This window comes from Bacillus cereus group sp. BfR-BA-01316 (assembly GCF_022664195.1).
Lineage (GTDB): Bacteria > Bacillota > Bacilli > Bacillales > Bacillaceae_G > Bacillus_A.
The window spans coordinates 1-56,751 of sequence record NZ_JAKUGX010000031.1; the positions used below are offsets into that span (position 1 = coordinate 1).

Sequence of the window (56,751 nt, forward strand, 5' to 3'; positions counted from 1 at the left end):
TAGTTTGTCTAGCATCTAAAAATAAAAATTGACGTTCACGTTGTTTGTTTCGTTCAGTTTTCAAAGAACTACTTGGTCGCTCATTTGCGACTTCCTTATGTTAACATCTTCATTTTTCGATGTCAACTAAGTTTTTCAATTTCTTTTTTGCCGTTTTCTGCGTTTCTGCATCAGCGACGTTTATTAATTTATCATATACTTACTCTTAAAGTCAATACTTTTTAATAAAAAATTCTTTTTCTTACATAACGAATACATTCTTCCCTATTAGCAACTCTCCGAAATAAACAAAAAATGATTTTATACCTTTCTTCCATCGCCTTTTTTACAACGCTATGTATACGCTCATCTTCAAAATCAAATAAAAGTTCCTCTAACTCTCTCTTCAGTATGTATTCCATTTCTTTTCTCTCTTCCTTCGTCAACATAATCCCAAGCAAATTATCACCCCAATAACTCCTTACGTGTACCGATAAACGCCCTACTCATTTTCAATTATCAATAATGTATCATCAAAAAACAAAATTCTATCACTCATTATATCCACCACCTACGATATTAATCCCTTGTTCTCTTTTTTAAATTTAAAGCATATATGTAACTGAACAGGATTGGACAAAGGGGCGTAATATTATGTTTTTCTTTTTTATTACGAGTAAAAGAACATTTAAACACATTAGCTTAATAGTCGTACTTTCCTTATTTACAGCATGGCTACTCTTTTTAAAAACATATTCACATGAATCTGCTTTTAAAACTGCTACTGGCCCTAAAGTGATTTACAAAGGGGACACTGCAAAAAAACAAGTTGCATTCACGTTTGACATTAGTTGGGGAGACAAAAAAGCTATTCCAATCCTTAATACCCTCAAAGAAAGAGAAATTAAGAATGCAACCTTCTTTCTCTCTGCTGCATGGGCTGAAAGACACCCTGATATTGTCGAACGCATCATGAAAGATGGACATGAGATTGGTAGTATGGGCTATAATTACACATCCTACACTTCACTAGAAGCAAATGAAATACGAAGAGATCTTTTGCGGGCACAAGATGTTTTTACGAAACTTGGCGTAAAACAAGTCAAGCTATTACGTCCACCTAGTGGCGATTTTAACAAAACAACTCTTAAAATAGCGGAATCACTCGGATACACCATCGTTCATTGGAGCAACAATTCAAATGACTGGAAAAATCCCGGCGTAAATAAAATCATTTCCACAGTCTCTAGCAATTTAAAGGGGGGAGATATTGTCTTATTACATGCTTCTGATTCTGCCCTTCAAACAAATAAGGCTTTACCATTACTCTTACAAAAATTAAAGAGCGACGGATATGAACAAACATCTGTATCACAACTTATTTCCAACACAAGTACAAAAAGTGAAGATATTAAATAGTTCCTTTCTACACGGTTCTTCACACATAAAAAGCTCTGCTATCTTTCGTTAAGATAGCAGAGCTTTTTTTATCCTAGTATTTACAGACGATAAGAATCTGGATAATTAAAAATCCACTCTCCTCATTAAGCTGACTTACTCTTTTGTCCAATTAAACGATGCAATACAAGTAACTGATATGCATTACATAATAGAAGTGGTATCACCATTAAATATAACCAATCTGTATCATTAATCCGGAGCGCCGGTACCCATTCAAGAATTGTTACAACGACCATAAAGAACAGAGCGGGAACAAATGCTTTTTTATTCGTTTCTTTACTCTTTATATAAGCGACAATTGCCCCAAACACAGATAACATCCCAGCAACAAGTATGTTATTCCCTAATGAAACTTCCCCATTTGCAATAAGTACTGACCTTAAATAAACGAAATCAAACAATACAAACGCAATAAAGAAAAGTTGCACTGTATTCCATAAAGAAGATGACCGAAACATCCCTAATCCAAAACGATGGATCGTTAAATACGCAAAGAACCCCATTTGACTTATAACACTAAAAATAAATCCTACGCCCATCAACCAAAAAGAAATTGCTAAAATCTCTTTTCCGTCGAAATTTTGAAAAAATTTAGCGTACTTGTCCCACTCTAAAACAAAACCAATAAAGACTGTGCTAATCCCACCAAGAAACAACGTCGTAAAAAATAGTCGTACCCACTTGCGGCTATTCACAACACATCCCCCATTATTCTTATATTTCTAATTAAATTGTATCAATGACAATTTCAAAAAGCTAGCCATGTTAATGTATAAATTCTTTAAAGAGATTTATATTAAAAAAAGAGAACTTTGCTGAAAGGAGCTCCAACTTATGAAACGGATGCTGCTCGTTTTGATTTCTTCTTTTCTATTTATAGCACTAGTGGCATGTGCACAAGAAAAAGAAGCAAAATCCGAACTTGATTATGATCAAACAAAAAAAATGATTGTTGATATTTTAAAAACCGATCAAGGAAAAAAAGCGATTCAAGATGTATTAACTGATGAAAAAATGAAACAAGCACTCATACTAGATGAAACAGTAGTAAAGAAAACAATTGAAGATGCAATGGTATCTGAAAAAGGGCAACAATTCTGGGAAAAGCTCTTTAAAGACCCTGAATTCTCATCGAAATTTGCTAAAAGTATGGGAAAAGAACAAACAAACTTAATGAAAACTTTACTAAAAGATCCTGAATACCAATCAGGTGTTATAGAGATTATGAAAAATCCTGAAGTAGAGAAAATTATGTTACAAACAATGAAGAGTAAAGAATATCGTCAATATTTACAGCAAGTACTAACCGAAACTGCCGAAAGTCCACTCTTCCAAGCTAAGATGATTGACATCATTAGTAAAGGTGTACAAAAAGCCGAAAAAGGTGGGTCTGATAAGAAAGGCGCAGGTAGTGAAGGTGGTTCTCAAGATGGGAACAAAGAACAACAATAAAAATTATAGTAATGAGCGGACAATGTATATATTGTCCACTCATTACTACTTTATTTTTGTGTAACAGCTGTTTTATCAATAACTGTCTCAGCTATCGTACGATAAATAAGACCCGTTGTATGTGTATCTTCATATACCGACGGCGCAAAGTCCTCTTTATTCCAATCAGGTTGTTGAAGTGGAATTCGGCCAAGTATATCCGTTTGAAGTTCCGTAGCTAATTTATCTCCTCCACCTCTTCCAAACACATACTCTTTTTCACCAGTTGCTTTACTTTCAAAATACGCCATATTTTCAACAACGCCAAGAATACTATGCTCCGTACGTAAAGCCATGGCTCCAGCGCGCGCTGCTACAAATGCCGCTGTTGGATGCGGCGTTGTTACAATAATCTCTTTACAAGCCGGCAACATCGAATGTACATCTAGAGCAACATCACCCGTACCTGGTGGTAGATCCAATACTAAGTAATCTAAATCACCCCATTCTACTTCTGTGAAAAAGTGATTTAACATTTTCCCAAGCATCGGTCCTCTCCAAATAACAGGTGCGTTATCTTCTACAAAGAATCCCATTGAGATTACTTTCACGCCTAGACGCTCCACCGGTATTATCTTATCGCCTCTTACGATTGGACGTTTTTCTATACCCATCATATCCGGTACACTAAAACCGTAAATATCCGCATCAATGATACCAACCTTTTTTCCTAAACGAGCTAAAGCAATTGCAAGGTTAACAGAAACAGTCGATTTCCCTACTCCACCTTTTCCACTTGCCACTGCTAAAAATGTTGTATTTGAGTTCGGTGATAATAAGGATTCACTTTTCTCTTCCTCTTGCGGTGCTGCAAACTGAGCTAATTCCTCTTCTGTAAATTCTGCAAAACGAAGTCCAACTGTTGCTGCTCCAAGTTCTTTTACTAACTTTACAATTCCAGACTGCAACTGCATTTGTTCCGCTGTACCCGTCTTTACAATTGCAATTTTAACACTTACATGTTCCTTCTCAGGCTTGACTGTTACCTCTTTAATTGCATTTGTTTCTTTTAACGTTTTATGTATAAACGGATCTACAATCCCTTCCAATGCTTCCACTACCTGCTCTTTTGTTACCATAATTAGCCCAGCCCCCTGTATGAAAAATAACGTAATGTTAATTAAATTTTTCTCTCTTTATTTTTGAAATAAATGCGTTTACATTTCCAGTATAACATATTTTCGGAAAACTTCGTTAACGAGAGAAACTCGAAAAAATCCTCCTTATTCTGGAGGATTTCCTTTTTCCGTAAAATAACGTAATATACCACGATATATTGCAGCCGCTACTTTTTGTTGGTATTTCTCCGAATTTAACATATATCTTTCATTCACATTTGATAAAAAGCCTGCCTCAATTAAAGCACCTGGTGTTTTGGCATACTTCAATAAATACACGTGAGGAATTGTTTTAGCAGAACGATTCGTATTTTCTAAGCTTGTTCTCAATTCAGCTTGTATAAATTTCGCAGCCCGTTCATTTTCAATCGAAGAACGATAGTAGAACGTTTGTGCCCCCTTGGATCCGCTACTAGTTAGGGCATTTAAATGAATACTCGCAAAAAAGTCTACATCAGGCTTATTAATGATCTCAACACGCCTTTTTAAATCCTCTGCTTTACGTCTACTATATGACTTTGTATCTTTATTAGCTAAATCATAATCTCCTTCACGCGTTAAAATAACTAAAGCACCTTGTTCTTGTAAATAATCTTGTACCTTTTTTGTAATCTCAAGCGTAATATCTTTTTCTACAATATCCTTTCCACCAACAGCCCCTCCGTCTGGCCCACCATGCCCAGCATCTAGTACAATCACTTTCCCTGATAAGGGTAAATTCCAAGCTCGCCACGATTTTGTAATTTGAAATTCTTGTTTAACTAAAAAAAACAAAACAACCGCAGCGAGCGCAAAAGAGATAATTCGAATTCTCTTCATACCTTTCCTCCTCCAGCTAGTCCCTCTAATTACTTATATGGGACAAGAGGAAAGTTTATGCTTGTCTTAGTGTAGCTTTAATCGATATCTTCTTTCGCCTTTTTCATACCCTTCCTGCCACCACAAGCCGATAAACTGCTGGCAAGATTCAAAAAGCAATTCCTCGTCTTGCAACTTAATTTCACGTATAGTCATACTCGTTAAAAATTGAAATAACGTTTCAGTTAATTGTTGTTCTTCTTCTAAAGCCCTATATTTCACATCAAAGAATGATTCACCATGATAACCAAATTTACTGTATCTCGCTCCTAATAAATAAGATTCTATCCCTAATTCAATACAATAATCTTCATACTGACGATGAAGTTCTTGCATCTGAAAGGCATCACGAATATTTGAACGCAATGTTTTTAATGATAATTCTCGCAGCATCTTCCGCTCGTATTTTAACTGCTTTTCTTTTTGTTTTTCTTGTAAGCTGACAATGACATTCATAGTACTTATAAACCTCCCTAATACGTATTAGTCTAAACTTCTAAAGAAGAAGCATACGCAGGACCGTAGCACTAAAATATTCCAAGCTACAAAAATTACAAAAGAAGAATTAAACATAAAAAAACCCCAACCAAAATGGTTGGGGTTTGAAGTTCGCAAAAATTAACGTTTTGAGAACTGAGGTGCACGACGTGCGCCTTTAAGACCGTATTTTTTACGCTCTTTCATACGTGCGTCACGAGTTAATAGACCTGCACGTTTTAATGTTAGACGGTATTCTGGATCAGCTTTTAATAAAGCGCGAGAAATACCGTGACGAATAGCACCAGCTTGACCAGTGTATCCACCACCATTTACGTTTACAAGTACATTGTAGTTACCTAAAGTTTCTGTTGCAACTAGAGGTTGTTTCACTACTTCACGTAATGCAGCAAATGGGATATAGTTTTCAAAATCACGACCGTTAATGATAACGCGTCCTTCGCCTGGAACTAGGCGTACGCGCGCTACTGAACTCTTACGACGTCCAGTGCCATAGTATTGAACCTGTGCCAAAGTAAGCCCTCCTTTAATTAATTATCCGCGAAGTTCGTAAACTTCTGGTTTTTGTGCTTGGTGTGGATGCTCTGCTCCAGCATACACGTTTAATTTCTTAGACACTTGACGTCCTAAACGTCCTTTTGGAAGCATGCCTTTAATTGCAAGCTCTAACATTTGTACAGGGTAGTTTGTACGCATTTCTAGAGCTGTTCTTTGCTTAAGCCCACCTGGGTGGTTAGTGTGACGGTAGTAAATTTTATCGTTTAATTTATTACCTGTTAAATGAATTTTCTCAGCGTTAATAATAATTACATGATCACCCGTGTCAACGTGTGGTGTAAATGTAGGTTTGTTTTTACCACGTAAAATGGATGCTACTTCAGTAGACAGGCGACCTAAAGTTTGACCTTCAGCATCAACCACATACCATTTACGCTCAACTTCGTTAGCTTTTGCCATAAAAGTCGTACGCATGTGTTTCCCTCCTCGTTATCTTTTCCATAGAAAAAATCTATTGTTTATCTTAAACACGATTTCCTTCCGGGGCTAATCGTGGTTTTAGAAACAATACCATATGTTATGATATACTTTTGAGTTTCTAATGTCAAGCAAATGTTACACCAGGATTAGTTGTTATAGTTTACCTGCCATAAGTAAAGTCCATGACCTGGAGCCATCTTTCCAGCAAACTGGCGATTTTGTTTCGCTAAAATCTCTGGAATGCTATCAGGATCAAGCTTTCCTTGGCCTACGCTAAGTAACGTGCCAACAATAATTCTGACCATATTATATAAAAATCCATTACCTACAAAGCGAAAAATTAATTCATCGTCTTGCTCAATTAATTCGATTTCATAAATTGTTCGCACTTTGTCTTTTTTGTCAGTTTTTGCCGAACAAAAAGAAGTAAAGTCATGCGTTCCAATAAAATAAGGAATCGCTTTTCTTATAGAGTTTATTTCGAGCGGATATGGATATTGATATACGTAATTTCTACGGAATACATCCGCAGTCTTTGATAATAATACACGATAGCGATATTCTTTTTTCTCGACACCGTAACGTGCATGAAATTCTTCTGTTTTCTTCTCTACCTGCCTGATAACAATATCATCCGGCAACATTGTATTTAAAGCATTACTCCATTGCCACTCTTCAAGAGACAAAGGTGTATCAAAGTGTATCACTTGTCCTTTGGCGTGAACGGTAGAATCCGTTCTGCCTGATGCCTGCACACGAACAAGTTCTCCTTTATGCAACTTCTGCAATGCTTTCTCTATTTCTTGTTGAACAGTACGATGCTGTGGTTGAATTTGGTAACCACAAAAATGAATGCCATCATATGCAACTGTACATTTTATTCTTTCCATTTCTCTACTCTCCATTACGACCGCACCCATGCCAAAATACAAGCTAAACAAAGTAAGCTTACAATTGTTACTGTATCACTTATTTTCCAGCGTAGTTGCCTAAATTTAGTACGTCCTTCGCCACTTTTATATCCACGAGCTTCCATCGCAATCGCTAAGTCCTCTGCACGCTTAAAAGCACTGATAAATAGTGGAACGAGTAGTGAGATAATAGCTTTCATCCTATCTTTTATCGGTCCCCCAGCAAAATCAATACCACGTGACGCCTGCGCTTTCATGATTTTACTCGTTTCATCCATTAATGTGGGGATAAATCGAAGAGAAATTGACATCATTAATGCGATTTCATGAACAGGAACTTTCATACGCTTCAACGGCTTTAATAACGTCTCTAAACCATCTGTAATCTCAATTGGTGTCGTTGTTAACGTTAATAATGTCGTCATTAAAATAATAACGAAAAATCGTATAGAAATGTAGATTCCTTGCTCTAATCCTTTTTCATGTATCGAAAACCAACCAAGCTGGAATAGTACTTCCCCTTCTTTATTTGTAAAAATATGCAGGAAAAATGTAAAAAGAAAAATCCATAAAATTGGTTTTAAGCCCGAAAGTACATAACGAATCGGCACTTTTGCAAAAAATAAAGCAATGAGTGCATATAAAAATAAAAATCCATATGAAATCGCATTATTTGCTAAGAAAACAACAAATACATATAAAAAGACAATCAACAGCTTCGTACGAGGATCAAGTTGATGAATGAGTGACTGACCTGGAATATATCTCCCAATAATCAACTGCTGCATGATTCATGACCACCTTTTCGTAACACCTGTACAACTTCATGAGTAAGATCCTCTAAAGATAAGGTAGCCTTCGAAATTGAAATACCAAACTTCTCTTCAATTGCACGTTTATACTTTAAAGACATTGGAAGATCCACACCGATTTGTTCTAATTCATCAGCATGTGAAAATACTTCCTCTGCTCTTCCTTGCAAAAAGACCGTTCCTTTATGCATGACCACTATTTGATCTGCATACTTAGCGGCATCCTCCATATTATGGGTAACAAGAATGACTGTAAGCCCCTGTTCCTTATGCAAATTGTAAAACATCTCCATGAGCTCGTGCTGTCCTTTCGGATCAAGCCCTGCTGTAGGTTCATCTAATACAAGCACTTCGGGTTCCATCGCAAGTACGCCTGCTATTGCAACACGCCTCATTTGCCCACCGCTTAATTCAAACGGAGAACGTGCTAATAACTCTATGTCCAATCCAACAAGCTGGATTGCATCTTTCGCCTTTTGTTTTGCCTCTTCTTCAGATACACCAAAATTAGTAGGTCCAAAACAAATGTCCTTTTCAACTGTTTCTTCAAATAGTTGATGTTCTGGAAACTGAAAGACAACCCCTACTTTTTTTCGTAGCGGCTTAAGTTTCTTCTCTTTTTTCCCTGCTGAAATTAAATATTCACCAATTTGAACCGTACCATTTGTCGGCTGCAATAAACCATTTAAATGTTGAATCATCGTCGACTTACCTGAACCAGTATGACCGATAATGGCATAATAGCCCCCACTTGGAAACGACACGTCTACATCATAAAGTGCGCGTCTTTCAAATGGAGTTTTATATTGATAACGATGTTCTACTTTTTGGAATGTAATCTCCAAAGTTCGTTCACCAAGCTTTCCATTGTAAGATGCGTATTTTGCAAGTGAATTTCATTTCTTTTTAATAATTCTGCTATTTTCACCGAAAAAGGTACATCTAATCCAATCTCTTGGAGCATATGAGAGGATTTGAAAATTTGCTCTGGAGTACCTTCCTCTAATATTTCTCCCTTGTTCAAAATAATAATACGGTCTGACTGTGCCGCTTCTTCTAAATCGTGCGTAATCGATAACACCGTAATACCCTTTTGATTAACAAGTTGTCTGACCGTTTCTACTACTTCACGTCTCCCCTGAGGGTCTAACATTGAAGTTGCTTCATCTAGTATTAAAATAGATGGCTGAAGTGCTAAAACACCTGCTATTGCGACTCGCTGCTTTTGTCCACCAGATAACGAATGGGGTTCTTCATTTAAAAAATCTTCCATACGGACAAGTTGCAGAGCTTGTTCTAGTCTTTCTATCATCTGCTCCCTTGGCATTCCGATGTTCTCTAGGCCGAATACAACGTCATCTTGTACTGTCGTTCCAACAAATTGATTATCTGGATTTTGAAATACCATCCCAATTTGCTTTCGAACATCCCATACTGTTTCCTCTGATAAAATCATTGTATCATTTAAAGTAATTGTCCCTGATTCCGGTAAAAATAAGCCATTCAATAATTTTGCAAGTGTAGACTTCCCTGAACCATTTTGTCCAATAACAGATACCCATTCTCCTTCATATAAGGAAAACGAAACATCTTTTAATGCATAAGAGGCTGCCCCAGGATATTGAAATGATATATTTTCTGTCCGAAGTTTCTCTTTTTTCAATACAAGGCACCCTTTCTTTCGCCAAGTTAGCCTATTTTTTTATACTTAAAAAAAAAGGGCCATGACCAGTTACTTGAAAAGAACTGTCCTGCCCTTTTAATCATCATTATACTAACTCGATAATTACCATTGGTGCTGCGTCTCCGCGACGTGGACCAATTTTTGCAATACGAGTGTATCCGCCTTGGCGCTCAGCATAGCGTGGAGCTACATCAGCGAATAATTTTTGAAGTGCATCTTGACCAGTCTCAGCGTTAGCAACTTCATTACGGATGAAAGCTGCTGCTTGACGACGAGCATGAAGATCTCCGCGTTTACCTAAAGTGATCATTTTTTCCACTACAGAACGAAGTTCTTTTGCACGAGTTTCTGTCGTTTGGATGCGCTCGTTGATAATTAAATCAGTAGCTAAATCACGTAACATAGCTTTACGTTGCGCACTTGTACGGCCTAATTTTCTGTATGCCATTCGTAGTTCCCTCCTTTGTTGATGGGTTTAAATCCTCAGTCGTCTTTACGTAAACCTAAACCTAATTCCTCAAGTTTATGTTTAACTTCTTCTAAGGATTTACGTCCTAAGTTACGAACTTTCATCATATCTTCTTCTGTTTTGTTCGCAAGCTCTTGTACAGTATTAATTCCTGCACGTTTTAGGCAATTATAAGAACGAACAGAAAGATCCAGTTCTTCAATAGTCATCTCTAGAACTTTTTCTTTTTGATCTTCTTCCTTCTCGACCATAATCTCAGCATTTTGTGCTTCGTCAGTTAAACCAACAAAGATATTTAAATGCTCAGTTAAGATTTTGGCACCTAAAGAGATAGCTTCTTTTGGCCCGATGCTTCCATCCGTCCATACATCAAGCGTAAGCTTATCATAATTAGCCACTTGTCCGACACGTGTCTTTTCCACTTGGTAAGTCACACGTGATACTGGAGTATAAATAGAATCAATAGGAATTACTCCTATTGGTTGATCTTCGCTTTTATTTGCATCAGCTGGCGTATACCCACGGCCACGCTTTGCAGTTAAACGCATGCGGAAATGCGCATTTTTTGCTAACGTCGCAATGTGTAAATCTGGATTTAAGATTTCAACATCACTATCGTGAGTAATATCAGCAGCTGTGACAATACCTTCGCCCTGTACATCGATTTCCAACGTCTTCTCTTCTTCAGAGTAGATTTTAAGAGCTAACTTTTTCAAGTTTAAGATCATCGTCGTAACGTCTTCTACTACGCCCTCAACTGTTGAAAATTCGTGTAAAACGCCATCGATTTGGATAGCAGTTACAGCGGCACCAGGGAGTGAGGATAAAAGAATACGACGTAAGGAGTTACCCAAAGTAGTACCATATCCACGCTCAAGCGGTTCAATCACGAATTTGCCATACTTAGCATCTTCGTTAAGTTCAACCGTTTCGATTTTCGGTTTTTCGATTTCAATCATTAACTAAACCCTCCTTCAAAACGTCGAAACCCCGGTTAAACAAAGGAAGAACCTCTGTTTAACCGAAAGTCCCCCTTAGGCAGTTCCCGATTGTGCACAACAAGCGATGTTTCTGTACGAAATTTCTCGATAATGCATCATATCCATTATAGACAAAAGGGAAAATTCTATACAGAAAAATTACACACGACGACGTTTTGGTGGACGACATCCATTATGAGGAACTGGAGTAACATCTCTAATTGCTGTTACTTCTAGACCTGCCGCTTGAAGAGCACGAATTGCAGCTTCACGACCAGCACCAGGACCTTTAACAGTAACCTCTAAAGTTTTTAAACCATGCTCCATTGCAACTTTAGAAGCAGCTTCAGCAGCCATTTGCGCAGCGAATGGAGTAGATTTACGAGATCCACGGAAACCAAGTGCACCAGCACTAGACCAAGAAAGTGCGTTACCGTGAGTATCTGTAAGTGTTACGATTGTGTTGTTGAAAGTAGAACGAATATGAGCTATACCAGCTTCAATATTCTTTTTCACACGTTTTTTACGAGTGTTTGTTTTACGTGCCATTGTTAGTTCAACCTCCTTTACTTATTATTTCTTTTTATTTGCTACTGTACGACGTGGACCTTTACGTGTACGAGCATTGTTTTTAGAGTTTTGACCACGAACTGGTAAACCACGACGGTGACGAAGACCACGGTAAGAACCGATCTCCATTAGACGTTTAATGTTAAGAGATACTTCACGACGAAGATCTCCCTCAACTTTAATACGATCGATGATATCACGGATACGTCCTAATTCATCTTCCGATAAATCACGAACTCGTGTTTCCGAAGAAATACCAGCTTCTGTAAGAATTTTTTCAGCAGTTGTGCGACCAATGCCGAATACGTAAGTTAAAGAAATAACAACGCGCTTGTCACGAGGAATATCTACACCTGCGATACGTGCCATTCTGAATGCACCTCCTTCTGATTAACCTTGTTTTTGTTTATGTTTAGGGTTTTCACAAATAACCATTACTTTTCCACGTCTACGAATAACTTTACATTTTTCGCAGATTGGTTTAACTGACGGTCTTACTTTCATGTCTCGAACCTCCTTAAAGATTACGGAGTGCTATATTATTTAAAACGGTACGTAATACGACCACGATTTAAATCGTACGGAGATAATTCTACCGTAACTTTGTCTCCTGGTAAAATACGAATGAAGTTCATACGGATTTTACCAGAAACGTGAGCCAATACGACATGCCCATTCTCTAATTCTACTTTGAACATAGCATTTGGCAACGTTTCAAGAACGGTACCTTCGACTTCAATTACATCATCTTTAGCCATTCAATAGTTCTCCCTTCTTCAAATCAGTAACATTTTACACTGCTCTGAAATCCCGGAGAGCCAGCTACTTATAAAGTGGTAAGGATTTCGTATCCTGCTTCTGTAAGAGCAATCGTGTGCTCAAAATGGGCACACCATTTACCATCTACCGTTACCACTGTCCAGTCATCAGATAGTGTTTTTACATATCGTCTTCCTTGATTCACCATCGGCTCAACACAGATGACCATTCCCGGCTTTAATCTAGGGCCTCTATTTGGTGGACCATAGTGCGGAATTTGAGGGTCCTCATGTAAGTCTTGCCCGATTCCGTGACCAACATACTCCCTAACGATCGAGAACCCATTCTCTTCAGCATGTGTTTGAACCGCATGCGAGATATTTGATAATCTTTCGCCTGGTTTTACTTGTTCTAGACCAAGATACAACGATTTTTCTGTGACATCAAGTAGCTTTTGAACAGATTCAGAAATGTTTCCAACTGGATACGTCCATGCAGAATCTCCATGGTACCCATTGTATTTCGCACCAATATCGATACTGATGATATCGCCCTCTTCGAGCTTACGCTTCCCTGGAATCCCGTGTACAAGCTCTTCATTTACAGAAGCACATATGCTCCCCGGAAATCCGTTGTATCCTTTAAAAGATGGCGTAGCACCATATTTTCGAATCGTCTTTTCCGCTATTTGATCGAGCTCTTTCGTTGTAATTCCTGGAGTAATATGTTGTTTCAACTCTTGATGAGTTAAAGCAACGATCCTGCCAGCTTCTCGCATGATTTCTATCTCGCGAGGAGTTTTGCAGATGATCATTACGCTAAGCCTCCGATGAGAACATCGATATCAGCAAATACTTTATTGATATCTTGCTCACCATTAATGCTTTGTAAGTAACCTAGCTCCTCGTAGAAATCAAGCAAAGGTTTTGTTTGCTTAATATTTACATCTAAACGATTTGCTACAGTTTCTTCATTGTCATCAGAGCGTTGATATAATTCGCCACCACATTTATCGCACACATCAGCTTTTGCTGGCGGATTGAATTCTAAGTGGTAAGTCGCACCGCATTCTTTACAAATGCGACGGCCTGTAAGGCGTGTTAATAACAACCCTGAATCCACATTAATGTTTAAAACATAGTCGATTTTTTTGCCAAGATCTTTCATAATCTCTTCAAGAGCTGATGCTTGTGCAACAGTTCGCGGGAAACCATCTAATAAGAAGCCTTTAATACAGTCTTCTTGACTTAAACGTTCACGAACAATTCCAATTGTAACTTCATCTGGAACAAGCGCACCTTTATCAATAAAAGATTTTGCTTGTAAACCAAGTTCAGTTTCAGCCTTCATAGCTGCACGGAACATATCTCCTGTTGAGATGTGAGGGATGTTATACTTGGCAACAATCTGTTCGGCTTGTGTACCTTTACCAGCACCAGGAAGCCCCATTAAAATCAAGTTCATCCTTGTTCCCCCTCAGTACATGAGCATGTAGGGAAGACACTTCTTCCCACTTACTCACTGCTTGATAAACCCTTTGTAATGGCGTTTTACCAATTGGCTTTCTAGCTGCTTCATTGTTTCTAAAGCAACGCCGACAACGATTAACATACTCGTTCCACCAATCTGTGCAGATGGAGGAAGATTTCCCAATTTCGTAAAGATAACTGGTAAGATTGCAATCGCTGCTAGGAAAATTGATCCTACAAAGGTCAAACGATACAAGATTTTTGTTAGATATTGTTCTGTATTCTTACCCGGACGAATACCTGGAACATATCCACCTTGCTTGTTTAGATTCTCTGACATTTGCTCTGGATTAACCTGAACAAATGCATAGAAATATGTGAAGGCTACAATGAGCGCAACATATATGATCATTCCCACTGGGTGAGAATAGTTAAAGTTTGCAATAATCCACTGCGACACATCATGTTTCGGGAAGAACTGTGCAATAGTTGGAGGCGTAATTAAGAATGAAACAGCAAAAATGACTGGAATAACACCCGCACTATTTACCTTAAGTGGTAAATGAGTGTTTTGTGCTCCAGCATGATTCCCATTCCCTCCTGTTACACGCTTCGCGTATTGAATTGGGATCTTTCTAACAGCCTGTTGAATGAAAATAACACCAACAATAACTGCTAGCACAGCTAGTAAGATCAATGCAACTTTAACGATACTCATGAACAATTGATCTCCGATATTTTGAAACTGTTGTTGATACACTTGAGATATAACACTTGGGATCGCTGCGGCAATACCACCAAAGATAAGAATGGAAATACCATTGCCTACACCTTTAGCTGTAATCTGTTCACCTAACCACATTAAAAATGCAGTACCAGCAGTCAGTACCGTAGCAATGTATAAATAAGTGCTCCAACCTGGATTCAAAATTAATTGCCCACCTACCATACCGTTAAAACCGATTGACATACCAAACCCCTGAATAAACGCAAGAACAATTGTAAAGTAACGCGTGAATTGCGTTAGTTTACGACGGCCCATTTCGCCTTGCTTCGACCATTCCGAAAATTTAGGAACAACATCCATCTGCAATAATTGCACGATGATGGATGCTGTAATATACGGCATTATTCCCATCGCAAAGATGGAGAAGTTTTTCAAGGCGCCACCGCCAAATGTATTTAGGATACCTAAGGCATTTAATTGATCTTGTGCTTTCAGTACGTCTCCATTTGTAAATGGCACTGGGATAAAAGTGCCAATCCTGAATACGACTAACATCGCTAAAGTGAATAATATTTTACGTCTTATCTCAGCAACGCGCATAAAGTTGGAGATTGTACGAAACATTAGATCACCTCAACTGATCCGCCAGCTGCTTCAATTGCTTCTTTAGCACTTGAAGAGAACTTGTGCGCTTTAACAGTTAATTTTTTCTCTACTGCTCCGCTTGCAAGAATTTTAACACCGTCGTTTAATTTGCTGATAACGCCAGTTTCCAGCAATAATTCAGGTGTTACTTCTGTACCATCTTCAAAACGATTTAACGTTGATAAGTTTACAATAGTAAACTCTTTACGGTTAATGTTTGTGAAGCCGCGTTTTGGTAAACGACGGAATAGTGGAGTTTGACCACCTTCGAAGCCAAGACGAACACCGCCGCCAGAACGTGCGTTTTGTCCTTTATGACCTCTACCAGCAGTTTTACCGTTACCAGAACCGATACCACGACCGACACGGTTACGTACTTTACGAGAACCTTCTGCAGGTTTTAATTCATGAAGTTTCATTCCCAGGCACCTCCTTATATTAATGAGTTATCCTTAAGCTTCTTTTACAGTTATAAGGTGAGAAACTTTGTTGATCATACCAAGAATAGCAGGAGTTTCTTCCTTAACTACAGTTGAATTCAACTTTTTAAGACCTAAAGCTTCTACCGTCGCACGTTGATCTTGTGGACGACCAATTACACTACGAGTGAGGGTAATTTCTAACTTTTTCGCCATTTGTTTTCCCTCCTTAACCTAGTAGCTCTTCTACAGATTTACCGCGTAATTTTGCAACATCTTCAGCGCGCTTAAGTTCGCTTAATCCGTTCACAGTAGCGCGAATCATGTTGATTGGTGTGTTAGAACCAAGAGATTTTGAAAGAATATCTTGTACACCAGCTAATTCTAGTACCGCACGAACAGGTCCACCAGCAATAACACCAGTACCCTCAGCAGCAGGTTTTAAGAATACTTCACCAGCTCCAAAATGACCGTTGATTGTGTGTGGAATTGTTGTACCAACTAATGGTACTGCGATTAGGTTTTTCTTAGCGTCTTCGATAGCTTTACGAATTGCGTCTGGTACCTCTTGTGCTTTACCAGTACCGAATCCAACATGACCGTTTTTATCGCCAACTACAACTAGTGCAGCAAAGCGGAAACGACGACCACCCTTAACAACTTTCGCGACACGATTTATCGTAACTACACGTTCTTCAAGTTCTAATTTACTTGGGTCAATGCGTTGCATCAATTTTCCCTCCTTTGACCATTAAAATTGTAATCCAGCCTCACGAGCAGCTTCAGCTAGAGCTTTAACACGGCCATGGTATAAGTAACCACCGCGATCAAATACTACTTCTTTAACGCCTTTCTCTACAGCACGCTTAGCAACTGATTCTCCAACTTTCGTAGCAGCTTCAGTATTACTAGTACCGTTAAGAGCAAGGTCTTTATCAAGAGTAGATGCACTTACTAATGTTACACCATTTACATCATCAATAACTTGAGCGTAAATATGTTGGTTAGAACGGTACACGTTTAAACGTGGACGTTCTGCAGTACCAGTAAGTTTAGCACGTACACGTGCATGTCTTTTCTTACGAGTCGCATTTTTAGCAGCTTTAGTGATCATTCTTGTCACTCCTTTCTTTCACCTAACGGGTTTACTTAGCAGTTTTACCTTCTTTACGACGAACAACTTCGCCTTCGTAACGAATACCTTTACCTTTATATGGTTCAGGAGCACGTACAGCACGGATGTTAGCAGCAAATTCGCCAACACGTTGCTTGTCGATACCTTTAATTACGATTTTAGTTGGTACAGGTACTTCAACTTCAAGTCCTGCTTCTGGAGTCATTTCTACTGGATGAGAATAACCTACGCTTAAAACAAGTTTATCACCTTGTTTTTGAGCACGGTAACCAACACCGACTAATTCAAGTCCGCGTACGAAACCTGTAGTTACACCTTCAACCATGTTTCCGATTAAAGCACGAGTTGTACCGTGTAATGCACGGTGTTCCTTCTGTTCAGATGGACGCTCAACTGTTAGTGTATTTTCTTCAATTTTGATAGACATATCAGTTTTGAAAGTACGAGTTAATTCACCTTTAGGGCCTTTTACTGTTACAGTATTGTCTTCTGCAACTGTAATAGTAACACCTGCAGGGATTTCAAGAATCTTTTTACCAATACGAGACATGTGGTCACACCTCCGTTCGTTTTAAATATATATTACCAAACGTATGCTACTACTTCTCCACCAGTTTGTAATTGACGAGCGTCTTTGTCTGTCATTACTCCCTTAGATGTAGAAACAAGAGCGATACCTAATCCGTTAAGTACACGTGGTACTTCATCAGCTTTTGCGTAAACGCGTAAGCCAGGTTTACTGATACGTTTCAATCCAGTGATTACACGTTCATTGTTTGCACCATATTTCAGGAAAATACGAAGGATACCTTGTTTGTTATCCCCGATGTATTCTACATCACGAATGAAGCCTTCACGTTTTAAAAGTTCAGCGATCTCTTTTTTGATTTTAGAAGCAGGAACCTCTAATTTCTCATGACGTACCATGTTCGCATTACGGATGCGAGTAAGCATGTCTGCAATTGGATCTGTCATCACCATGTGTTTTACCTCCTTCCCATTTGTGGGTTTTACCAACTAGCTTTTTTAACACCAGGAATTTGACCTTTATATGCAAGTTCACGGAAACAAATACGGCAAAGCTTAAATTTGCGGTATACAGAATGCGGACGACCGCAGCGTTCGCAACGTGTATACTCTTGTACTTTAAACTTAGGAGTACGTTTTTGTTTCGCGATCATAGATTTTTTAGCCACGTTTTCGCCTCCTCTACTTAGCGTTGGCTTCCATTATTTTTGGAATGGCATACCGAATTGTGTTAAAAGTTCGCGAGCTTCTTCATCAGTTTTCGCTGTAGTAACGATTACGATGTCCATACCGCGGACTTTACTTACTTTATCATAATCAATCTCAGGGAAAATTAGTTGCTCTTTAACACCTAATGTGTAGTTTCCACGACCATCGAATGATTTCTTAGAAACACCACGGAAATCACGTACACGTGGTAAAGAAACTGATACTAATTTGTCGAAGAACTCATACATTTGTTGTCCGCGTAAAGTGACTTTCGCACCGATTGGCATACCTTCACGAAGACGGAAACCAGCGATTGATTTTTTAGCGCGAGTTACAACAGGTTTTTGACCTGCGATTTGCGTTAATTCTTCTACTGCATTGTCTAAAGCTTTTGAGTTAGATACCGCGTCACCAACACCAGTGTTGATTACGATCTTTTCGATTTTCGGTACTTCCATCACAGATTTATAGTTAAACTTGCTCATTAGAGCAGGAGTAATTTCCTTTTGGAACTTCTCTTTAAGGCGATTCAATGAAGTGACCTCCTTTCTTAAGAAAATTATTTATCTAATAATTCACCAGATTTTTTTGCAATACGCACTTTTTTACCATCTTCTACTTTGAAGCCTACGCGAGTAGGTTCGCCTGTTTTCGGATCTAATACCATAACATTAGAAACGTGAATAGGTGCTTCTTTCGTAATAATTCCACCTTGTGGATTTAATTGAGATGGCTTAGAGTGTTTTTTAACGATGTTAACACCCTCAACGATAACACGGTTTTGCTTTGGGAAAGCCACAAGGATAACACCTTGTTTTCCTTTGTCTTTACCAGTGATTACCTGAACTTTATCACCTTTTTTTACATGCATCTTAATTCTGCACCTCCTTAGCAAGGCAATACCTTAAATTATAGAACTTCTGGAGCTAAAGAAACGATCTTCATGAAGTTGCTATCACGTAATTCACGAGCTACTGGTCCGAAGATACGAGTACCACGTGGGCTCTTATCGTCTTTGATGATAACCGCTGCGTTTTCATCAAATTTAATGTAAGAACCGTCCGGACGACGAGCTCCGCTCTTCGTACGTACAACTACTGCCTTAACAACGTCACCTTTTTTAACAACGCCACCTGGTGTTGCTTGTTTTACCGTAGCAACGATAATATCACCAATATTAGCATATTTACGACCAGAGCCGCCTAATACTTTAATTGTTAAAAGTTCACGTGCACCAGAGTTGTCAGCAACTTTCAAACGAGATTCTTGTTGGATCATGTTATGAAACCTCCCTTCGGACTAAAAATTCCGATTCGTCTATTTAGATAACAACCGCTTCTTCAACGATTTCAACTAAACGGAAACGCTTAGTAGCAGAAAGCGGGCGAGTTTCCATGATTTTAACGATATCGCCAAGTTTTGCTTGGTTTTGCTCATCATGGGCTTTGTACTTTTTAGAATACTTAACACGTTTTCCGTACAAGGAATGAGTTTTGTAAGTTTCAACTAAAACTGTAATCGTTTTGTCCATTTTATCAGACACAACACGACCAGTATAAACTTTGCGTTGGTTACGTTCGCTCACTATGCAAACCTCCCCTCAATTTATCGATTAATTCCGATCTCTCTTTCACAAACTACAGTTTTCATACGAGCAATCGCTTTACGCACTTCACGGATGCGAGTTGGATTCTCTAATTGTCCTGTAGCAAGTTGGAAGCGAAGATTGAACAATTCTTCCTTTAAAGCTTTAACTTTTGTTTCGATTTCGGCAGTGGTTAATTCACGAATATCATTAGTTTTCATTAGATTCACCACCATTTTCTTCACGTTTTACGAATTTACATTTCACAGGTAACTTGTGAGCTGCAAGACGTAATGCTTCGCGTGCTACCTCTTCAGATACACCCGCAATTTCAAACATAATTTTCCCAGGTTTTACTACTGCTACCCAGCCTTCTGGTGCCCCTTTACCGGAACCCATACGTACTTCTAGAGGTTTTGCAGTGTAAGGTTTAGAAGGGAAAATTTTAATCCATACTTTACCGCCACGTTTCATGTAACGAGTCATTGCACGACGAGCAGCTTCGATTTGACGGTTTGTAATCCATGAAGCAGCTTGTGCTTGTAAACCGAATTCACCAAAAGCAATTTCAGTTCCACCTTTTGCACGACCACGCATTTTACCACGATGCTCTCTACGATATTTTACGCGTTTTGGCATTAACATATTATTTTCCTCCTTCCTCAGAAGCTTTCTTTTTTGTAGGAAGGACTTCTCCACGGTAGATCCATACTTTTACGCCTAATTTACCGTATGTTGTATCAGCTTCAACTGCTGCATAGTCAATATCAGCGCGAAGTGTATGAAGTGGAACAGTTCCTTCACTGTAAGATTCTGCACGAGCGATATCAGCTCCGCCAAGACGACCAGAAACCTGTGTTTTAATACCTTTTGCTCCTGCACGCATAGCACGTTGAATAACTTGCTTTTGTGCACGACGGAATGATACACGGTTTTCTAATTGACGAGCGATGTTTTCGCCTACTAATTTAGCGTTAAGATCAGCTCTCTTAACTTCTAAAATGTTGATGTGTACACGCTTGCCTGTTAATTGGTTAAGAGCTTTACGAAGTGCTTCAACTTCAGTACCACCTTTACCAATAACCATACCAGGTTTCGCAGTGTGAATTGTAACATTTACACGATTTGCTGCACGTTCGATTTCTACTTTAGCAACAGCAGAATCTTTTAAGCGTACAGTAATGTACTCACGGATTTTGATGTCTTCATGTAATAACGTAGCATAATCTTTCTCAGCGAACCAACGAGATTCCCAGTCGCGGATAATACCGACACGAAGACCAATTGGATTAACCTTCTGACCCATCGATTATCCCTCCTTCTTTTCTGATACCACAACTGTGATGTGGCTTGTGCGTTTGTTAATTTGGCTTGCACGACCCATTGCACGTGGACGGAAACGTTTCAACGTTGGACCTTCGTCAACGAAGACTTTTTCAACAACTAGGTTGTTAATATCCATCTCATAATTGTGCTCTGCATTTGCGATTGCAGATTTTAAAACTTTTTCTACAACTGGAGAAGCAGTTTTTGGTGTGTGGTTAAGGATAGCAATCGCTTCACCCACTTGCTTACCTCGGATTAAGTCTACTACTAAACGAACCTTACGAGGAGCAATACGAACTGTTCTCACTACTGCTTTAGCTTGCATTGAAGTGCCTCCTCTCATTATCTTCTAGTTTTCTTATCGTCAGCAAGGTGACCTTTATACGTACGAGTTGGTGCGAATTCACCTAACTTATGGCCAACCATATCCTCAGTGATGTACACAGGTACGTGTTTACGACCATCATATACAGCAATTGTATGTCCGATGAACTGAGGGAAGATAGTTGAACGGCGAGACCAAGTTTTAACAACTTGTTTTTGCTCAGATGCAACTAATTTTTCCATTTTGTTCATTAAGTGATCATCGACAAATGGTCCTTTTTTTAAGCTACGAGCCATTTTGGTGCCTCCCTTCGTGATTGGCGTACGGTTCTTGAAATGAACCGTACTACAATCCCATTATTTTTTACGACGACGAACGATAAATTTATCAGACGCTTTGTTTTTCTTACGAGTCTTGAATCCAAGAGTTGGTTTACCCCATGGAGACATTGGAGACTTACGTCCGATTGGAGAGCGTCCTTCACCACCACCGTGTGGGTGATCAACCGGGTTCATTACAGAACCACGAACTGTTGGGCGCTTACCTAACCAGCGAGAGCGACCTGCTTTACCGATTTTGATAAGTTCGTGTTGTTCGTTACCAACTTGACCGATTGAAGCGCGACAAGCAGATAATACAAGACGTACTTCACCAGAAGTTAAACGTACAAGTACGTATTTTCCTTCTTTACCAAGTACTTGAGCAGATGTACCAGCAGAACGAACTAATTGTCCTCCACGACCAGGCTTAAGCTCGATGTTATGAACAACAGTACCTACTGGAATGTTGATTAATGGTAATGCGTTACCGATTTTAATGTCAGCTTCAGGGCCAGACATAACTTCCATACCTACTTCTAAAGTTTTAGGAGCAAGAATGTAACGTTTTTCACCGTCAACGTAGTTAATTAATGCGATATTCGCAGAGCGGTTTGGATCATATTCGATCGTAGCAACGCGTCCTGGAATTCCATCTTTGTTACGCTTAAAGTCGATGATACGGTATTGACGCTTATGTCCGCCACCTTGATGACGTACAGTAATTTTACCTTGGTTATTACGACCAGCCTTTTTGCTTAAAGGAGCAAGTAAAGACTTTTCCGGTCTGTCAGTCGTGATTTCAGCGAAATCATTCGTAGTCATGTTACGACGACCGTTAGTAGTTGGATTATACTTTTTAATTCCCATCTCAATTTCCCTCCTTCTTTAGTAAGAATTAAACGCCTTGGAAGATTTCGATTTCTTTGCTGTCAGCAGTTAGCTTAACGATTGCTTTACGACGACGGCTAGTAAAACCAGCGTGACGACCAACGCGTTTTGCTTTCGGCTTGTAGTTCATGATATTTACTTTGTCTACATTAACACCAAAGATCGCTTCTATAGCGTCTTTAACCTCTGTTTTATTAGATTTAACGTCCACGTCGAACGTGTATTTTTTTTCAGCCATCATTTCCATAGAACGTTCAGTGATAACTGGGCGCTTAATGATATCACGAGGATCTCTCATTATGCAAGCACCTCCTCTACTTTTTCCACTGCCGCTTTTGTCATGATTAGCTTATCATGATGAAGCACATCTAGCACGTTTACGCCATCAGCAGTGATTACTGTTACTCCAGGGATATTGCGAGCAGATAACTCTACAGATTCGTTTGCATCAGCAGTTACGATAAGAGCTTTCTTCTCAACAGTTAATCCTTTAAGTACTGCTACCATGTCTTTTGTTTTTGGTGCATTTAACACTAGGTCCTCAAGAACTACAATGTTGTTCTCAACTACTTTAGTAGCTAATGCAGATTTGATTGCTAAACGACGAACTTTCTTAGGAAGTTTGTACGCATAGCTTCTTGGTGTAGGTCCGAATACCGTACCACCACCACGCCATTGAGGAGAGCGGATAGAACCTTGACGAGCACGTCCAGTTCCTTTTTGACGCCATGGTTTACGACCACCACCGCGAACTTCAGAGCGAGTTTTTACTTTGTGTGTACCTTGACGTAAAGATGCACGTTGCATCATTACAGCTTCGAAAAGTACAGCTTCATTTGGTTCGATACCGAAAATAGCTTCAGCTAATTCGATTTCACCAACCTGTGAACCAGTTTGGTTATATACAGTAACTTTTGGCATTGGAATTCCTCCTTCCTATTGTGAATTATTTGCTAACCTTCACAGCGCCTTGAACAACTACAAGAGATTTCTTAGCACCTGGAACGTTACCTTTTACTAGTAATAAGTTGCGCTCAGTGTCAACTTGAACGATTTCTAAGTTTTGGATAGTAACTTGGTCTCCACCCATACGTCCAGCAAGTTTTTTGCCTTTGAATACACGGTTCGGAGCAACTGGCCCCATTGAACCTGGACGACGGTGATAGCGAGAACCATGAGACATAGGTCCGCGAGATTGTCCGTGGCGTTTAATAACACCTTGGAAACCTTTACCTTTAGAAATTCCTGTTACGTCAACGATTTCACCTGCAGCGAAAACTTCAACTTTTACCTCTTGACCAACCTCTAATCCGTCCACGTCTGCATCGCGGATTTCGCGAATGAAGCGCTTAGGAGTTGTAGATGCTTTAGCAGTGTGGCCTTGTTCAGGTTTGTTAGTTAACTTTTCACGTTTATCTTCAAATCCTAACTGAATTGCGTTGTAGCCATCAGTTTCAGTTGTTTTCTTTTGAAGAACAACGTTTGGATTAGCAGCGATTACCGTTACTGGGATTAACTCACCATTCTCAGCAAATACTTGAGTCATACCGATCTTTCTTCCTAAGATTCCTTTGGTCATGAGTTACACCTCCTACATTTTTAAGTTATATAAATTATAGTTTGATTTCGATATCTACACCAGATGGTAAATCTAAACGCATTAATGAATCTACTGTTTGCGGAGTAGGACTCACGATGTCGATTAGACGTTTGTGCGTGCGCATTTCGAATTGTTCACGAGAATCTTTGTACTTATGAACAGCACGAAGAATTGTGTAAATAGTCTTCTCAGTTGGTAATGGGATTGGACCAGAAACTGTTGCCCCAGAACGCTTAGCTGTTTCTACAATTTTCTCAGCTGATTGATCAAGAATACGGTGATCATAAGCTTTTAAACGGATACGAATTTTTTCTTTTGCCATTATTTTCCCTCCTTCGTTCGCCTATTTCTAAAATAGACCTTCTCCATGGAAATTTCCCCACACCATGCCATGGCAAAGCGGCCGGGTGTGTCAGCAACCTTCCACTTCATCGCAGTCAAAGACCAACATTGTCTATTATACAATGTTATTCGTCTAGATGCAAGCATCTTTTTGTTTGCATCTGCTTTTCTCTACTTTTGCTATTATACATGGCACTTTAAAGAATATCAAGTTTTCATCTACTCTTATTTAACTTACAGTTTTTGGGTGTTATTTTCGTTTTATATACTATAGAAGAAACTCATTCAAAAATAGAAAATGCATCTCTTTCTTCTATATAAATAAGCAATAAAAAAACTCAAGGGAGAATCCCTTGAGTTTTTAATAATCTAATTAAAGACTACTCAGCAACGATTGTAGCAACTACACCGTAACCTACTGTACGTCCACCTTCACGAATAGAGAATTTAGTTCCCTCTTCGATAGCGATTGGAGCGATAAGTTCGATAGTCATTTCGATGTTGTCACCAGGCATTACCATTTCAGTACCTTCTGGTAATTGAATGATACCAGTTACGTCAGTTGTACGGAAGTAGAACTGAGGACGGTAGTTAGCGAAGAATGGAGTATGACGTCCACCTTCTTCTTTAGATAATACGAAAACTTCAGCTTTGAATTTAGCGTGTGCTTTTACAGAGCCAGTTTTAGCAAGAACTTGTCCACGTTGGATATCTTCACGAGCAACCCCACGAAGTAGAGCACCGATGTTGTCTCCAGCTTGTGCTTGGTCAAGAAGCTTACGGAACATTTCTACACCAGTTACAGTTGTCGTAGCATTCTCTTCAGCAAGACCGATGATTTCTACTACGTCACCAACTTTAACGATACCGCGCTCAACACGACCAGTTGCAACTGTACCACGACCTGTGATAGAGAATACATCCTCGATAGGCATTAAGAATGGTTTGTCAGTTTCACGTTCTGGAGTTGGGATGTAAGCATCAACTTCAGTCATTAATTCGATGATTTTTTCTTCCCACTCAGCTTCTCCTTGAAGAGCTTTAAGAGCAGAACCTTTAATTACAGGAATATCGTCGCCTGGGAATCCGTATTCAGATAATAGGTCACGAACTTCCATTTCTACTAATTCTAATAATTCTTCGTCATCTACCATGTCGCATTTGTTTAAGAATACAACGATGTAAGGAACACCTACTTGACGAGAAAGAAGGATGTGCTCACGTGTTTGAGGCATTGGACCATCAGCAGCAGATACTACTAAGATACCGCCGTCCATTTGAGCAGCACCAGTGATCATGTTTTTAACATAGTCAGCATGACCTGGGCAGTCAACGTGTGCATAGTGACGAGTTTCAGTTTCGTACTCAACGTGTGCAGTTGAGATTGTGATTCCGCGCTCTCTTTCTTCTGGAGCAGCGTCGATTTGATCGTATCCGCGTGCTTCAGCACCACCAGCTTTTGCAAGAACTGTAGTGATCGCAGCAGTTAATGTAGTTTTACCATGGTCAACGTGGCCGATTGTACCGATGTTAACATGGGGTTTAGAACGTTCGAATTTAGCTTTAGCCATTCTAAATTCCTCCTTAGTTTATATAGGTTATTTTATATTTAGACTAGAAAGTGAAACTTAAGTCTCACTTTCTAAGCTTACATAAGTAGTTATACTTGAACAATCGATAAAAATCAATTATTCACCTTTATTTTTTTTAATAATTTCTTCAGAAACAGACTTCGGTACTTCTTCATAATGATCAAATGTCATTGAGAATGTTCCGCGTCCTTGAGTGTTAGAACGTAATGCCGTTGCATAACCGAACATTTCAGAAAGTGGAACCATAGCGCGAACAACTTGTGCGTTACCGCGAGCTTCCATACCTTCTACACGTCCACGACGAGATGTTACGTCGCCCATAATGTCACCCATGTACTCTTCAGGAATTACAACTTCAACTTTCATCATTGGCTCAAGAATTACTGGGCTACATTTAGAAACCGCAGCTTTAAGCGCCATAGATGCAGCGATTTTGAACGCCATCTCAGATGAATCGACATCATGGTAAGAGCCGTCAACTAACGCAGCTTTGATGTCGACTAGTGGATAACCAGCTAGTACACCATTTTTAAGTGAGTCTTCAAGACCCGCTCCAACAGCTGGGATGTATTCACGTGGAACTACACCACCGACGATTTTGTTTTGGAATTCAAAACCTTTACCTTCTTCATTAGGTTCAAACTCAATCCAAACGTGACCGAATTGTCCACGACCACCAGATTGACGAGCGAACTTACCTTCAACTTTCGCAGCAGCGCGGAAAGTCTCACGGTATGCTACCTGAGGAGCACCAACGTTTGCTTCCACTTTGAATTCACGGCGCATACGGTCAACGATGATATCAAGGTGAAGTTCACCCATACCAGCGATGATTGTTTGGCCAGTTTCTTGGTCAGTGTGAGCACGGAATGTTGGATCTTCTTCAGAAAGCTTAGATAATGCTGTACCCATTTTATCTTGGTCAGCTTTAGATTTTGGTTCGATAGCTACAGAGATAACTGGCTCTGGGAATTCCATAGACTCAAGGATAACAAGACTCTTCTCGTCACAAAGGGTATCACCAGTAGTAGTATCTTTTAAACCTACAGCAGCAGCGATATCACCAGCGTAAACTGTTGAAATCTCTTCACGGCTGTTAGCGTGCATTTGTAGGATACGACCTACACGCTCACGCTTACCTTTAGTTGAGTTTTTCACGTATGATCCAGAGTTTAACACACCAGAATATACACGGAAGAACGTTAACTTACCAACATAAGGGTCAGTCATGATTTTGAATGCTAGAGCTGCGAATGGTTCTTCATCGCTAGACTTACGCTCAATAGCTTCATCTGTATCCGGAAGAGTACCTTTAATAGCAGGTACATCTAATGGAGATGGTAGGTAGTCAATAACTGCGTCTAACAGAATTTGAACACCTTTATTTTTGAATGCAGAACCACAGATTACTGGGAAGAATTCAACAGAAGTTGTAGCCTTACGGATACCAGCTTTAAGCTCTTCTACAGTGATTTCTTCACCTTCTAGGTACTTCATCATCATTTCTTCATCAAGCTCAGCTACCGCTTCAATAAGTTTTCCGCGGTATTCTTCAGCTAATTCTTTATGCTCTTCAGGAATTTCAACACGCTCGATGTCTGTTCCTAAATCGTTACTGTACATGTAAGCACACTCTTCAACAAGGTCAATGATACCATTGAACTCGTCTTCAGCACCGATTGGTAACTGAATTGGATGTGCGTTTGCTTGTAAACGATCGTGGATTGTCCCTACAGAGTATAAGAAATCTGCACCGATCTTATCCATTTTGTTAACGAATACGATACGAGGAACGCCATAAGTAGTAGCCTGACGCCAAACAGTTTCTGTTTGTGGTTCTACACCAGATTGTGCATCAAGTACTGCTACTGCGCCATCAAGTACGCGTAAAGAACGTTCTACTTCTACTGTGAAATCTACGTGTCCTGGAGTGTCAATGATGTTTACACGGTGACCCTTCCATTGTGCTGTAGTTGCAGCAGAAGTAATTGTGATACCACGTTCTTGCTCTTGCTCCATCCAGTCCATCTGAGATGCACCTTCATGAGTTTCACCGATTTTATGAATACGTCCTGTGTAATACAGAATACGCTCAGTTGCTGTTGTTTTACCAGCATCGATGTGAGCCATGATACCAATATTACGAGTGTTTTCTAAAGAGAACTCTCTTGTCATTTGGTGTCTTGCTCCTTCCATATATGGATTGGATTATTTTATTTTAAGTAGCAAAAAAGCCACTTTATATTGTTACATATGCCAGTGTCCAGTACCCTCATTATGTAAAACGAGCGCCCAACGAAAGGGAGAGGCATTCTCCCTCTCCACACTTCCATAAGCGACAAATAAAGCGGTTTATGCTTACATTTATTTTACGTTGAATCCTACCAACGGTAATGAGCAAATGCTTTGTTAGCTTCTGCCATTTTATGAGTGTCTTCACGTTTCTTAACAGATGCACCAGCGTTGTTAGCTGCATCTAAGATTTCGTAAGCTAGACGCTCTTCCATAGTTTTTTCACCACGAAGACGAGCATAGTTTACTAACCAGCGAAGACCTAAAGTTGTACGGCGTTCTGGACGAACCTCAACTGGAACTTGGTAGTTAGCACCACCAACACGACGAGCGCGTACTTCAAGAACAGGCATGATGTTCTTAAGAGCTTGCTCGAATACTTCCATTGGTTCTTTATCTGAACGTTCACGAACGATATCGAAAGCGTTATAAAGAATTGTTTGAGATTTACCTTTTTTACCGTCAACCATCATTTTGTTGATTAGGCGTGTTACAAGCTTAGAATTGTACATTGGATCTGGTAACACGTCACGTTTCGCAACAGGTCCTTTACGAGGCATATTGAGTTCCTCCTTTCATTATAAGTTTATTATTTTTTAGCAGGTTTTGGTCGCTTAGTACCATATTTAGAACGTCCTTGCATACGTTTGTCAACACCAGCTGTATCAAGCGCACCACGAACGATGTGGTAACGTACCCCTGGTAAATCCTTTACTCGACCACCGCGAATTAATACTACGCTATGCTCTTGTAGGTTATGACCGATACCTGGGATGTAAGCTGTAACTTCAATACCATTTGTTAAACGTACACGAGCGTATTTACGTAACGCTGAGTTAGGTTTCTTCGGAGTCATTGTACCAACACGAGTACATACACCACGTTTTTGAGGTGCAGAGATATCAGTTGATTTTTTCTTTAAAGAATTAAAACCTTTGTTTAACGCAGGTGATTTAGACTTCCATACTTTATCAGTACGACCATTTCTCACTAATTGGTTAATAGTAGGCATTTGATTATCCTCCCTTCGCATGTTTGTATGACCACATATCCAGGTGGTTCATTATTAGTTGAAAACAAAGTTTTTGCAAGGAAGAGCAAATGCTCTCTCCTCACAAAAACAGTTTTAACTTATTATTCCTATTGCTGAAGCTCCCACTTGAATCCCCGAAACTTTTCCAAGTTTACGAACTGATTCAACTTTGGTTATGGGTATGTTATGTTGCAAGGCAGTACGAATGATAACATGGGTTAACCGCACATCAGCATCTTCTGCAATAACAACTTCTTTAACTATACCATTTTTGATTGCTTCCAATGTTCGTTTATGACCAACGACTACATTTTCAGCATTTGACACTTTTTGATAAGACATATAAATATCCTCCAAAGCATCGTTAAGGAGCAACATTGATTATAGTAACATTTTGATTCATACAATGTCAACTAGGATTAGCTGTTTTTATACAAAATTTACGACGGAAAATTTTACTGTTCCACATAAACTTCATCGTTTTCTACATTCATGTTATCTTGTGTTGTTTTTACAAGATCCACTTTGCGATAACGATTCATACCTGTTCCAGCAGGAACAAGCTTACCGATAATAACATTTTCTTTCAATCCTAGAAGTTCATCGCGTTTACCCTTAATTGCTGCATCTGTTAGAACACGAGTTGTTTCTTGGAACGATGCTGCAGATAAGAACGAATCAGTTTCAAGTGAAGCTTTAGTAATACCAAGTAGAACCGGTCTAGCTGTTGCTGGTTGTTTACCTTTCAGTAACACCTTCGCGTTCGCATCAGTAAACTGATGGATATCTAGTAATGTTCCTGGTAATACATCTGTTTCACCCGCGTCACTTACACGAACTTTACGTAGCATTTGACGTACCATTACTTCTACGTGTTTGTCACCAATTTCTACCCCTTGCATACGGTATACTTTTTGAACTTCACGTAATAAGTATTCTTGAACGGCTGTAATGTCCGTTACTTTTAGTAATTCTTTCGGATCAATAGAACCTTCTGTTAACTCTTTACCGTGGCTAATTGGCTGTCCTAGAGTTACTTTCAGACGAGCACCGTAAGGAATAGCATACGTACGAGCTTCAACTTCACCCTGTACAACTACTTCTTGGCGATCTTTAACATCGTTGATCGCTGCGATAACACCGTCGATTTCACTGATAACTGCCTGACCTTTCGGATTACGAGCTTCGAAGATCTCTTGGATACGAGGTAAACCTTGTGTGATATCATCTCCGGCAACCCCGCCCGTATGGAACGTACGCATCGTTAACTGTGTACCTGGCTCACCGATAGATTGAGCTGCGATAATACCTACCGCCTCTCCTACTTCTACGTCTGTGCCAGTTGCTAAGTTACGACCGTAACACTTCTTACATACACCGTGGCGAGTATTACACGTAAACGCTGAACGAATGTTTACAGTTTCAACACCCGACTTTTCAACGATATGAGCAATATCTTCAGTAATTAATTGATTTTCAACAACTAATACTTCACCTGTTTCAGGATGTTTTACAGTTTTTCTTGCAAAACGTCCAACAAGACGATCATATAGTGACTCAATAACCTCATTACCCTCTTTAATCGCACCAATTAGTAAACCACGATCTGTTCCACAATCATCTTGACGAACAATTACATCTTGTGCAACGTCTACAAGACGACGTGTTAAGTAACCAGAATCGGCAGTTTTAAGTGCTGTATCGGCAAGACCTTTACGCGCACCATGCGTAGAGATGAAGTACTCAAGTACTGTTAAACCTTCACGGAAACTTGATTTGATCGGAAGCTCAATGATACGACCAGATGGATTGGCCATCAGACCACGCATACCAGCAAGCTGAGTAAAGTTCGATGCGTTACCACGGGCACCGGAATCACTCATCATGAAGATTGGGTTGCGTTTATTCAAGGATTTCATCAGTTTTCCTTGGATAACATCTTTTGCATTACTCCAAATAGAGATAACGCGATCGTAACGTTCTTCTTCCGTGATTAAACCACGACGGAATTGTTTAATTACATTATCTACTTTTGCTTGTGCTTCATGGAGAATTTCATCTTTTTCACCTAATACAAGAATGTCTGATACCCCAACTGTAATACCAGCTTTTGTAGAGTATTTAAATCCTAAGTTTTTCATACGGTCAAGCATGCGAGATGTTTCTGTAATTTGGAAACGTTTGAATACTTCCGCAATAATGTTACCAAGGATTTTCTTGCTAAATGGTGCCACTTCTTCGCGACTAGCAATAATTTCTTTAATGTTCGCACCTTTTTCAACGAAATATTCCGCTGGTGTTTCTTTTTCAAGGTTTGAGTTTGTTGGTTCATTAATATAAGGGAACGACTCTGGTAAGATTTCGTTAAATATTAATTTACCAACTGTTGTTAATAGAAGCTTACTCTTTTGCTCTTCAGTAAACGTTACATTATTTACCGAACTCGCTGCAACTGCAACACGCGTGTGCAGATGTACATATCCATTTTGGTATGCAAGTATTGCTTCGTTTGCATCTTTGAAGACCATACCTTCACCGATTGCACCCTCGCGCTCAAGTGTTAAGTAATAGTTACCTAATACCATATCCTGAGATGGAGTAACAACTGGTTTTCCGTCTTTTGGATTCAAGATGTTTTGTGCCGCCAACATAAGAATACGAGCTTCTGCTTGTGCTTCTGATGATAACGGAACGTGAACCGCCATTTGGTCACCGTCAAAGTCCGCGTTGTATGCTGTACATACAAGTGGGTGAAGACGGATTGCACGACCTTCTACTAATGTAGGTTCAAACGCCTGGATACCAAGACGGTGAAGTGTTGGTGCGCGGTTTAGAAGTACTGGATGCTCTTTGATCACAGATTCTAAAACGTCCCAAACTTCAGGGTGTACACGCTCGATTTTACGTTTAGCACTCTTAATGTTGTGTGCTAATCCTTTTCCAACTAACTCTTTCATAACGAAAGGTTTAAACAATTCAAGCGCCATTTCTTTCGGCAATCCACATTGATACATCTTTAAGTTCGGTCCTACAACGATTACAGAACGGCCAGAGTAGTCAACACGTTTACCTAATAAGTTTTGACGGAAACGTCCTTGTTTACCTTTAAGCATGTGAGATAGTGATTTTAATGGACGGTTACCTGGTCCAGTAACTGGACGGCCACGGCGACCATTATCGATTAATGCGTCTACAGCTTCTTGTAACATACGTTTTTCGTTTTGAACGATGATGCTTGGTGCACCTAAGTCCAATAGACGTTTTAAACGGTTGTTACGGTTAATTACACGACGATATAAGTCGTTTAAGTCAGAAGTAGCAAAACGTCCACCATCTAACTGTACCATCGGGCGTAGTTCTGGTGGGATAACTGGAAGAACTTCTAAGATCATCCAAGATGGGTGATTTCCAGAGTTACGGAATGCTTCTAATACTTCTAGACGTTTAATAGCACGAGTACGGCGTTGTCCTTGCGCTGTTTTTAATTCTTCTTTTAAGAAGTCTACTTCTTTATCTAAATCGATGTCTTGCAGTAGCTTTTTAATCGCTTCTGCACCCATAGCAGCTTGGAATGTGCTGCCATATCGATCACGATATGCACGGTATTCTTTTTCAGAAAGTAATTGCTTCTTATCAAGTGGTGTATCTCCACTTTCTGTTACAACATAAGAAGCGAAATAAATTACTTCTTCAAGCGCGCGAGGGGACATGTCTAAGACAAGTCCCATGCGGCTCGGGATACCTTTGAAATACCAAATATGAGATACAGGAGCAGCTAATTCGATATGACCCATACGTTCACGACGAACTTTTGCACGCGTTACTTCAACGCCACATCGATCACAAACTACACCTTTATAACGTACACGTTTATATTTTCCGCAATGACATTCCCAGTCCTTTTGTGGTCCGAAAATACGCTCACAGAACAAGCCATCTTTTTCAGGCTTTAACGTACGATAGTTAATTGTTTCTGGTTTCTTAACTTCACCGTATGACCAAGAACGAATCTTGTCAGGTGAAGCAAGTCCAATCTTCATATATTCAAAGTTATTTACATCTATCAAGGGGCCTACCTCCCTTTTAGTCTACAGGTTATCCCAATTATTCCTTAGTTGTCTCAACTTCAACATTCAATTTATCTGCTGATTGATGATCATCGTCATCTTCCGTATCACGCATTTCAATTTCTGTATCGTTGATAGACATCATTTTAACGTCCATACCTAAACTTTGCAGTTCTTTAATCAATACTTTGAATGATTCAGGAACGCCTGGTTCTGGAACATTTTCACCTTTAACAATTGCTTCATACGTCTTAACACGTCCAATAACATCATCAGACTTCACTGTTAAGATTTCTTGAAGAGTATAAGCAGCACCATAAGCTTCAAGTGCCCAAACCTCCATCTCACCGAAACGCTGTCCACCGAACTGAGCTTTACCTCCAAGAGGTTGCTGCGTTACAAGTGAGTATGGTCCAGTAGAACGAGCATGAAGTTTATCGTCAACCATGTGCGCAAGTTTGATCATATACATGACACCAACAGATACGCGGTTATCGAATGGCTCACCAGTACGTCCGTCATACAGGATTGTTTTCGCGTCATTTGCCATACCAGCTTCTTCAATCGTGCCCCAAACATCTTCCTCACGAGCACCATCGAATACTGGTGTTGCAATGTGAATACCAAGGTATCTTGCTGCCATACCAAGATGAAGCTCTAATACCTGACCGATATTCATACGAGATGGTACCCCTAATGGGTTTAACATGATATCGATTGGCGTACCATCTGGTAAGTAAGGCATATCTTCTTCTGGTAAAATACGAGAGATAACACCTTTGTTACCATGACGTCCGGCCATCTTGTCACCTTCAGAAATTTTACGTTTTTGAACGATATATGCACGTACAAGTTGATTCACGCCTGGTGGCAATTCATCGCCATCTTCACGGTTGAATACTTTTACGTCTAAGATAATACCGCCACCACCGTGTGGTACACGTAGTGATGTATCACGTACTTCACGTGCTTTCTCTCCAAAGATAGCGTGTAATAGACGTTCTTCAGCTGTTAATTCTGTTACACCTTTAGGTGTTACTTTACCAACAAGTAAATCTCCATCTTTTACTTCTGCACCAACGCGAATGATACCGCGCTCGTCAAGGTTGCGTAATGCATCTTCCCCAACGTTTGGAATGTCACGTGTAATTTCTTCTGGTCCAAGCTTCGTATCACGAGCTTCTGACTCATATTCTTCAATATGAATAGAAGTGTACACATCATCTTTTACAAGGCGCTCACTCATAATGATCGCATCCTCGTAGTTATAACCGTCCCAAGTCATGAAGCCAACAAGCACGTTACGTCCAAGTGCTAGTTCACCTAATTCCATAGAAGGACCATCCGCAAGGATTTCACCTTTTACAACTTCATTTCCAACACTTACGATTGGACGTTGGTTGTAGCAAGTTCCTTGGTTAGAACGAATGAATTTTTGCATTTTGTAGCGATCTAAGTCGCCTTTTACTGTTTGACCGTCAACTTCTACATAGCGACGTACCCAAACTTCACGTGCTTCTACGCGTTCAACAACACCAGGGTGTTTACAGATTACTGCAGCACCTGAGTCTTTTGCTGATACGTACTCCATACCTGTACCTACAATCGGTGATTCCGGATTCATTAACGGAACCGCCTGACGTTGCATGTTCGCTCCCATAAGTGCGCGGTTAGAGTCATCGTTTTCTAAGAACGGAATACAAGCTGTCGCTGCCGACACTACTTGTTTTGGAGATACATCCATGTAGTCGATGCGTTCTTTATTTGTGACAATGTTTTCACCACGGAAACGAGCTACGATATCTTCATCAAGGAATTCCCCTTCTTCAGATAATTTCATATTCGCTTGGGCTACAACATAGTTATCTTCTTCATCTGCTGTTAAATAATCAACATGCCCTGTTACAAGACCAGTTTCTGGGTCAACACGACGGTATGGCGTTTCAATGAAACCAAACTCATTTACTTTCGCAAACGAAGATAATGAGTTGATCAAACCGATGTTTGGTCCCTCTGGTGTTTCGATTGGACACATACGACCATAGTGAGAGTAGTGAACGTCACGTACTTCAAAGCCTGCGCGCTCACGCGTTAAACCACCGGGTCCTAATGCAGATAGTCTTCGTTTGTGAGTTAACTCTGCTAATGGGTTTGTTTGATCCATGAACTGAGATAACTGAGAACTTCCGAAGAACTCTTTAATAGATGCAATAACCGGGCGAATGTTAATTAACGCTTGTGGTGTAATTGCATTTGTATCTTGAATCGACATTCTCTCACGAACAACACGTTCCATACGAGAAAGACCGATACGAAATTGGTTTTGTAGTAACTCTCCTACAGAACGCAGACGACGATTTCCTAAGTGGTCAATATCATCTGTATCCCCTACTTTATATAGCAAGTTAAAGAAGTAGCTAATAGAAGCAAGAATATCACCTGGTGTGATGTGTTTTATATCACGAGTAATATTTGCATTCCCAATTACGTTTATAGATCGTTCGCCTTCTGATTCTGGAGCATAAATCTTAATAGATTGCAGCTCAACATCGCCTGCTACCACTCCACCCATTGGTTTCGCTGTTTTGAATCCAATGTTTTTCTCTAAGTAAGGTAGAATGCGATCCAGTGTACGACGATCTAAGACTGTTCCTTCTGCCGCTAAAATTTCACCAGTTTCTGGATCCACCAGTGTTTCAGCTAAACGTTGGTTAAACAATCTGTTTTTAATGTGTAGCTTTTTGTTGATCTTATAGCGACCTACATTTGCTAAATCGTAGCGCTTCGGATCAAAGAAACGAGACACAAGTAAGCTCTTTGCATTTTCTACTGTTGGTGGTTCACCAGGGCGTAGACGCTCATAAATTTCAAGCAATGCTTTCTCTGTGCTATCTGTGTTGTCTTTTTCTAACGTATTGCTTAAGTATTCGTTATCACCTAAAAGCTCGGTGATTTCTTGATCAGAGCCAAACCCTAATGCGCGTAACAAAACAGTTACAGGAAGTTTACGCGTACGGTCAATACGCACATATACAACATCCTTAGCATCTGTTTCATACTCTAACCAAGCTCCGCGGTTTGGAATTACAGTAGCAGTAAAACCACGTTTTCCGTTTTTATCCACTTTGCCACTATAGTATACGCTTGGAGAGCGAACTAACTGGGAAACGATAACACGTTCTGCACCGTTAATTACGAATGTTCCAGTCTCTGTCATGAGTGGGAAATCTCCCATGAACACATCTTGTTCTTTTACTTCACCAGTTTCCTTGTTGATTAGACGCACTTTTACACGAAGTGGTGCTGCATACGTCACATCACGCTCTTTGCATTCTTCTACAGAGTATTTAGGTTCACCTAAGCTGTAGTCGATAAATTCAAGCGATAGATTTCCCGTAAAGTCTTCGATCGGAGAAATGTCTTGGAACATTTCTCGCAAACCCTCATCAAGAAACCACTGATAAGAAGAGGTTTGAATTTCGATAAGATTTGGTAACTCTAATACTTCACTAATACGGGCATAACTTCTTCGTTGGCGGTGGCGTCCGTATTGAACTAGTTGACCTGTCAACTGCTTCACCCCTCAAATCATGAGTATTATAAACACACAAAAAAATTTGTGCAAAATCACAAATAAATACAACTACTGCTATTAGCGTAGTTTTTTCTCTTAAAGATAGATACGTTGAGTCTTTCTACCTGCTCAAAAAAGAAAAATGGCTTCTATAAGAAAACCATCATTCTGTTTCATAATCTGCTGATTTTACTATCTTTTCCAAGAGAAGCAAAAATATACATCTTTCTCAACGCAGAAAATCATATATTGGCATTGTATAATGTTAACATAGCCAAAAATAACCGTCAACGCTTTTTTGATTTTATGATATAATATCCTTTTTTCTTTTCTACAACTTCAACTCCAGAAAATACTTCTTCTAGTTTTTTCAGCGCAGATGGCGCACCTTGTTTCTTTTGAATAACAATCCACAGTTCTCCACCTGAAACTAAATACTCCATAGCCTTTTCTAAAATCTCATGCACGATATCTTTACCAGCACGAATTGGAGGATTAGATAGAATAGCAGCATACTTGCCATCTACATTTTCATAGACACTACTTTGCAAAATACGTATATTTTCAATTCTGTTATTAGCGGCATTTTCTTTTGCAAGTCCCAAGGCCCTTTCATTCACATCCACCATGTGAATTTCACGATCTTGAAACTCTTTCGCTAACGACAAACCGATTGGACCGTACCCACATCCTACGTCTAACACATTACCTTTAACATCTGGCATTTGAAACGCTTCAATTAAAAGACGAGAACCAAAGTCCACTTCGTTTTTCGAGAACACCCCATGGTCAGATAAAAAAGTAAATTGAGATTCACGAAGTGTAAATTCCCATCGTTTACGATCACTTTTACTAGAAGGGTCGTTAGAAAAATAATGGTCTGCCATATGGCCACCTCTTTTCTTTACAGTTAAAAAAAAAGCTCGCATGAGAGCGAGCTTTTTTTAAAGCACCAAAAGTTAATTACTTAACTTCTACAGCAGCGCCAACTTCTTCAAGTTTAGCTTTCATTTCTTCAGCTTCCTCTTTAGTAACGCCTTCTTTGATTGCTTTTGGAGTGTTGTCAACTAATTCTTTAGCTTCTTTTAAGCCAAGACCAGTGATTTCACGTACAGCTTTGATAACTTTGATTTTTTGAGCGCCAGCACTTGCAAGTACTACGTCAAATTCAGTTTGCTCAGCAGCAGCTTCACCAGCGCCACCAGCTACAGCTACAGGAGCAGCAGCAGTTACGCCGAATTCTTCCTCGATAGCTTTTACTAAGTCGTTAAGTTCTAATACAGTCATAGATTTAACTGCTTCAATGATTTGTTCTTTAGTCATTGTAAATATCCTCCCTTAAATAGGTTTGTATTGTTTTATAGATAACAAGTAATTATCTTTTAAAAAATTAAGCGCCTTGCTCTTCCTTTTGATCTGCAACTGCTTTAGTAGCAAGTGCAAGGTTACGGATTGGAGCTTGAAGAACGCTAAGAAGCATAGAAAGTAAGCCTTCACGTGATGGAAGAGTAGCGATAGCTTTAACCTCATCAAGTGTTACAAGTTTACCTTCGATTACGCCCGCTTTAATTTCTAAAGCTTCATGATTTTTAGCGAAGTCGTTTAATACTTTCGCAGGAGCAACTACATCCTCATTACTGAACGCGATTGCGTTTGGTCCTGTTAAGAATTCGTTTAACTCAGCCATTTCAGCAGATTCTGCAGCACGACGAGTTAAAGAGTTTTTGTAAACTTTGAACTCAACGCCAGCTTCACGTAAGTTTTTACGTAATTCTGTTGCTTCAGAAACTGTTAAACCACGGTAGTCAACAACGATTGTAGATTTACTCGCACGAAGTTTTTCAGCGATTTCAGTTACAACTTGTTGTTTAGTTTCGATTACTTTGCTCATGTTATTACACCTCCTGTAGATTATATAGAAGATGTACCGAAAGTGCACTAAAAACCTCCATGCCCAACTTGTAGACATGGAGGCATATAGTCACAGAAAAAAGATTCCGCTTCGTATATTAACACCTAGGTAGGGAATTAAGTCGAATCGACTCCTACTGTCTACGGTACACTATTTAAATTCACAACATAAATGATTATATTAAAACTTCTTTATGAAGTCAACTTCCAATTTTTACGCAAGTGTAGAAACGTCTACGCGTACGCCAGGTCCCATTGTAGAAGCAACAGTTGCGTTCTTCATGTAAGTACCTTTTGCAGCAGCTGGCTTAGCTTTTTGTAGCGTGTCAGCAATTGTCTTGAAGTTTTCTACTAATTTAGCATCTTCGAAAGATACTTTACCAATTGGAACGTGGATGTTACCAGCTTTATCAACGCGGTATTCAACTTTACCAGCTTTGATTTCGTTAACAGCTTTAGTTACATCGAAAGTAACTGTTCCAGTTTTAGGGTTTGGCATTAAACCTTTAGGTCCTAATACACGACCAAGTTTACCAACTTCACCCATCATGTCAGGAGTTGCTACTACTACATCGAAACCGAACCAACCTTGTTGGATTTTACCGATGTAATCAGCATCGCCTACGAAGTCAGCGCCAGCAGCTTCAGCTTCTTTTGCTTTTTCGCCTTTAGCGAATACTAATACACGTTGTACTTTACCAGTACCGTGCGGAAGAACAACTGCACCACGAATTTGTTGGTCAGCTTTCTTAGGGTCAACACCTAAACGGAATGCAGCTTCTACAGTTGCATCAAATTTAGCTGTGTTTGTTTTCTTTACTAATTCTACTGCTTCTGTTGCAGAGTAAGCAGATGCACGATCAACAAGCTTTGCAGCTTCTACGTACTTTTTACCTCTTTTAGCCATTTTTGTTTCCTCCTTGAATGTGGTTTTAGCGGAATAACCTCCCACGTTTACGCCTTCATTTCGGGAACCCCCGAGGATGTGCGCCCATCCATTTATTTAAAAACGATAATCATTTACGATAATAAAGGTTGCGAATTGGAATTCCAGACCCGCAACCTTTTTAAAAAAAACAAATCGAATTAGTCTTCGATAACGATGCCCATACTGCGCGCAGTACCTTCAACCATACGCATTGCAGCTTCTACACTAGCAGCGTTTAGGTCAGGCATTTTAGTTTCAGCGATTTCGCGTACTTTATCACGCTTAACAGTTGCCACTTTATTACGGTTTGGTTCACCAGAACCAGACTCAATACCAGCTACTTTCTTAAGAAGAACAGCAGCAGGAGGAGTTTTAGTAATGAAAGTGAATGAACGGTCCTCAAATACCGTAATTTCAACAGGGATGATAAGACCAGCTTGATCAGCTGTACGAGCGTTAAACTCTTTACAGAAGCCCATGATGTTAACACCTGCTTGTCCTAATGCTGGACCAACCGGCGGAGCTGGATTAGCTTTACCTGCAGGAATCTGAAGTTTTACCATTTTAATTACCTTTTTAGCCACGAGACACACCTCCTTAAGTCCGTGATGTGGTCAATTGGGCAGTGATTTGCCCTCCCACTTCATATTTTATCATAATGATAAAATCTTTTTCAAAAAACGTCTCCGTTACCGAAGACGTACTGACTTAAAAGATATTATCACTTTTTACAATTCATTTCAAGTTTCATTTTATAATTTTTCAATTTGATGGAAATCAAGTTCAACCGGAGTCTCGCGACCAAACATGTCTACAAGCACGCTAACTTTTTTCTTTTCCACATCAATTTCTTCAATCGCACCTGTATAATCCGCGAATGGCCCTTCATTTACACGCACTGTTTCATGAAGTTCAAATTCGAAATCAACCACTTCATTGTCCATTCCCATATGCTTCATGATGGTAACAACTTCCTCTTCTAATAGAGGCGATGGTTTAGATCCTGAACCAGAAGAACCGACAAAACCTGTTACACCTGGCGTATTACGAACAACATACCAAGAGTCGTCAGTCATGATTAGTTCTACTAATACGTAACCTGGGAACACTTTTCTTTTCGTTATTTTTTCTTTACCATTTTTCATTTCTACTTCTACTTCTTCCGGGACAACAACACGGAAAATTTTATCTTGCATACCCATTGATTCTACACGTTTCTCTAGGTTTGCCTTTACTTTATTTTCATATCCAGAATAAGTATGGACAACATACCAACTTTTTTCCATTCATTTAGGACGAGCGTCCTTCCCTCCCTGACGTACATTTTTTTGCGCAAATGAAAAAACCCGTTCACCGGGCTTTTACACAGTTCTTATAAATAACATTATATCATGGATAAGTGCTTCTTATTCAAGAATTAACCAAGAATTAACCGAATTAAAGAAGAAATGCCCATATCAACTACTGCGAAGAAAATCGCAAAGAACACAACTGTCGCGATAACAGTCGTTGTTGAGCGGAGTAATTCATCTTTTTTAGGCCAACTTACTTTTTTCATTTCGCGACCTACATCGCCGAAAAAGTTCGTTAAACGCATCTACGGGACCTCCAGTGTATTATTTATTTTGTTTCTTTGTGAACTGTATGCTTATTGCATGTTTTACAAAACTTCTTTATCTCAAGTCGCTCTACTGAGCTCGTATCTTTCATCGTAGAGTAGTTTCGATTTTTACACTCTTCACATGAGAGTACAACTTTTTTCCTCATTAGTTACACCAACCTTGTAACATTATGTCCCTAAAAATGTATCATACAACAAAAGATAATGTCAATGTCATGACTTTCACTCTCTTCGCAAAAAGAAAACAGGTGAATTATTTTACACCTGCGGCACTTGCTATGAATTTAAAGTTGTACTCTCTCTCATCTCCATATATCTTTCTAATTTCCTTTTCACACGCTGCAATGCGTTATCAATGGATTTCACATGCCTGTTTAACTGTTCTGAAATTTCTTGATAGGAACGACCATCTAAGTATAAAGAGAGTACTTTTCTTTCTAAATCGCTTAATAATTCAGATATTTTTGATTCTATGTCTGTATATTCTTCCTTACTTATAATCATCTCTTCTGGATCAGTTACTTTCGCTTCCGAAATAACATCTAATAGTGTTCGATCAGATTCCTCATCGTAAATTGGCTTGTCTAAAGACACATACGAATTTAACGGAATATGCTTTTGCCTTGTTGCTGTTTTAATAGCGGTAATAATTTGTCGAGTGATACACAGCTCAGCAAATGCTTTGAACGAAGACAGCTTGTCCCCTTTATAATCACGAATGGCTTTAAACAATCCAATCATACCTTCTTGAACAATATCTTCTCGATCGGCACCCACTAAGAAATAAGATCTTGATTTCGCGCGAACAAAGTTCTTATATTTGTGAATTAAATATTCTAGAGCGTCAGTATTACCTTTTCGAACTAACTCAACGATTGCCTCATCCTCTAAATCACGAAATGTAACGTCGCCTATACTTACGAAGCCTGCTTCCACCTTGATCCCTCCGACCGCTATATATTTAGCAATATTATACAGTAAAAAGATAAAGAGCGTCAATGCTTCAACGCTCTCCTCTCCTTAATTTTTCTAATTTTTCTGTAATATCTTCGCTAAATATCTTTCGCATGGCGGGTTGCTTTTCTTTCGTATCTTTTGTACACCTTCTTACTTGTTGTTCCATCGCTTGCACTTCTAACTCTAATTCACGTGCAGATTTTCGAAGTGCACCTTGCGCAAATATAATCCATTGCTCCGTATAATCCGAAGTTGCAACGTATATTTGTGTATTTATATTTCTAAGCTCAATCGCAAGTTGTTCTATCTTTTCATCTGCAGTTTGATTCTTTCTCGTGAATATTACTTCCACCCGCGATTGTTTCATCTTTTTTTCAATACCATAGACTGTATAGGCATCAAAGACAATCATTACCTTTGTGCCTGTATAGCCTTGATAATCCGCCATCTTATCAATAAGCGCGTCTCTTGATGATTGTAAATCTACATCCCGCAGTTTCTTCAAGTCTCCCCAAGCTCCGATAATGTTGTAACCGTCAACGATTAAAATATCGTCCATTTTTTATTTACCAATTTCGTGACGTTTACGATATACCTCATACATTAACAAACTTGCGGCTACTGAAGCATTTAAGGATGTAACTTTACCGACCATCGGTAAAGTAATTAGGAAATCACACTTTTCACCAATAATACGACTCATACCTTTTCCTTCACTACCAATTACTAGACCGATTGGCATATTACCATCTAAATTACGGTAATCTGTTTTCCCTTTGGCATCTGTACCAGCAATCCAAAGTCCACGTTCTTTTAATTCATCAATTGTACGCGATAAATTTGTTACACGTGCAACAGGAATATATTCAATTGCCCCAGTCGACGCTTTCGCAACTGACGCTGTAAGTCCCACCGCTCTTCTTTTTGGAATAATAACCCCATGAGCCCCTGTTGCATCCGCAGTACGCATAATAGAACCTAAGTTATGCGGGTCTTCAATTTCATCTAAAATTAAGAAGAACGGATCTTCATTACGTTTTTCTGCTAATTTAAACAAATCCTCTAACTCAGCATATTGATATGCAGCTACTTGAGCAATTACACCTTGATGATTTCCCTCAACCAATTGATCTAATTTCTTCTTTGGTGCGTGTTGCAAAATAACCTTATTCTCTTTTGCTAATGCTAGTACAATCTGCACTTGTCCTTTGGCAGCACCTTCCGCTACCAAAATTTTATTAATATCTCGCCCCGCTCTTAAAGCTTCAATTACAGGGTTACGTCCGATAATATATTCACTACTCATGATGATGTGCTCCCTTCCTTTTCTTCCAAAACGTCAATCGCCTTATATACAATCTCGTCCAATCTTTCACGATTATTCAACAAGTGATGATAACCGATTAGCGCTTCAAAGGCTGTACTGTGTCGATATGTTTGTACATCTGTATTTTTCGGAACAGTACCCGAATTCGCATTACGCCCTCTTCTTAATACCGCCTCTTCCTCTTCTGTCAAAAATGCCGTCTCTAATAAATGATAAACAACTTTCGCCTGTGCTTTTGCCGAAACAAAGCTCGTCCCTAAGCGATGTAATTGATTAGGGCGAACTTTCCCTTTTTGAAGGAGGTGATAGCGGATATATTGTTCATATACCGCATCACCCATATACGCTAACGCTAAGCTGTTCAATTGCTTTGCATCAATCATTCTTATCCTCTTTTCCATCTTGTACCTTGAGCGGTATCTTCTAAAATAATATTACGTCCTTTTAAATCATCGCGAATTTGATCAGATAATGCGAAGTCACGATTTTGACGAGCTTCAATACGCTTTTGGATTAGTACTTCAATTTCTTCATCAAGCAACTCTTCTTGTGCTAATTCTAATCCTAAAATACTAAATAATGTTTCAAGTTGTTTTACATACGCTTCAATTACAACTTTAGAAGTATGTTCTTCTAACAAATATTGATTTGCGTGATTTGCTACGTTATATAATTCAGTAATCGCATTGGCCGTATTGAAATCATCATCCATCGCTTCTTCGAATGCAACCTGGAACTTTTCCATTTCAGCTAACCATTTTTCATTATGGTCCGTTAAATCCGTACTACTTTCCATACGATGCTTTAAGTTACCGTAAGCTGTTTTAATTCTTTCTAGTCCATTATTAGTACTTTGCAATAAATCTTCGCTAAAGTTAATTGGGTGACGGTAATGTACCGATAGCATAAAGAACCTGATTAACTGTGGATCATATTGTTTAATGATATCATGAACTAAAATGAAGTTTCCAAGCGACTTAGACATCTTCTCGTTATTAATATTAATATATCCATTATGCATCCAATAACGTGCAAATGTTTTTCCTGTCAACGCCTCAGACTGCGCAATTTCATTTTCATGATGAGGAAATGCTAAATCTTGACCACCAGCATGAATATCAATTGTATCCCCTAAATATTTACGCGCCATTGCTGAGCATTCAATATGCCACCCTGGGCGTCCTTTCCCCCAAGGGCTTTCCCAGAAGATTTCCCCTTCTTTCGCAGCTTTCCATAAAGCAAAGTCAAGAGGGTCTTGTTTCTTTTCTCCTACTTCAATACGTGCACCGTGACGTAATTCTGCAATCGGTTGATGTGATAATTTACCGTAACCTTCGAATTCTTTCGTTTTAAAGTACACATCACCTTCTGATTCATATGCATACCCTTTATTCACAAGTTCTTGAATAAATTCAATAATGATATCCATATTTTCCGTTACACGTGGATGAACCGTTGCATGTTTGCAACCTAGTGCCGTTACATCTTCAAAGTAAGCTTCAACAAAACGATCTGCAATTATTGGTACATCTTCACCTAATTCGTTTGCCGCCTTAATTAATTTATCATCCACGTCAGTAAAGTTAGATACATACTGCACATCGTATCCTTTATATTCTAAGTAACGGCGTACTGTATCAAATACCATAGGTGGTCTTGCATTCCCAATGTGAATGTAGTTATACACTGTAGGTCCGCACACATACATCTTTACCTTATTTTCTTCTAATGGCATAAACTCTTCTTTTTGACGCGTTAACGTATTATAAATGTGAATAGTCATTTTTATCTTTCCTTTCTACCTTTACTTCGAGTTGCTTTCTCAATTTATCAAGTTCTGCTTCCATAACCTTTAATTTATCAAAAATCGGATCCGGAAGATCAGAATGATTTAATTCTTGACCAATCTTTACTCCATTTTGAATAACGACTCGGCCAGGTATACCTACAACTGTAGAATGCGCAGGAACTTCCTTTAACACGACAGATCCTGCTCCAATTTTAGAATTCTCTCCAATAGTAATAGAACCTAGTACTTTAGCACCTGTTGCAATTAATACATTATCCTGAATTGTAGGGTGCCTCTTTCCTTTTTCTTTACCTGTACCACCTAATGTGACACCTTGATAAATTGTTACGTTTTCGCCAATTTCACACGTTTCTCCAATTACAACCCCCATTCCATGATCAATGAAAAAACGACGACCAATAGTTGCTCCTGGATGAATCTCAATGCCAGTAAAAAAACGACTCACTTGTGAAACAAAGCGTGCAAGAAAGAAAAAATTCCTTTTATAAAAAGCATGTGCAATTCGATGGGCCCAAACTGCATGTAATCCAGAGTAAGTTAAAATGACTTCGAAATAACTTCGTGCCGCTGGATCCTGTTCAAAAACGACTTCAATATCTTCCCGAAGCCTCTTAAACATCGATATTCCCTCCCTTTATGGGCTGCCTTTTTCGAGTGAACTAACCCCCACTTCCCCCTAAATCTTTATACAAGGGGATAAAACTTATACTCACACCCATTTACATGGTATAAAAAAAAGACGTCTCTGTCATATAGACAGAGACGCCTTTTAAGCGCGGTTCCACTCTGTTTAGGCTAAAGAAGCCTCAAACTCATCCATGATAACGGTTTACACCGCTTCTGTTTACTTTGCGCCCTAAGACGTTCCGCGAAATACTTCGCTGTTCAACAGAAGACTCGAAGGGGCATTTCAAAAATCCGCTTATAAACCACTTCCAGCCTAAGGGTGGTTCTCTCTGTAAAAAGCCTGATTTTCTACTTCTCCTTCTCGTCGCTTTTCCTTATTAGATTTTAGGTATACTTATTATATTGCTAAACCTAGAAAATGTTAACCAATTACTTTTTGAATACGATTTAAAACTTTTTCTTTTCCAAGAAGAGCAATAGCGTTAGGAAGCTCTGGACCATGTGTTTGTCCAGTAGTAGCAACACGGATTGGCATAAATAGGTTTTTACCTTTATGTCCTGTTTCCTTTTGAACTGCTTTAATAGCCGCCTTAACTGCCGCTGGCTCCATTACTTCTAAAGCTTCTAATTGATCGGCAAATGTACGAAGTACTTCAGGTACTTGTTCACCTTTCAATACTTCTTGTCCCTCTTCTTCATGATCAACATGATCTTTAAAGAACATTTCAGAAAGCTCTACAATTTCAGCCCCAAAGCTCATTTGGTCATGATATAAAGCAATTACATCACGAACCCACGCTTGTTCTTGTTCGCTTAAGTTTTCACCTACGCGACCCGCTTTCACTAAATGCGGTAAGCTTAGTTCAACAACCGTATCTAAATCTTGTTTTTTCATATATTGGTTGTTCATCCATTTTAGTTTTTGAGAATCAAATAATGCAGGTGATTTTGATAAACGAGCTGCATCAAACATTTTGATAAACTCATCTTGAGAGAAGATTTCTTCTTCACCTACTGGTGACCAACCTAGTAATGCAATAAAGTTAAAGATTGCTTCTGGAAGATATCCAAGCTCTTTATATTGCTCAATAAATTGAATAATAGATTCGTCACGCTTACTTAGCTTTTTACGGCTTTCGTTTACAATTAAAGTCATATGACCGAATTGCGGGATATCCCAACCGAAAGCTTCATAAATCATCATTTGTTTTGGCGTGTTTGAAATATGATCATCACCACGAAGCACGTGTGTAATCTCCATCAAGTGATCATCTATCGCTACCGCAAAGTTATAAGTTGGAATTCCGTCTTTTTTCACGATAACGAAATCACCAAAATCATTTGAATGGAATGCAACTTCATCTTTTACGATATCTTTAAACGTGTAGTCGCTATCAGCCGGCACGCGGAAGCGAATACTTGGAATACGGCCTTCAGCCTCAAATCCTTTAATTTGCTCCTCAGTTAAATCACGGTGGTTTCCTGCATAACGCGGTGTTTCACCACGAGCGATTTGACCTTCACGCTCTGCCTCTAGCTCTTCTTCTGTCATATAACATTTGTAAGCTAAATCACGCTCTAATAAATCTTCATATAATTTTTTATAAATATCTAAACGCTCTGTTTGACGATATGGTCCAAATTCACCACCAACATCAACACCTTCATCCCAGTCCATACCGAGCCATTTCAAGTATTTTAATTGGCTTTCTTCTCCACCAGCAACATTACGTTTCACATCAGTATCTTCAATACGAATAATAAACTTACCATCTTGATGACGAGCAAATAAATAATTAAATAATGCCGTACGCGCATTTCCGATATGTAAGTGTCCTGTTGGACTTGGCGCATAGCGCACTCTCACTTGCTTTTCCATAATTGGTACACCTTCCAATCTTAATGTCAACACATCCTACAATTGTACACCAAAAAAACGTGATTATCCATCTTACGAATTAAAAACCACTATTTTTTCTGTAATAAAACAACCGCTTGAGAAGCGATCCCTTCTTCTCTACCTGTAAATCCTAATTTTTCTGTTGTTGTTGCCTTTACATTAATATTATCAATAGACGTTTCTAATAGTTCACTAATGCGTTTACGCATGCTTTCAATATGCGGTGCCATTTTTGGCTTTTGGGCAATAATTGTACAATCTAGGTTCCCTAGCTCATAACCTTGTTTACGCACAAATTCCCAAACCTTTTGTAACAATACAGCTGAATCTGCATCTTTAAAGGCAGGATCTGTATCAGGAAAATGTTTTCCAATATCTCCTGCTGCAATTGCTCCTAGACATGCGTCAGCAATCGTATGTAACAATACATCTGCATCCGAGTGACCGATTAATCCTTTTTCATGAGGAATTGTAATTCCGCCGATAATTAACGGTCTACCTTCCGCAAATTCATGTACATCAAAACCTTGTCCAATTCGAAACATTCTTTACATCCTCCTCAATCTAAACTACTTTATGAATTCTATATTATATTGCTATCTCTATAAAGAAAAGCTCGGCAACTGCCGAGCTTTTCTTTACTATAATACCATCACTTCTATTTCTTCTGAACATGAAGAAAACTTTCAGCAATTAGTAAATCCTCTGGAGTCGTCACTTTAATATTATAGTAACTCCCCTCTACTACGCCTACTTGCTTCCCTACACGTTCTACGAGACTTGCATCATCTGTGCCAAGAAAACAACTTTGCTTTGCACTTCTATGAGCTTCTAATAAAAGAGGAACAGAAAATCCTTGCGGTGTTTGAACCGCTTTAAGCTGAGAACGTTCTACCGTTTCAACAACAACACCCTGTTCTACTTTCTTAATGGTATCCTTCACTGGCACCGCACAAATGGAAGCACCATATTTCTCTGCTACAGTTAATACATCTTGCATCATCTTATTCGTTACGAACGGGCGCGCACCATCGTGTACGAGAACATACTCCACTCCGCTCACATACTGAAGCGCATTATACACACTATCTTGTCTTTCAGCCCCGCCTTGAATAAATTGCACCTGCTTTTCAACCGGGTACTTCTGCATTAACTCCTCAAAATAAGGGCGTTCCTCTTCGTTAATTGCCATGATAATACGTTTACATGCTTTATCTTTTTCAAAAGCACGTAATGTATGCACAATGATAGGTACTCCATTTATAAGTAAGAACAACTTGTTTTTGCCAGCACCCATCCGTTTCCCTTGACCCGCTGCCGGAATAATTAACGTATACATATTAATAATCCTCTACTTATAATGCTTTTTCTAATAATTTACGTTTTGCGAAAATCATACGACCAGCCGATGTTTGCAACACACTTGTAACTAGTACATTAAGTTGCGAACCGACATATTCTCTACCGTCTTCTACTACAATCATCGTGCCATCATCTAAATATGCCACACCCTGATTTTGTTCTTTACCATCTTTCACAACATAAACACTTAATTCTTCGCCAGGGAGTACGACTGGTTTAATTGCATTTGCTAAATCGTTAATGTTTAATACTGTTACTCCTTGTAATTCAGAAACTTTGTTTAAGTTGAAATCATTTGTTACAACAGTTCCACCAGTGTTTTTCGCTAACTTTACAAGCTTGCTATCCACCTCTTGGATATCCTCGAAATCGCCTTCATAAATTTCTACCGGAATTGGCATCTCTTTTTGAATACGATTTAAAATGTCTAATCCTCTGCGACCACGATTACGCTTTAAAGCATCAGAAGAATCGGCAATATGCTGAAGCTCTTCTAATACGAATTGTGGAATCACAATTGTTCCTTCTAAAAACTTCGTTTGGCAAATATCCGCAATACGTCCATCAATAATTACACTTGTATCAAGAATTTTCCAATGAGTTGTAGATTTTTCTACCTCTTCGTTCTCGCTATTGTTTTTCTTCTTACCTCCGCGCTGGGGTAATGTAAATAATCCTAGCAATTCATTTCTCTTTTTAAATCCTACTTGGAATCCTAAATAACCAAGTAAAAGAGTAAAGAACACTTGTAATACTGTACTAATGACTGGAATCGTGAATTCACGAATTGGTATCAAAATTAAATATGCAACAATAAGACCAGAGATCAACCCTAATGTACCAAATAAAACATCCGCTACCGGTGCCTTTACAAGGGCTTCTTCGATATGTTTAATAAGTTGAACAATATAATCCACAAGCCAAAATGTTGTTAAAAATAAAATAATTGCACCAATAATTGCACGAACGTACGATCCCTCAAGCAAAGGAACAGCACCAACGTCCAATACATTAATAACTTTTGGGATTAGAAAAATCCCTAACGCTCCCCCGATCACTAAAAAGAAGAGCTGTACGATTCTTTTTAACATCCAACCACCTCCTACTCATTATTAACCATTGTTTTGCTAATCAAAACGCCGAATGCAAAAGCGGACGTGTTTTTTTGTAAATAGTTTTATTTACCAATATACCATATCATATAACAAAAATGTTCTAGTGTCGTTATATTATGGAATCAATGTAATATTCTTAATTGTGTCTACTCATATAGAGATGCTCTTGAATTCTTTTTAGGCCCTCTCGTATTTTCTTCGCCCTAACTTCCCCAATTCCTTCCACATCATCCAATTCATTAATAGTTGCACGACAAACACCTTGTAGTGTTTTAAATCGATTAATTAAATTTTCAATGATAAGTGGTGGAACACGAGAAATTTTGCTTGCGATTCGGTATCCCCTCGGTGTCACGCTTTCTTCTAAGCTCGTTTGCCCTGGATAGCCAAGCAATTTAACTAAATCGCTATCCTCTAAAAGCTGTGTATTTGCAAGATCTTGTAACTTTTTCAAAATTTGATGGTGATCCTGCGTTTTTTCTTGATAATAATCCTTAATTAATAACGCTGCCTCTGCTTCTAAGTCGGCTAGTAATTCTGTAAGTTGTAAACGAATTAACCTCCCTTCCGTTCCTAACTCATGAATGTAGCTCAATATTTCATTTTTAATACGCAGTACCATTTCAACACTATGTAAAACGTGAACTACCTCGGACATTGTAACGACCTCTTCAAATTCTAGAATGCCCAAATTCGTAATCCCATCATTCCATACAGCTTTATATTTTTCTAACGTTTGAATGGCTTGGTTTGCCTTTGTTAAAATTACACCTATATCTTTTAGTGTATAACGTAAGTTCCCTTGATATAGTGTGATTACGTTACGTCTTTGTGAAATAGCCACAACAAGGCTAGCCGTCTGCTTTGCTACACGCTCTGCCGTTCGGTGACGCATACCTGTTTCAATAGAATCAATGGATGGATCTGGAACTAATTGTGCATTTGCAATTAAAATTTTGCTCCCAGTTTCATTTAAAATAAGTGCCCCATCCATTTTTGCTAATTCATATAAACTAGCCGGTGAGAATGCACAATTAATGTGAAATCCTCCATCAACAATACTTTTAATCTGCTCATTATACCCAAGAACAATTAGCCCTCCAGTTTGCGCACGAAGTACGTTATCTATCCCTTCGCGTAGTGGTGTTCCTGGGGCAACGAGCTGTAGAATGTTAATCATACTTTTGACACGTTGCTTGTTTTCCTCCATAGCCTAGCCTCCTAATGTCAAACGAAGCGCTTCTCCTAAATTAGAAACACCTACCACCTCAATCCCATCTGGAATTGTCCATCCCCCCAAATTTTTTCTAGGAATAATAGCACGTTGAAATCCTAATTTCGCTGCTTCTTGTACACGTTGTTCAATTCTTGATACTCTTCTTATTTCTCCAGTTAGGCCTACTTCTCCTATTACCGCATCGGTTGGTGCAGTAGCTTTATCTCTGAAACTTGAAGCAATACTTAAGGCGACAGCTAAATCGATTGCTGGCTCATCTAATTTCAAGCCACCCGCAACTTTTAAATATGCGTCTTGATTTTGCAACAATAAACCTGTTCTTTTTTCTAGCACTGCCATAATAAGTGAAACGCGGTTATGATCAATTCCCGTCGCCATTCTTCGAGGATTTCCAAAACTAGTAGGGGAGATTAATGCTTGTATTTCTACTAAAACCGGTCTTGTTCCTTCCATTGAAGCAACCACTGTGGATCCTGCAACTCCAACTGGACGTTCCTCAAGGAAAATTTCAGAAGGATTTAGTACTTCTGCAAGACCTAGTTCCTTCATTTCAAAGATACCCATTTCATTTGTGGAACCAAAACGGTTCTTCACAGCTCGCAAAATACGATATGTATGGTGACGATCTCCTTCAAAGTAAAGAACTGCATCAACCATATGTTCTAGCATACGTGGTCCTGCAATTGCCCCTTCTTTTGTCACATGTCCCACGATAAAAATGGGAATCCCTTTCGTCTTTGCAAGTTTCATTAATTCCGCTGTACATTCACGTACTTGCGATACACTTCCTGGGGCTGACGTCACTTCAGGTAAATGTATCGTCTGAATGGAGTCAATAACAACAAAAGCTGGATTCATCTCTTCAATGTGCGCTGCAATTCGCTGTAAATCAGTCTCTGCTACAACAAATAGATTACTACCCTTTACATCCAAACGATCTGCACGAAGTTTAATCTGCTTTGCTGACTCCTCACCTGATATGTATAGTACATCATATGAAGAATCTGCTAATTGCGATGAAATTTGTAATAACAATGTTGATTTCCCAATCCCGGGGTCTCCACCAATAAGTACTAAAGATCCATCTACAATCCCGCCACCAAGTACACGGTTAAACTCTTGAAATTTCGTTTCAATACGCGCCTCAGACTTTGTTTCTACCTCTGTTAAGCGTCTTGGTTTTGTTACTTCTGATTGAATTGCATTGGCATAATTAAGGCGTCTTGATGATACAACTGGTTCCATCTCTTCAACAAGCGTATTCCATTGACCACATCCAGGACATTTCCCCATATATTTTGGCGACTGATAACCACATTCTTGACATGTAAATTTTGTTTTCTTTTTAGCCATATCTTTTATAGTTCACTTCACTTTCATCTACAAACGTTTATCCTTCTCGTACAAGAAAGAGGGCTATCGCGTAGCCCTCTTTGTTTGTCTATACTTATTTTACCTTTTCCGCACTATGAATGACAAATGATTCTCCTTCTACATCAAAGATAACTTTTTGCCCTTTCTCAATAGCACCTTTTAACAGTTCTTCTGATAGTCTATCTTCTACATGTTTTTGAATTGCTCTACGAAGCGGACGAGCACCGTACTCTCGATCAAATCCTTTATCAGCAATTGCTGAAATTGCTCCTTCTGTTAAGTGCAATTCAATCTCTTGTTCTTTTAAGCGATTCACTAACTGATTCACCATAAGAGTTACAATTTCTTGAATATGTTTTTTCTCAAGCATATGGAACACGATAATTTCATCAATACGGTTTAAGAATTCTGGACGAAATGCTTTTTTCAATTCATCCATTACTTTACCTTTCATATCTGAATAATCGCGGCTCTCATCTTGTACGTTAAATCCAAGATGTTTATTACGTTTTAATGCGTCTGCACCAACATTAGACGTCATAATAACAATTGTATTACGGAAATCAACTGTACGTCCTTTAGAATCTGTTAAACGGCCATCTTCTAATACTTGTAGTAAAATATTAAACACATCAGGATGAGCTTTCTCTACTTCATCTAATAAGACAACTGAATATGGCTTACGACGAACTTTCTCTGTTAATTGTCCACCTTCTTCATATCCAACATATCCTGGAGGAGATCCAACTAAACGAGAAGTAGAATGCTTCTCCATGTACTCAGACATATCGATGCGGATCATTGCATCCTCATCACCGAACATAGATTCCGCTAATGCCCTCGCTAGTTCTGTTTTACCTACACCAGTCGGTCCTAGGAAAATAAATGAGCCAATTGGACGTTTCGGATCTTTTAATCCCGCTCTCGCACGACGAACAGCTTTTGCCACAGCTACAACTGCTTCATCCTGCCCAATTAAACGATCATGTAAAATTGATTCCAAGTTTAATAATTTATCTGTCTCTGTTTGTGCAAGTTTAGAAACTGGAATACGTGTCCATGTGGAAACGACATTTGCAATATCTTCTACTGTTACTTCTGAGTTTTCTTGTCCTTGTTTCTCTTTCCACTGACGCTTTGTATCTTCTAACTTTTCACGTAAACGTTGTTCCATATCACGTAAGGAAGCAGCCTTTTCAAATTCTTGGCTTTGTACAGCTGCATCTTTTTCTTTTCTAATTTCCTCAAGCTTCACTTCAAGCTCTTTTAAGTTTGGCGGTGTTGTATAAGAACGTAAGCGCACTTTTGATGCAGCCTCATCAATTAAATCGATTGCTTTATCAGGTAAAAAACGGTCTGTAATGTAACGATCTGAAAGTTTTACAGCCGCATCGATTGCATCATCTGTAATAGATACACGGTGATGCGCCTCATAACGGTCACGTAGACCTTTTAAAATTTGAACTGATTCTTCTAAGTTTGGTTCATCAACATGAATTGGCTGGAAACGTCTTTCTAATGCCGCATCCTTTTCAATATATTTACGATATTCGTCTAAAGTTGTTGCACCAATACATTGTAATTCACCACGTGCTAAAGATGGTTTTAAAATATTCGATGCATCAATTGCACCTTCCGCTCCTCCTGCACCAATTAACGTATGAAGCTCATCAATAAATAGAATGATATTACCAGCTTGGCGAATCTCATCCATCACTTTCTTTAAACGATCCTCAAATTCACCACGATATTTTGTTCCAGCAACAACTGTACCCATATCTAATGTCATAACACGCTTATCTCTTAAAGTTTCAGGAACTTCATTATTTACAATTTGCTGTGCTAATCCTTCCGCAATTGCTGTCTTACCTACACCAGGTTCTCCAATTAATACTGGATTGTTTTTTGTTCTACGGCTTAACACTTCAATTACACGTTGAATTTCTTTACTACGTCCAATAACAGGATCTAAACGATTTTCACGTGCAACAACTGTTAAATCACGTGCTAGGCTGTCAAGTGTAGGTGTATTCGCATTTGTTGATGAACCACCTTGGTGACCTGAACTAGCTTCATTACTTCCAAGGAGTTGTAACACTTGTTGTCTTGCTTTATTTAGACTTACACCTAAATTATTTAAAACACGTGCTGCTACACCTTCACCTTCACGGATTAAACCAAGTAAAATATGTTCTGTTCCAACGTAGGAATGGCCCAATTTACGAGCTTCGTCCATAGACAACTCAATAACTTTTTTAGCACGAGGTGTGTAGTGTACTGTTTGAGAAGCTTCGGTTCCACGTCCAATTAGTGCTTCTACCTCTTTTTGAACTTTCTCTGGACTTAATCCAAGAGCAACTAACGCTTTTGCTGCAATCCCTTCACCTTCGCGTACAAGCCCAAGTAAAATATGTTCTGTTCCAATATTATTATGCCCAATGCGAATTGCTTCCTCTTGAGATAAAGCTAATACTTTCTGTGCTCGTTCTGTAAATCTTCCAAACATCATAGAAATCGCCTCCTACTTGCGCTTAATTTTGTTCAATTCGTAATCGCTCACGGATTAAGGTTGCTCTTCGATAATCTCTTTCTTCTGGTCCTAGAGGTCCTCCTGCATATTGTTGCAAAATGCCTGGCTGAGTAAGAACCATTAACTCAGTTAAAATATTTCTCGATATACCTTGTATATATCCTAAGTCAATACCAAGTCGTAGATCTGATAAGCAAGTGGCTGCCTCCGCAGATTGAATTAAACGACTGTTAGCTAGTATTCCGTAAGAACGATATACTTTATCTTCAAGCTCAATACTTGAATTTTGTACAATTAATTCTCTAGCCATTTTTTCTTGTTGCATAATTTGTTGAATAACACTCTTTAAATCTGCAATAATATCTTCTTCTGATTTCCCTAGTGTCATTTGATTTGACACTTGAAATATATTACCTAACGCTTCGCTACCTTCACCGTATATTCCTCTTACTACTAACCCTAATTTTTGAATTACTTGTATAATACGGTTAATTCTTTTCGTTAAAACCAGTCCCGGCAAATGAATCATTACCGAAGCCCTTAATCCTGTACCGACGTTAGTGGGACAACTCGTAATATATCCAAGCGATTCATCAAAAGCATATTCAACCTGTTCCTCAATCCAATTATCTATTTGATTGGCACTTTGAAGCGCCTCTGATAACTGCAAACCTGAAAATAGGCACTGAATCCTAACATGATCCTCTTCATTAAGCATGATATTAATATGTTCACTTTCTGATAGTAGGCATGCTCCGTATTCTGTTCCTGCAAGATTCGGACTAATTAAATGCTTCTCAACTAAAACTCTCCTTTGAAGAGGAGTTAATTCATTCATTTTTAACAGTTCAAACTCTCCAAAAGGTTCTATCGGTTTATTTACAAACTTCTTCTTAAATAATTCATGAA

General features: G+C 39.0%; 72 protein-coding genes and 2 other annotated features (1 of these 74 only partly in view). Of the genes, 2 read left to right on the plus strand and 70 right to left on the minus strand.

Annotated features, from left to right (window positions below; translation table 11 throughout):
- Positions 1-221 precede the first annotated feature (221 nt).
- Positions 222-440, minus strand: coding sequence for a hypothetical protein (locus MR071_RS19875; protein ID WP_033656695.1), 219 nt, complete (start codon positions 438-440; stop codon positions 222-224).
- Between the two features lie 193 nt (positions 441-633).
- Between MR071_RS19875 and pdaB the strand changes: the two genes are divergently transcribed.
- The gene (gene pdaB / locus MR071_RS19880; RefSeq protein WP_105587643.1) at positions 634-1,398 is read left to right on the plus strand and encodes a polysaccharide deacetylase family sporulation protein PdaB; all 765 of its coding nucleotides are present in this window, start codon (positions 634-636) and stop codon (positions 1,396-1,398) included.
- Positions 1,399-1,523: 125 nt separating this feature from the next.
- Here pdaB and kbaA read toward each other — a convergent pair whose 3' ends face one another.
- Positions 1,524-2,135: a KinB signaling pathway activation protein KbaA gene (gene kbaA / locus MR071_RS19885; protein WP_242237657.1), complete on the minus strand. Its 612-nt coding sequence runs from the start codon at positions 2,133-2,135 to the stop codon at positions 1,524-1,526.
- A 139-nt stretch (positions 2,136-2,274) separates the two neighbouring features.
- Between kbaA and gerD the strand changes: the two genes are divergently transcribed.
- Positions 2,275-2,892 carry a spore germination protein GerD gene (gene gerD / locus MR071_RS19890; RefSeq protein WP_105587641.1) on the plus strand — a complete coding sequence of 206 codons (618 nt, stop codon included), beginning with the start codon at positions 2,275-2,277 and terminating at the stop codon, positions 2,890-2,892.
- Between the two features lie 50 nt (positions 2,893-2,942).
- On the opposite strand, the gene MR071_RS19895 is transcribed toward gerD, so the two are convergent.
- The 68 genes from MR071_RS19895 to MR071_RS20230 form a co-directional block, all read right to left on the minus strand.
- On the minus strand, positions 2,943-4,010 hold the full coding sequence (locus MR071_RS19895) for an Mrp/NBP35 family ATP-binding protein (RefSeq protein ID WP_105587639.1): 1,068 nt from the start codon (positions 4,008-4,010) through the stop codon (positions 2,943-2,945).
- Between the two features lie 144 nt (positions 4,011-4,154).
- Positions 4,155-4,868, minus strand: a complete 714-nt coding sequence (gene cwlD, locus MR071_RS19900) for an N-acetylmuramoyl-L-alanine amidase CwlD (RefSeq protein WP_105587637.1) — start codon at positions 4,866-4,868, stop codon at positions 4,155-4,157.
- Between the two features lie 66 nt (positions 4,869-4,934).
- Entirely contained in the window at positions 4,935-5,363 is a 429-nt protein-coding gene (locus tag MR071_RS19905; protein ID WP_002113330.1) for a DUF2521 family protein, read from the minus strand.
- A gap of 162 nt (positions 5,364-5,525) precedes the next feature.
- Positions 5,526-5,918: a 30S ribosomal protein S9 gene (rpsI, locus tag MR071_RS19910; RefSeq protein WP_002009728.1), complete on the minus strand. Its 393-nt coding sequence runs from the start codon at positions 5,916-5,918 to the stop codon at positions 5,526-5,528.
- 21 nt (positions 5,919-5,939) lie between these two features.
- Positions 5,940-6,377: a 50S ribosomal protein L13 gene (gene rplM / locus MR071_RS19915; protein ID WP_001260795.1), complete on the minus strand. Its 438-nt coding sequence runs from the start codon at positions 6,375-6,377 to the stop codon at positions 5,940-5,942.
- Positions 6,378-6,529: 152 nt separating this feature from the next.
- The gene (truA, locus tag MR071_RS19920) at positions 6,530-7,273 is read right to left on the minus strand and encodes a tRNA pseudouridine(38-40) synthase TruA (RefSeq protein ID WP_105587644.1); all 744 of its coding nucleotides are present in this window, start codon (positions 7,271-7,273) and stop codon (positions 6,530-6,532) included.
- 14 nt (positions 7,274-7,287) lie between these two features.
- Entirely contained in the window at positions 7,288-8,082 is a 795-nt protein-coding gene (locus MR071_RS19925) for an energy-coupling factor transporter transmembrane component T family protein (RefSeq protein WP_105587636.1), read from the minus strand.
- Positions 8,070-8,951 (minus strand): energy-coupling factor ABC transporter ATP-binding protein, encoded by an 882-nt coding sequence (locus MR071_RS19930; RefSeq protein WP_105587634.1) that lies wholly within the window; start codon positions 8,949-8,951, stop codon positions 8,070-8,072. Before MR071_RS19930 ends, MR071_RS19925 begins: the two co-directional genes overlap by 13 nt.
- Positions 8,927-9,769: an energy-coupling factor ABC transporter ATP-binding protein gene (locus MR071_RS19935; RefSeq protein ID WP_002139935.1), complete on the minus strand. Its 843-nt coding sequence runs from the start codon at positions 9,767-9,769 to the stop codon at positions 8,927-8,929. Before MR071_RS19935 ends, MR071_RS19930 begins: the two co-directional genes overlap by 25 nt.
- A gap of 106 nt (positions 9,770-9,875) precedes the next feature.
- Positions 9,876-10,238 carry a 50S ribosomal protein L17 gene (gene rplQ / locus MR071_RS19940; protein WP_000331490.1) on the minus strand — a complete coding sequence of 121 codons (363 nt, stop codon included), beginning with the start codon at positions 10,236-10,238 and terminating at the stop codon, positions 9,876-9,878.
- Positions 10,239-10,273: 35 nt separating this feature from the next.
- Complete coding sequence (locus MR071_RS19945; protein WP_002009743.1) at positions 10,274-11,218, minus strand: DNA-directed RNA polymerase subunit alpha; 945 nt, start codon at positions 11,216-11,218, stop codon at positions 10,274-10,276.
- A gap of 180 nt (positions 11,219-11,398) precedes the next feature.
- Positions 11,399-11,788 (minus strand): 30S ribosomal protein S11, encoded by a 390-nt coding sequence (gene rpsK, locus MR071_RS19950; protein ID WP_002009745.1) that lies wholly within the window; start codon positions 11,786-11,788, stop codon positions 11,399-11,401.
- A 24-nt stretch (positions 11,789-11,812) separates the two neighbouring features.
- Positions 11,813-12,178, minus strand: coding sequence for a 30S ribosomal protein S13 (gene rpsM, locus MR071_RS19955; protein ID WP_002009746.1), 366 nt, complete (start codon positions 12,176-12,178; stop codon positions 11,813-11,815).
- Positions 12,179-12,199: 21 nt separating this feature from the next.
- Positions 12,200-12,313, minus strand: a complete 114-nt coding sequence (gene rpmJ, locus MR071_RS19960) for a 50S ribosomal protein L36 (RefSeq protein WP_000868344.1) — start codon at positions 12,311-12,313, stop codon at positions 12,200-12,202.
- Positions 12,314-12,348: 35 nt separating this feature from the next.
- The gene (infA, locus tag MR071_RS19965; protein WP_001029884.1) at positions 12,349-12,567 is read right to left on the minus strand and encodes a translation initiation factor IF-1; all 219 of its coding nucleotides are present in this window, start codon (positions 12,565-12,567) and stop codon (positions 12,349-12,351) included.
- A gap of 68 nt (positions 12,568-12,635) precedes the next feature.
- The gene (gene map / locus MR071_RS19970; protein WP_000582542.1) at positions 12,636-13,382 is read right to left on the minus strand and encodes a type I methionyl aminopeptidase; all 747 of its coding nucleotides are present in this window, start codon (positions 13,380-13,382) and stop codon (positions 12,636-12,638) included.
- Positions 13,382-14,032, minus strand: a complete 651-nt coding sequence (locus MR071_RS19975; protein ID WP_002063428.1) for an adenylate kinase — start codon at positions 14,030-14,032, stop codon at positions 13,382-13,384. Before MR071_RS19975 ends, map begins: the two co-directional genes overlap by 1 nt.
- 54 nt (positions 14,033-14,086) lie before the next feature.
- Positions 14,087-15,388: a preprotein translocase subunit SecY gene (gene secY / locus MR071_RS19980; protein ID WP_002124688.1), complete on the minus strand. Its 1,302-nt coding sequence runs from the start codon at positions 15,386-15,388 to the stop codon at positions 14,087-14,089.
- Positions 15,388-15,828: a 50S ribosomal protein L15 gene (gene rplO / locus MR071_RS19985; protein ID WP_002009754.1), complete on the minus strand. Its 441-nt coding sequence runs from the start codon at positions 15,826-15,828 to the stop codon at positions 15,388-15,390. The genes secY and rplO overlap by 1 nt, the downstream gene beginning before the upstream one ends.
- A 33-nt stretch (positions 15,829-15,861) precedes the next feature.
- Positions 15,862-16,044: a 50S ribosomal protein L30 gene (gene rpmD, locus MR071_RS19990; RefSeq protein ID WP_001085231.1), complete on the minus strand. Its 183-nt coding sequence runs from the start codon at positions 16,042-16,044 to the stop codon at positions 15,862-15,864.
- Between the two features lie 13 nt (positions 16,045-16,057).
- Entirely contained in the window at positions 16,058-16,558 is a 501-nt protein-coding gene (gene rpsE, locus MR071_RS19995; RefSeq protein ID WP_002009759.1) for a 30S ribosomal protein S5, read from the minus strand.
- Between the two features lie 21 nt (positions 16,559-16,579).
- Positions 16,580-16,942, minus strand: a complete 363-nt coding sequence (rplR, locus tag MR071_RS20000; protein WP_002009761.1) for a 50S ribosomal protein L18 — start codon at positions 16,940-16,942, stop codon at positions 16,580-16,582.
- Positions 16,943-16,973: 31 nt separating this feature from the next.
- A complete protein-coding gene (gene rplF / locus MR071_RS20005; RefSeq protein ID WP_002009762.1) occupies positions 16,974-17,513 on the minus strand; it encodes a 50S ribosomal protein L6 in 540 nt (179 codons plus the stop codon).
- 32 nt (positions 17,514-17,545) lie between these two features.
- On the minus strand, positions 17,546-17,944 hold the full coding sequence (gene rpsH, locus MR071_RS20010) for a 30S ribosomal protein S8 (protein WP_002009764.1): 399 nt from the start codon (positions 17,942-17,944) through the stop codon (positions 17,546-17,548).
- Between the two features lie 29 nt (positions 17,945-17,973).
- Positions 17,974-18,159 carry a 30S ribosomal protein S14 gene (gene rpsN / locus MR071_RS20015; RefSeq protein ID WP_001085700.1) on the minus strand — a complete coding sequence of 62 codons (186 nt, stop codon included), beginning with the start codon at positions 18,157-18,159 and terminating at the stop codon, positions 17,974-17,976.
- 33 nt (positions 18,160-18,192) lie between these two features.
- Positions 18,193-18,732: a 50S ribosomal protein L5 gene (gene rplE, locus MR071_RS20020; RefSeq protein ID WP_002091528.1), complete on the minus strand. Its 540-nt coding sequence runs from the start codon at positions 18,730-18,732 to the stop codon at positions 18,193-18,195.
- A 26-nt stretch (positions 18,733-18,758) separates the two neighbouring features.
- The gene (gene rplX / locus MR071_RS20025) at positions 18,759-19,070 is read right to left on the minus strand and encodes a 50S ribosomal protein L24 (protein WP_000558201.1); all 312 of its coding nucleotides are present in this window, start codon (positions 19,068-19,070) and stop codon (positions 18,759-18,761) included.
- Positions 19,071-19,108: 38 nt separating this feature from the next.
- A complete protein-coding gene (gene rplN / locus MR071_RS20030; protein WP_000615912.1) occupies positions 19,109-19,477 on the minus strand; it encodes a 50S ribosomal protein L14 in 369 nt (122 codons plus the stop codon).
- Positions 19,478-19,520: 43 nt separating this feature from the next.
- On the minus strand, positions 19,521-19,784 hold the full coding sequence (gene rpsQ / locus MR071_RS20035; protein WP_002091526.1) for a 30S ribosomal protein S17: 264 nt from the start codon (positions 19,782-19,784) through the stop codon (positions 19,521-19,523).
- A 20-nt stretch (positions 19,785-19,804) separates the two neighbouring features.
- The gene (gene rpmC / locus MR071_RS20040; RefSeq protein ID WP_002091523.1) at positions 19,805-20,005 is read right to left on the minus strand and encodes a 50S ribosomal protein L29; all 201 of its coding nucleotides are present in this window, start codon (positions 20,003-20,005) and stop codon (positions 19,805-19,807) included.
- Positions 19,995-20,429 (minus strand): 50S ribosomal protein L16, encoded by a 435-nt coding sequence (gene rplP / locus MR071_RS20045; RefSeq protein ID WP_000928969.1) that lies wholly within the window; start codon positions 20,427-20,429, stop codon positions 19,995-19,997. Before rplP ends, rpmC begins: the two co-directional genes overlap by 11 nt.
- 1 nt (position 20,430) lies before the next feature.
- A complete protein-coding gene (rpsC, locus tag MR071_RS20050) occupies positions 20,431-21,090 on the minus strand; it encodes a 30S ribosomal protein S3 (RefSeq protein ID WP_002009771.1) in 660 nt (219 codons plus the stop codon).
- A 3-nt stretch (positions 21,091-21,093) separates the two neighbouring features.
- A complete protein-coding gene (rplV, locus tag MR071_RS20055) occupies positions 21,094-21,435 on the minus strand; it encodes a 50S ribosomal protein L22 (protein WP_002009773.1) in 342 nt (113 codons plus the stop codon).
- Positions 21,436-21,452: 17 nt separating this feature from the next.
- Positions 21,453-21,731, minus strand: coding sequence for a 30S ribosomal protein S19 (gene rpsS, locus MR071_RS20060; RefSeq protein ID WP_000124452.1), 279 nt, complete (start codon positions 21,729-21,731; stop codon positions 21,453-21,455).
- Positions 21,732-21,791: 60 nt separating this feature from the next.
- Entirely contained in the window at positions 21,792-22,622 is an 831-nt protein-coding gene (gene rplB / locus MR071_RS20065) for a 50S ribosomal protein L2 (RefSeq protein ID WP_000511584.1), read from the minus strand.
- 28 nt (positions 22,623-22,650) lie between these two features.
- Complete coding sequence (rplW, locus tag MR071_RS20070; protein WP_001205557.1) at positions 22,651-22,941, minus strand: 50S ribosomal protein L23; 291 nt, start codon at positions 22,939-22,941, stop codon at positions 22,651-22,653.
- Positions 22,941-23,564 carry a 50S ribosomal protein L4 gene (gene rplD / locus MR071_RS20075; RefSeq protein WP_001127261.1) on the minus strand — a complete coding sequence of 208 codons (624 nt, stop codon included), beginning with the start codon at positions 23,562-23,564 and terminating at the stop codon, positions 22,941-22,943. The genes rplW and rplD overlap by 1 nt, the downstream gene beginning before the upstream one ends.
- A gap of 25 nt (positions 23,565-23,589) precedes the next feature.
- The gene (gene rplC / locus MR071_RS20080) at positions 23,590-24,222 is read right to left on the minus strand and encodes a 50S ribosomal protein L3 (protein WP_000160209.1); all 633 of its coding nucleotides are present in this window, start codon (positions 24,220-24,222) and stop codon (positions 23,590-23,592) included.
- A 34-nt stretch (positions 24,223-24,256) separates the two neighbouring features.
- Positions 24,257-24,565, minus strand: a complete 309-nt coding sequence (gene rpsJ / locus MR071_RS20085) for a 30S ribosomal protein S10 (protein WP_001040595.1) — start codon at positions 24,563-24,565, stop codon at positions 24,257-24,259.
- Positions 24,566-24,965: 400 nt separating this feature from the next.
- Positions 24,966-26,156, minus strand: coding sequence for an elongation factor Tu (gene tuf, locus MR071_RS20090; RefSeq protein ID WP_002009778.1), 1,191 nt, complete (start codon positions 26,154-26,156; stop codon positions 24,966-24,968).
- 117 nt (positions 26,157-26,273) lie between these two features.
- On the minus strand, positions 26,274-28,352 hold the full coding sequence (gene fusA / locus MR071_RS20095; protein WP_002169326.1) for an elongation factor G: 2,079 nt from the start codon (positions 28,350-28,352) through the stop codon (positions 26,274-26,276).
- 206 nt (positions 28,353-28,558) lie between these two features.
- Positions 28,559-29,029 carry a 30S ribosomal protein S7 gene (rpsG, locus tag MR071_RS20100; protein ID WP_001137492.1) on the minus strand — a complete coding sequence of 157 codons (471 nt, stop codon included), beginning with the start codon at positions 29,027-29,029 and terminating at the stop codon, positions 28,559-28,561.
- Between the two features lie 29 nt (positions 29,030-29,058).
- Complete coding sequence (rpsL, locus tag MR071_RS20105; RefSeq protein WP_001142341.1) at positions 29,059-29,481, minus strand: 30S ribosomal protein S12; 423 nt, start codon at positions 29,479-29,481, stop codon at positions 29,059-29,061.
- A 114-nt stretch (positions 29,482-29,595) separates the two neighbouring features.
- A complete protein-coding gene (locus MR071_RS20110) occupies positions 29,596-29,844 on the minus strand; it encodes a 50S ribosomal protein L7ae-like protein (protein ID WP_000121833.1) in 249 nt (82 codons plus the stop codon).
- A 113-nt stretch (positions 29,845-29,957) separates the two neighbouring features.
- The gene (gene rpoC, locus MR071_RS20115; protein WP_105587631.1) at positions 29,958-33,569 is read right to left on the minus strand and encodes a DNA-directed RNA polymerase subunit beta'; all 3,612 of its coding nucleotides are present in this window, start codon (positions 33,567-33,569) and stop codon (positions 29,958-29,960) included.
- Positions 33,570-33,606: 37 nt separating this feature from the next.
- The gene (gene rpoB, locus MR071_RS20120; protein ID WP_105587630.1) at positions 33,607-37,140 is read right to left on the minus strand and encodes a DNA-directed RNA polymerase subunit beta; all 3,534 of its coding nucleotides are present in this window, start codon (positions 37,138-37,140) and stop codon (positions 33,607-33,609) included.
- A gap of 290 nt (positions 37,141-37,430) precedes the next feature.
- Entirely contained in the window at positions 37,431-38,030 is a 600-nt protein-coding gene (locus tag MR071_RS20125; RefSeq protein WP_242237660.1) for a class I SAM-dependent methyltransferase, read from the minus strand.
- Positions 38,031-38,106: 76 nt separating this feature from the next.
- On the minus strand, positions 38,107-38,466 hold the full coding sequence (rplL, locus tag MR071_RS20130) for a 50S ribosomal protein L7/L12 (protein ID WP_002009788.1): 360 nt from the start codon (positions 38,464-38,466) through the stop codon (positions 38,107-38,109).
- A gap of 67 nt (positions 38,467-38,533) precedes the next feature.
- The gene (gene rplJ, locus MR071_RS20135) at positions 38,534-39,034 is read right to left on the minus strand and encodes a 50S ribosomal protein L10 (RefSeq protein ID WP_002009790.1); all 501 of its coding nucleotides are present in this window, start codon (positions 39,032-39,034) and stop codon (positions 38,534-38,536) included.
- A gap of 39 nt (positions 39,035-39,073) precedes the next feature.
- Positions 39,074-39,219, minus strand: a sequence feature (ribosomal protein L10 leader region).
- A 49-nt stretch (positions 39,220-39,268) separates the two neighbouring features.
- Positions 39,269-39,961: a 50S ribosomal protein L1 gene (gene rplA / locus MR071_RS20140; protein ID WP_105587627.1), complete on the minus strand. Its 693-nt coding sequence runs from the start codon at positions 39,959-39,961 to the stop codon at positions 39,269-39,271.
- A 179-nt stretch (positions 39,962-40,140) separates the two neighbouring features.
- On the minus strand, positions 40,141-40,566 hold the full coding sequence (gene rplK, locus MR071_RS20145) for a 50S ribosomal protein L11 (protein ID WP_001085872.1): 426 nt from the start codon (positions 40,564-40,566) through the stop codon (positions 40,141-40,143).
- A 168-nt stretch (positions 40,567-40,734) separates the two neighbouring features.
- The gene (nusG, locus tag MR071_RS20150) at positions 40,735-41,268 is read right to left on the minus strand and encodes a transcription termination/antitermination protein NusG (RefSeq protein ID WP_002009795.1); all 534 of its coding nucleotides are present in this window, start codon (positions 41,266-41,268) and stop codon (positions 40,735-40,737) included.
- A 131-nt stretch (positions 41,269-41,399) separates the two neighbouring features.
- Positions 41,400-41,579: a preprotein translocase subunit SecE gene (gene secE / locus MR071_RS20155; protein WP_002009797.1), complete on the minus strand. Its 180-nt coding sequence runs from the start codon at positions 41,577-41,579 to the stop codon at positions 41,400-41,402.
- Positions 41,580-41,602: 23 nt separating this feature from the next.
- Positions 41,603-41,749, minus strand: a complete 147-nt coding sequence (gene rpmG, locus MR071_RS20160; protein WP_012260172.1) for a 50S ribosomal protein L33 — start codon at positions 41,747-41,749, stop codon at positions 41,603-41,605.
- A gap of 130 nt (positions 41,750-41,879) precedes the next feature.
- On the minus strand, positions 41,880-42,539 hold the full coding sequence (locus tag MR071_RS20165) for an RNA polymerase factor sigma-70 (protein WP_105587626.1): 660 nt from the start codon (positions 42,537-42,539) through the stop codon (positions 41,880-41,882).
- 67 nt (positions 42,540-42,606) lie between these two features.
- Positions 42,607-43,119 (minus strand): NYN domain-containing protein, encoded by a 513-nt coding sequence (locus MR071_RS20170; protein ID WP_105587624.1) that lies wholly within the window; start codon positions 43,117-43,119, stop codon positions 42,607-42,609.
- 3 nt (positions 43,120-43,122) lie between these two features.
- Positions 43,123-43,866, minus strand: a complete 744-nt coding sequence (rlmB, locus tag MR071_RS20175) for a 23S rRNA (guanosine(2251)-2'-O)-methyltransferase RlmB (protein WP_002091503.1) — start codon at positions 43,864-43,866, stop codon at positions 43,123-43,125.
- Positions 43,863-44,270, minus strand: coding sequence for a Mini-ribonuclease 3 (locus tag MR071_RS20180; protein ID WP_002063411.1), 408 nt, complete (start codon positions 44,268-44,270; stop codon positions 43,863-43,865). The genes rlmB and MR071_RS20180 overlap by 4 nt, the downstream gene beginning before the upstream one ends.
- A 2-nt stretch (positions 44,271-44,272) precedes the next feature.
- Entirely contained in the window at positions 44,273-45,670 is a 1,398-nt protein-coding gene (cysS, locus tag MR071_RS20185; RefSeq protein WP_105587622.1) for a cysteine--tRNA ligase, read from the minus strand.
- Entirely contained in the window at positions 45,651-46,316 is a 666-nt protein-coding gene (cysE, locus tag MR071_RS20190; protein ID WP_105587621.1) for a serine O-acetyltransferase, read from the minus strand. Before cysE ends, cysS begins: the two co-directional genes overlap by 20 nt.
- Before the next feature lie 136 nt (positions 46,317-46,452).
- Positions 46,453-46,698 (minus strand) — a binding site (T-box leader).
- Positions 46,699-46,745: 47 nt separating this feature from the next.
- Positions 46,746-48,203 carry a glutamate--tRNA ligase gene (gene gltX, locus MR071_RS20195; protein ID WP_242237663.1) on the minus strand — a complete coding sequence of 486 codons (1,458 nt, stop codon included), beginning with the start codon at positions 48,201-48,203 and terminating at the stop codon, positions 46,746-46,748.
- 89 nt (positions 48,204-48,292) lie between these two features.
- On the minus strand, positions 48,293-48,769 hold the full coding sequence (gene ispF / locus MR071_RS20200; protein WP_098123469.1) for a 2-C-methyl-D-erythritol 2,4-cyclodiphosphate synthase: 477 nt from the start codon (positions 48,767-48,769) through the stop codon (positions 48,293-48,295).
- 113 nt (positions 48,770-48,882) lie between these two features.
- Entirely contained in the window at positions 48,883-49,563 is a 681-nt protein-coding gene (gene ispD / locus MR071_RS20205) for a 2-C-methyl-D-erythritol 4-phosphate cytidylyltransferase (RefSeq protein ID WP_002204581.1), read from the minus strand.
- Between the two features lie 16 nt (positions 49,564-49,579).
- Positions 49,580-50,677, minus strand: coding sequence for a PIN/TRAM domain-containing protein (locus tag MR071_RS20210; RefSeq protein WP_105587617.1), 1,098 nt, complete (start codon positions 50,675-50,677; stop codon positions 49,580-49,582).
- 160 nt (positions 50,678-50,837) lie between these two features.
- Positions 50,838-51,911 carry a DNA integrity scanning diadenylate cyclase DisA gene (gene disA, locus MR071_RS20215; protein WP_070140523.1) on the minus strand — a complete coding sequence of 358 codons (1,074 nt, stop codon included), beginning with the start codon at positions 51,909-51,911 and terminating at the stop codon, positions 50,838-50,840.
- Between the two features lie 3 nt (positions 51,912-51,914).
- Positions 51,915-53,291 (minus strand): DNA repair protein RadA, encoded by a 1,377-nt coding sequence (radA, locus tag MR071_RS20220; RefSeq protein WP_105587616.1) that lies wholly within the window; start codon positions 53,289-53,291, stop codon positions 51,915-51,917.
- A 94-nt stretch (positions 53,292-53,385) separates the two neighbouring features.
- Positions 53,386-55,821, minus strand: coding sequence for an ATP-dependent protease ATP-binding subunit ClpC (gene clpC / locus MR071_RS20225; protein WP_105587614.1), 2,436 nt, complete (start codon positions 55,819-55,821; stop codon positions 53,386-53,388).
- A 22-nt stretch (positions 55,822-55,843) separates the two neighbouring features.
- Positions 55,844-56,751, minus strand: the 3' portion of a protein-coding gene (locus MR071_RS20230) for a protein-arginine kinase McsB (RefSeq protein WP_105587613.1). It continues 157 nt past the right edge of the window; 908 of the gene's 1,065 nt are visible here — the last part of the coding sequence; its start codon lies beyond the right edge, outside the window — the gene reads right to left on this strand; the stop codon is at positions 55,844-55,846.

Excerpts from the sequence above, each read along its gene's own strand:
- MR071_RS19905 (WP_002113330.1), bottom strand. The coding sequence starts at position 5,363 with ATGAATGTCATTGTCAGCTTACAAGAAAAACAAAAAGAAAAGCAGTTA.
- rplL (WP_002009788.1), bottom strand. The coding sequence starts at position 38,466 with ATGACTAAAGAACAAATCATTGAAGCAGTTAAATCTATGACTGTATTA.
- rplJ (WP_002009790.1), bottom strand. The coding sequence starts at position 39,034 with ATGAGCAAAGTAATCGAAACTAAACAACAAGTTGTAACTGAAATCGCT.
- rlmB (WP_002091503.1), bottom strand. The coding sequence starts at position 43,866 with ATGAGTAGTGAATATATTATCGGACGTAACCCTGTAATTGAAGCTTTA.
- rpsH (WP_002009764.1), bottom strand. The coding sequence starts at position 17,944 with ATGGTGATGACAGATCCAATTGCAGACATGCTTACTCGCATCCGTAAT.
- rplV (WP_002009773.1), bottom strand. The coding sequence starts at position 21,435 with ATGCAAGCTAAAGCAGTAGTGAGAACAGTTCGTATTGCTCCTCGTAAG.
- rplM (WP_001260795.1), bottom strand. The coding sequence starts at position 6,377 with ATGCGTACGACTTTTATGGCAAAAGCTAACGAAGTTGAGCGTAAATGG.
- MR071_RS20170 (WP_105587624.1), bottom strand. The coding sequence starts at position 43,119 with ATGGACGATATTTTAATCGTTGACGGTTACAACATTATCGGAGCTTGG.
- MR071_RS20110 (WP_000121833.1), bottom strand. The coding sequence starts at position 29,844 with ATGTCTTATCAAAAAGTGTCAAATGCTGAAAATGTAGTCGTTGGTCAT.
- gerD (WP_105587641.1), top strand. The coding sequence starts at position 2,275 with ATGAAACGGATGCTGCTCGTTTTGATTTCTTCTTTTCTATTTATAGCA.
- rplR (WP_002009761.1), bottom strand. The coding sequence starts at position 16,942 with ATGATCACTAAAGCTGCTAAAAATGCGACTCGTAAGAAAAGACATGCA.
- rplF (WP_002009762.1), bottom strand. The coding sequence starts at position 17,513 with ATGTCTCGTATTGGTAAAAAGATTCTTGAAATCCCTGCAGGTGTTACT.
- ispF (WP_098123469.1), bottom strand. The coding sequence starts at position 48,769 with ATGTTTCGAATTGGACAAGGTTTTGATGTACATGAATTTGCGGAAGGT.
- MR071_RS19895 (WP_105587639.1), bottom strand. The coding sequence starts at position 4,010 with ATGGTAACAAAAGAGCAGGTAGTGGAAGCATTGGAAGGGATTGTAGAT.
- rpsS (WP_000124452.1), bottom strand. The coding sequence starts at position 21,731 with ATGGCTCGTAGCTTAAAAAAAGGACCATTTGTCGATGATCACTTAATG.
- tuf (WP_002009778.1), bottom strand. The coding sequence starts at position 26,156 with ATGGCTAAAGCTAAATTCGAACGTTCTAAACCCCATGTTAACATCGGT.
- rplP (WP_000928969.1), bottom strand. The coding sequence starts at position 20,429 with ATGTTAATGCCAAAACGCGTAAAATATCGTAGAGAGCATCGTGGTAAA.
- nusG (WP_002009795.1), bottom strand. The coding sequence starts at position 41,268 with ATGGAAAAAAGTTGGTATGTTGTCCATACTTATTCTGGATATGAAAAT.
- cysE (WP_105587621.1), bottom strand. The coding sequence starts at position 46,316 with ATGTTTAAGAGGCTTCGGGAAGATATTGAAGTCGTTTTTGAACAGGAT.
- MR071_RS19925 (WP_105587636.1), bottom strand. The coding sequence starts at position 8,082 with ATGCAGCAGTTGATTATTGGGAGATATATTCCAGGTCAGTCACTCATT.
- MR071_RS19945 (WP_002009743.1), bottom strand. The coding sequence starts at position 11,218 with ATGATTGAAATCGAAAAACCGAAAATCGAAACGGTTGAACTTAACGAA.
- rpmC (WP_002091523.1), bottom strand. The coding sequence starts at position 20,005 with ATGAAAACTAATGATATTCGTGAATTAACCACTGCCGAAATCGAAACA.
- infA (WP_001029884.1), bottom strand. The coding sequence starts at position 12,567 with ATGGCTAAAGATGATGTAATTGAAGTCGAAGGTACCGTTCTTGAAACG.
- rpsJ (WP_001040595.1), bottom strand. The coding sequence starts at position 24,565 with ATGGCAAAAGAAAAAATTCGTATCCGTTTAAAAGCTTATGATCACCGT.
- rplQ (WP_000331490.1), bottom strand. The coding sequence starts at position 10,238 with ATGGCATACAGAAAATTAGGCCGTACAAGTGCGCAACGTAAAGCTATG.
- gltX (WP_242237663.1), bottom strand. The coding sequence starts at position 48,203 with ATGGAAAAGCAAGTGAGAGTGCGCTATGCGCCAAGTCCAACAGGACAC.
- rplO (WP_002009754.1), bottom strand. The coding sequence starts at position 15,828 with ATGAAACTTCATGAATTAAAACCTGCAGAAGGTTCTCGTAAAGTACGT.
- MR071_RS20210 (WP_105587617.1), bottom strand. The coding sequence starts at position 50,677 with ATGTTAAAAAGAATCGTACAGCTCTTCTTTTTAGTGATCGGGGGAGCG.
- cysS (WP_105587622.1), bottom strand. The coding sequence starts at position 45,670 with ATGACTATTCACATTTATAATACGTTAACGCGTCAAAAAGAAGAGTTT.
- rplX (WP_000558201.1), bottom strand. The coding sequence starts at position 19,070 with ATGCATGTAAAAAAAGGTGATAAAGTTCAGGTAATCACTGGTAAAGAC.
- rpsK (WP_002009745.1), bottom strand. The coding sequence starts at position 11,788 with ATGGCACGTAAAACAAACACTCGTAAAAAACGTGTGAAAAAGAATATT.
- cwlD (WP_105587637.1), bottom strand. The coding sequence starts at position 4,868 with ATGAAGAGAATTCGAATTATCTCTTTTGCGCTCGCTGCGGTTGTTTTG.
- rpmJ (WP_000868344.1), bottom strand. The coding sequence starts at position 12,313 with ATGAAAGTAAGACCGTCAGTTAAACCAATCTGCGAAAAATGTAAAGTT.
- secE (WP_002009797.1), bottom strand. The coding sequence starts at position 41,579 with ATGCGTTTAACGAACTTTTTCGGCGATGTAGGTCGCGAAATGAAAAAA.
- ispD (WP_002204581.1), bottom strand. The coding sequence starts at position 49,563 with ATGTATACGTTAATTATTCCGGCAGCGGGTCAAGGGAAACGGATGGGT.
- rpmG (WP_012260172.1), bottom strand. The coding sequence starts at position 41,749 with ATGAGGAAAAAAGTTGTACTCTCATGTGAAGAGTGTAAAAATCGAAAC.
- rpmD (WP_001085231.1), bottom strand. The coding sequence starts at position 16,044 with ATGGCGAAAAAGTTAGAAATTACCCTCACTCGTAGTGTAATTGGTCGT.
- secY (WP_002124688.1), bottom strand. The coding sequence starts at position 15,388 with ATGTTTCGTACAATCTCCAACTTTATGCGCGTTGCTGAGATAAGACGT.
- rpsL (WP_001142341.1), bottom strand. The coding sequence starts at position 29,481 with ATGCCTACTATTAACCAATTAGTGAGAAATGGTCGTACTGATAAAGTA.
- pdaB (WP_105587643.1), top strand. The coding sequence starts at position 634 with ATGTTTTTCTTTTTTATTACGAGTAAAAGAACATTTAAACACATTAGC.
- MR071_RS20180 (WP_002063411.1), bottom strand. The coding sequence starts at position 44,270 with ATGATTGATGCAAAGCAATTGAACAGCTTAGCGTTAGCGTATATGGGT.
- rplD (WP_001127261.1), bottom strand. The coding sequence starts at position 23,564 with ATGCCAAAAGTTACTGTATATAACCAAACTGGTTCACAGGTTGGTGAA.
- rplB (WP_000511584.1), bottom strand. The coding sequence starts at position 22,622 with ATGGGAATTAAAAAGTATAATCCAACTACTAACGGTCGTCGTAACATG.
- rpsG (WP_001137492.1), bottom strand. The coding sequence starts at position 29,029 with ATGCCTCGTAAAGGACCTGTTGCGAAACGTGACGTGTTACCAGATCCA.
- rpsC (WP_002009771.1), bottom strand. The coding sequence starts at position 21,090 with ATGGGTCAGAAGGTTAATCCAATTGGTCTTCGTGTCGGTATTATCCGC.
- MR071_RS19975 (WP_002063428.1), bottom strand. The coding sequence starts at position 14,032 with ATGAACTTGATTTTAATGGGGCTTCCTGGTGCTGGTAAAGGTACACAA.
- truA (WP_105587644.1), bottom strand. The coding sequence starts at position 7,273 with ATGGAAAGAATAAAATGTACAGTTGCATATGATGGCATTCATTTTTGT.
- rplA (WP_105587627.1), bottom strand. The coding sequence starts at position 39,961 with ATGGCTAAAAGAGGTAAAAAGTACGTAGAAGCTGCAAAGCTTGTTGAT.
- fusA (WP_002169326.1), bottom strand. The coding sequence starts at position 28,352 with ATGACAAGAGAGTTCTCTTTAGAAAACACTCGTAATATTGGTATCATG.
- map (WP_000582542.1), bottom strand. The coding sequence starts at position 13,382 with ATGATCATCTGCAAAACTCCTCGCGAGATAGAAATCATGCGAGAAGCT.
- rplC (WP_000160209.1), bottom strand. The coding sequence starts at position 24,222 with ATGACCAAAGGAATCTTAGGAAGAAAGATCGGTATGACTCAAGTATTT.
- clpC (WP_105587614.1), bottom strand. The coding sequence starts at position 55,821 with ATGATGTTTGGAAGATTTACAGAACGAGCACAGAAAGTATTAGCTTTA.
- rplW (WP_001205557.1), bottom strand. The coding sequence starts at position 22,941 with ATGAGAGATCCTCGTGATATCATTAAGCGCCCAGTTATCACTGAACGT.
- rpsM (WP_002009746.1), bottom strand. The coding sequence starts at position 12,178 with ATGGCACGTATCGCAGGTGTAGATATTCCTCGTGACAAGCGCGTTGTT.
- disA (WP_070140523.1), bottom strand. The coding sequence starts at position 51,911 with ATGGAGGAAAACAAGCAACGTGTCAAAAGTATGATTAACATTCTACAG.
- MR071_RS20125 (WP_242237660.1), bottom strand. The coding sequence starts at position 38,030 with ATGGCAGACCATTATTTTTCTAACGACCCTTCTAGTAAAAGTGATCGT.
- rpsE (WP_002009759.1), bottom strand. The coding sequence starts at position 16,558 with ATGCAACGCATTGACCCAAGTAAATTAGAACTTGAAGAACGTGTAGTT.
- radA (WP_105587616.1), bottom strand. The coding sequence starts at position 53,291 with ATGGCTAAAAAGAAAACAAAATTTACATGTCAAGAATGTGGTTATCAG.
- rplN (WP_000615912.1), bottom strand. The coding sequence starts at position 19,477 with ATGATCCAACAAGAATCTCGTTTGAAAGTTGCTGACAACTCTGGTGCA.